Annotated in this window: 38 protein-coding genes, 1 tRNA gene and 1 pseudogene (2 of these 40 cut by a window edge); 12 read left to right on the top strand and 28 right to left on the bottom strand. The window is 33.0% G+C overall.

Going from position 1 to position 57,671, the window contains the following annotated elements:
* From gltB to D3P13_RS15160, 5 genes are all read right to left on the bottom strand, one after another.
* Positions 1–4,104: the 5' portion of a glutamate synthase large subunit gene (gene gltB, locus D3P13_RS15180; RefSeq protein WP_117883711.1), read on the bottom strand. It extends 408 nt beyond the left edge of the window; the window shows 4,104 of its 4,512 coding nt (coding positions 1–4,104); the start codon lies at positions 4,102–4,104; its stop codon lies beyond the left edge, outside the window.
* Positions 4,105–4,330: 226 nt separating this feature from the next.
* Positions 4,331–5,563 carry an ammonium transporter gene (locus D3P13_RS15175; protein WP_117883710.1) on the bottom strand — a complete coding sequence of 411 codons (1,233 nt, stop codon included), beginning with the start codon at positions 5,561–5,563 and terminating at the stop codon, positions 4,331–4,333.
* A gap of 9 nt (positions 5,564–5,572) precedes the next feature.
* The gene (locus D3P13_RS15170; protein ID WP_117883709.1) at positions 5,573–5,923 is read right to left on the bottom strand and encodes a P-II family nitrogen regulator; all 351 of its coding nucleotides are present in this window, start codon (positions 5,921–5,923) and stop codon (positions 5,573–5,575) included.
* Positions 5,924–6,047: 124 nt separating this feature from the next.
* Positions 6,048–7,346, bottom strand: coding sequence for an ammonium transporter (locus tag D3P13_RS15165; protein WP_117883708.1), 1,299 nt, complete (start codon positions 7,344–7,346; stop codon positions 6,048–6,050).
* Between the two features lie 81 nt (positions 7,347–7,427).
* Entirely contained in the window at positions 7,428–8,504 is a 1,077-nt protein-coding gene (locus D3P13_RS15160) for an outer membrane beta-barrel protein (RefSeq protein ID WP_117883707.1), read from the bottom strand.
* A 420-nt stretch (positions 8,505–8,924) separates the two neighbouring features.
* Between D3P13_RS15160 and D3P13_RS15155 the strand changes: the two genes are divergently transcribed.
* Positions 8,925–9,722, top strand: a complete 798-nt coding sequence (locus D3P13_RS15155; protein WP_117883706.1) for a tRNA pseudouridine synthase A — start codon at positions 8,925–8,927, stop codon at positions 9,720–9,722.
* A gap of 12 nt (positions 9,723–9,734) precedes the next feature.
* Here D3P13_RS15155 and D3P13_RS15150 read toward each other — a convergent pair whose 3' ends face one another.
* On the bottom strand, positions 9,735–11,207 hold the full coding sequence (locus D3P13_RS15150; RefSeq protein ID WP_117883705.1) for a carboxypeptidase-like regulatory domain-containing protein: 1,473 nt from the start codon (positions 11,205–11,207) through the stop codon (positions 9,735–9,737).
* 347 nt (positions 11,208–11,554) lie between these two features.
* Between D3P13_RS15150 and D3P13_RS15140 the strand changes: the two genes are divergently transcribed.
* Positions 11,555–11,797 carry a hypothetical protein gene (locus D3P13_RS15140; protein ID WP_157972931.1) on the top strand — a complete coding sequence of 81 codons (243 nt, stop codon included), beginning with the start codon at positions 11,555–11,557 and terminating at the stop codon, positions 11,795–11,797.
* Between the two features lie 36 nt (positions 11,798–11,833).
* Here D3P13_RS15140 and D3P13_RS15135 read toward each other — a convergent pair whose 3' ends face one another.
* Positions 11,834–12,976, bottom strand: a complete 1,143-nt coding sequence (locus D3P13_RS15135; protein ID WP_117883702.1) for an acyl-CoA dehydrogenase — start codon at positions 12,974–12,976, stop codon at positions 11,834–11,836.
* 334 nt (positions 12,977–13,310) lie between these two features.
* Here D3P13_RS15135 and D3P13_RS15130 point away from each other — a divergent pair, with 334 nt between their 5' ends.
* The 9 genes and pseudogenes from D3P13_RS15130 to D3P13_RS22250 form a co-directional block, all read left to right on the top strand.
* Complete coding sequence (locus D3P13_RS15130) at positions 13,311–14,543, top strand: Glu/Leu/Phe/Val dehydrogenase dimerization domain-containing protein (protein WP_117883701.1); 1,233 nt, start codon at positions 13,311–13,313, stop codon at positions 14,541–14,543.
* Between the two features lie 34 nt (positions 14,544–14,577).
* Positions 14,578–15,963: a sodium:proton antiporter NhaD gene (gene nhaD / locus D3P13_RS15125; protein ID WP_117883700.1), complete on the top strand. Its 1,386-nt coding sequence runs from the start codon at positions 14,578–14,580 to the stop codon at positions 15,961–15,963.
* A gap of 103 nt (positions 15,964–16,066) precedes the next feature.
* Positions 16,067–16,768: a MotA/TolQ/ExbB proton channel family protein gene (locus D3P13_RS15120; RefSeq protein WP_117883699.1), complete on the top strand. Its 702-nt coding sequence runs from the start codon at positions 16,067–16,069 to the stop codon at positions 16,766–16,768.
* 2 nt (positions 16,769–16,770) lie between these two features.
* Complete coding sequence (locus D3P13_RS15115; protein WP_117883698.1) at positions 16,771–17,163, top strand: ExbD/TolR family protein; 393 nt, start codon at positions 16,771–16,773, stop codon at positions 17,161–17,163.
* 1 nt (position 17,164) lies between these two features.
* Positions 17,165–18,139: an energy transducer TonB gene (locus D3P13_RS15110; RefSeq protein ID WP_117883697.1), complete on the top strand. Its 975-nt coding sequence runs from the start codon at positions 17,165–17,167 to the stop codon at positions 18,137–18,139.
* Between the two features lie 2 nt (positions 18,140–18,141).
* Positions 18,142–19,359, top strand: a complete 1,218-nt coding sequence (locus D3P13_RS15105) for a bifunctional folylpolyglutamate synthase/dihydrofolate synthase (protein WP_117883696.1) — start codon at positions 18,142–18,144, stop codon at positions 19,357–19,359.
* 155 nt (positions 19,360–19,514) lie between these two features.
* A tRNA-Val gene (locus D3P13_RS15100) sits at positions 19,515–19,589 on the top strand.
* A gap of 245 nt (positions 19,590–19,834) precedes the next feature.
* Complete coding sequence (locus D3P13_RS15095; RefSeq protein ID WP_117883695.1) at positions 19,835–21,082, top strand: site-specific integrase; 1,248 nt, start codon at positions 19,835–19,837, stop codon at positions 21,080–21,082.
* Positions 21,069–21,248: pseudogene (locus D3P13_RS22250) on the top strand (site-specific integrase); the annotation flags it as partial. The gene D3P13_RS15095 and the pseudogene D3P13_RS22250, both read left to right, overlap by 14 nt.
* Positions 21,249–21,283: 35 nt before the next feature.
* Here D3P13_RS22250 and D3P13_RS15085 read toward each other — a convergent pair.
* From D3P13_RS15085 to D3P13_RS15010, 16 genes are all read right to left on the bottom strand, one after another.
* Positions 21,284–21,847 (bottom strand): hypothetical protein, encoded by a 564-nt coding sequence (locus D3P13_RS15085; protein WP_117883694.1) that lies wholly within the window; start codon positions 21,845–21,847, stop codon positions 21,284–21,286.
* Positions 21,810–22,361 (bottom strand): BfmA/BtgA family mobilization protein, encoded by a 552-nt coding sequence (locus tag D3P13_RS22105; protein ID WP_198680040.1) that lies wholly within the window; start codon positions 22,359–22,361, stop codon positions 21,810–21,812. The genes D3P13_RS15085 and D3P13_RS22105 overlap by 38 nt, the downstream gene beginning before the upstream one ends.
* Positions 22,362–23,744: 1,383 nt before the next feature.
* Positions 23,745–24,545: a hydroxypyruvate isomerase family protein gene (locus tag D3P13_RS15075; protein WP_117883693.1), complete on the bottom strand. Its 801-nt coding sequence runs from the start codon at positions 24,543–24,545 to the stop codon at positions 23,745–23,747.
* Between the two features lie 51 nt (positions 24,546–24,596).
* Complete coding sequence (gene galE / locus D3P13_RS15070) at positions 24,597–25,625, bottom strand: UDP-glucose 4-epimerase GalE (RefSeq protein ID WP_117883692.1); 1,029 nt, start codon at positions 25,623–25,625, stop codon at positions 24,597–24,599.
* Positions 25,626–25,647: 22 nt separating this feature from the next.
* On the bottom strand, positions 25,648–27,300 hold the full coding sequence (locus tag D3P13_RS15065) for a sodium/sugar symporter (protein ID WP_117883691.1): 1,653 nt from the start codon (positions 27,298–27,300) through the stop codon (positions 25,648–25,650).
* A 15-nt stretch (positions 27,301–27,315) separates the two neighbouring features.
* On the bottom strand, positions 27,316–28,455 hold the full coding sequence (gene galK / locus D3P13_RS15060; RefSeq protein WP_117883690.1) for a galactokinase: 1,140 nt from the start codon (positions 28,453–28,455) through the stop codon (positions 27,316–27,318).
* 2 nt (positions 28,456–28,457) lie between these two features.
* Positions 28,458–29,474, bottom strand: coding sequence for a UDP-glucose--hexose-1-phosphate uridylyltransferase (locus D3P13_RS15055; RefSeq protein WP_117883689.1), 1,017 nt, complete (start codon positions 29,472–29,474; stop codon positions 28,458–28,460).
* A gap of 44 nt (positions 29,475–29,518) precedes the next feature.
* The gene (locus D3P13_RS15050; RefSeq protein ID WP_232829210.1) at positions 29,519–30,985 is read right to left on the bottom strand and encodes an arylsulfatase; all 1,467 of its coding nucleotides are present in this window, start codon (positions 30,983–30,985) and stop codon (positions 29,519–29,521) included.
* A 24-nt stretch (positions 30,986–31,009) separates the two neighbouring features.
* Entirely contained in the window at positions 31,010–32,575 is a 1,566-nt protein-coding gene (locus tag D3P13_RS15045; protein ID WP_117883687.1) for a sulfatase family protein, read from the bottom strand.
* A 134-nt stretch (positions 32,576–32,709) separates the two neighbouring features.
* Positions 32,710–34,497, bottom strand: coding sequence for a RagB/SusD family nutrient uptake outer membrane protein (locus D3P13_RS15040; protein ID WP_117883686.1), 1,788 nt, complete (start codon positions 34,495–34,497; stop codon positions 32,710–32,712).
* A 19-nt stretch (positions 34,498–34,516) separates the two neighbouring features.
* Entirely contained in the window at positions 34,517–37,639 is a 3,123-nt protein-coding gene (locus D3P13_RS15035) for a SusC/RagA family TonB-linked outer membrane protein (RefSeq protein ID WP_117883685.1), read from the bottom strand.
* Between the two features lie 48 nt (positions 37,640–37,687).
* Positions 37,688–39,586 (bottom strand): right-handed parallel beta-helix repeat-containing protein, encoded by a 1,899-nt coding sequence (locus tag D3P13_RS15030; RefSeq protein WP_117883684.1) that lies wholly within the window; start codon positions 39,584–39,586, stop codon positions 37,688–37,690.
* A gap of 159 nt (positions 39,587–39,745) precedes the next feature.
* Positions 39,746–42,091, bottom strand: a complete 2,346-nt coding sequence (locus tag D3P13_RS15025; RefSeq protein WP_117883683.1) for a glycoside hydrolase family 2 protein — start codon at positions 42,089–42,091, stop codon at positions 39,746–39,748.
* The gene (locus D3P13_RS15020) at positions 42,088–43,614 is read right to left on the bottom strand and encodes a sulfatase family protein (RefSeq protein WP_232829209.1); all 1,527 of its coding nucleotides are present in this window, start codon (positions 43,612–43,614) and stop codon (positions 42,088–42,090) included. The genes D3P13_RS15025 and D3P13_RS15020 overlap by 4 nt, the downstream gene beginning before the upstream one ends.
* A gap of 5 nt (positions 43,615–43,619) precedes the next feature.
* Complete coding sequence (locus tag D3P13_RS15015; RefSeq protein WP_117883681.1) at positions 43,620–45,026, bottom strand: arylsulfatase; 1,407 nt, start codon at positions 45,024–45,026, stop codon at positions 43,620–43,622.
* 11 nt (positions 45,027–45,037) lie between these two features.
* Positions 45,038–46,432: a sulfatase gene (locus D3P13_RS15010; protein WP_117883680.1), complete on the bottom strand. Its 1,395-nt coding sequence runs from the start codon at positions 46,430–46,432 to the stop codon at positions 45,038–45,040.
* Positions 46,433–46,637: 205 nt separating this feature from the next.
* Here D3P13_RS15010 and D3P13_RS15005 point away from each other — a divergent pair, with 205 nt between their 5' ends.
* A complete protein-coding gene (locus tag D3P13_RS15005; RefSeq protein ID WP_157972929.1) occupies positions 46,638–46,943 on the top strand; it encodes an EF-hand domain-containing protein in 306 nt (101 codons plus the stop codon).
* Between the two features lie 159 nt (positions 46,944–47,102).
* Here the strand turns inward: D3P13_RS15005 and D3P13_RS15000 are convergent, their stop codons facing one another.
* The 5 genes from D3P13_RS15000 to D3P13_RS14980 form a co-directional block, all read right to left on the bottom strand.
* Positions 47,103–49,745, bottom strand: coding sequence for a hypothetical protein (locus D3P13_RS15000; RefSeq protein WP_117883678.1), 2,643 nt, complete (start codon positions 49,743–49,745; stop codon positions 47,103–47,105).
* Positions 49,746–49,969: 224 nt separating this feature from the next.
* The gene (locus D3P13_RS14995) at positions 49,970–51,493 is read right to left on the bottom strand and encodes a sulfatase family protein (protein WP_117883677.1); all 1,524 of its coding nucleotides are present in this window, start codon (positions 51,491–51,493) and stop codon (positions 49,970–49,972) included.
* A gap of 96 nt (positions 51,494–51,589) precedes the next feature.
* Positions 51,590–53,596: a glycoside hydrolase family 127 protein gene (locus tag D3P13_RS14990; RefSeq protein WP_317124798.1), complete on the bottom strand. Its 2,007-nt coding sequence runs from the start codon at positions 53,594–53,596 to the stop codon at positions 51,590–51,592.
* Positions 53,597–53,598: 2 nt separating this feature from the next.
* A complete protein-coding gene (locus D3P13_RS14985) occupies positions 53,599–56,844 on the bottom strand; it encodes a glycoside hydrolase family 2 TIM barrel-domain containing protein (protein ID WP_117883676.1) in 3,246 nt (1,081 codons plus the stop codon).
* A 100-nt stretch (positions 56,845–56,944) separates the two neighbouring features.
* On the bottom strand, positions 56,945–57,671 hold the final stretch of the coding sequence (locus D3P13_RS14980; RefSeq protein WP_117883675.1) for a sulfatase family protein. 776 nt of this gene lie beyond the right edge of the window; 727 of the gene's 1,503 nt are visible here — the last part of the coding sequence; its start codon lies off the right edge, out of view; the stop codon is at positions 56,945–56,947.

Raw genomic sequence — 57,671 nt, 5'->3', positions numbered from 1 at the left:
CGCAAATCGCTCACCTGCAATTCCATTAATATAGGCTTCACCTTGTACGGCTCCAAATAGGCATACATTACCAACGATAATATTTTCTTCAGCTAAAAAGTCAGCTGTTACTGGTTTCTTTATAATTAGTTTTGCACCTGAAAGGCCTTTACCAAGGTAATCATTCGTATTTCCTTCTAGGGTAAATGTTAGACCATGTGCTCCAAATGCTCCAAAACTTTGCCCTGCAGATCCTGTAAAATTAATATTCAAAGTGTCTTCAGGTAAACCTAAATGACCATAAATTTTTGAAATTTCATTACTAACAATTGCACCTACAGTACGGTTTACATTTTTAATAGGATATTCTAGCGTCATTTTTACTTTTCTGTACAATGCCCTATGTGAATCTTTTAAAATTGTAAAATCTAAAACCTTATCAAGATTGTGGTCTTGTTGTTCCGTATTTTTTACAATTAATTTACGATAAGATGAGGGTCTATGTAAGATACTGGATAAATCTAATCCTTTTGCTTTATAATGATGTATGGCTTTATTCGCATTTATTTTATGCGTTTGGCCTACCATTTCTTCTAATGTTCTAAACCCTAATTGAGCCATAATTCCTCTAAGTTCTTCTGCTATATAGAAGAAGAAATTTATGACATGTTCTGGTGTTCCTTTGAAGTTTTTACGTAATTCTTTATCTTGTGTAGCGATGCCAACAGGACAGGTATTTAAATGACATTTTCTCATCATAATACATCCTGACGCAACTAACGGAGCAGTAGCAAATCCGAATTCTTCAGCACCTAATAAAGCAGCTATAGCAACATCACGCCCCGTTTTTAATTGACCATCACATTCTACAACAATTCTACTTCTTAATTTATTTAATACTAATGTCTGTTGTGCTTCTGCCAAACCAAGTTCCCAAGGTAAACCAGCATGTTTTAAAGATGTAAGTGGCGATGCACCCGTACCACCATCGTAACCTGAAATTAGAACAACATCAGCTTTTGCTTTTGCTACACCTGCAGCAATTGTACCTACACCAACTTCCGAAACTAATTTTACATTAATTCGAGCTTCACGATTGGCATTTTTTAAATCGAAAATTAACTGAGCTAAATCTTCAATAGAGTATATGTCATGATGTGGGGGAGGAGAAATTAATCCTACAAATGGTGTTGAATTACGTACAGCAGCAATCCACGGATACACTTTTTCACCCGGTAATTGACCACCTTCTCCAGGTTTTGCACCCTGTGCCATTTTAATTTGAATTTCTCTGGCATTTGTCAAATAGTGAGATGTAACTCCAAATCGACCAGATGCTACTTGTTTTATGGCCGAGTTACGGCTATCTCCATTACTATCTTTTTGAAATCGTTTTCTATCTTCACCACCTTCACCAGAATTAGATTTACCTCCAATACGATTCATGGCAATTGCTAAATTTTCATGAGCTTCTCTTGAAATAGACCCATAAGACATTGCCCCAGTTTTAAATCGTTTTACTATTTCTGTCCAAGGTTCAACTTCTTCAATTGGAATGGGATCTAAATTATCAAATTCAAATAAACCACGAATGGTCATTAAACTTTCTGATTGCTCATTAATGGCATTTGCATAGACATCATAACTATCTTGATCACTTAACCTAACGGCTTGTTGTAATTTAGCAACAGTAGTTGGATTAAATAAATGCTTTTCACCTTTACGTCTCCATCTATATTCACCACCAATGTTCAGGCCTAGTTTTCTGTTAATTTTATTATCTGGATAGGCATTTTTATAGCGTTGATTTATTTCTTTTTCAATTTCATATAAACCAATACCTTCTATTCTTGAAGTTGTGTATGGGAAGTATTTTTCTACAAATTGAGAGTTAAAACCAACAATTTCAAAAATTTGAGAGCCTCGATACGAATGTAACGTTGAGATTCCAATTTTGTTCATGATTTTTAAAATACCCTTTCCAATGGCTTTATTAAAGTTATCAACTGCTTTTTGCTCATCTATGCCTTTAATAAAACCTTCTTTCACTTGTATTCTGATAATTTCATTTACCATGTACGGATTTATGGCACTAGCACCATAACCAAACAATGTGGCAAATTGATGAGGCTCACGTGGTTCAGCAGATTCAATAATAATGTCAAAATAAGAACGTTTTCGCAAACGATTCAGTTGATGATTTACATAAGAACAGGCTAATAATGCAGGAATTGGAGCAAACTCTTGGCTTACACCTCTATCCGATAGAATAATTATATTTGTTTTTCTTTCTATTGCTTTTTCAATCTGAACAATAATATTTTCTAAGGCATCTTCAAGTCCGTTTAGACCTTGTGCTTTTGGATATAAAATTTCTATAGTTTCCGCTTTAAAACTCTCAATAGAAATCGATCTGATTTTCTCTAAATCGGCATTTGAAATTACTGGATTTTGAATTCTTAATTTTCTACATTGTCTTTCTGTAATACTAAAAATATTACGGTCTTTACCTAAGTTAAGGCTAATGTCAGTTACAATTTCTTCACGAATACCATCTAAAGGAGGGTTCGTTACCTGAGCAAATAATTGCTTAAAATAGTTTGATATTAATTGAGGTCTATCTGATAAAACTGCCAAAGGCGTATCAATACCCATTGAACCTAACGCTTCTTTACCCACAATGGCCATCGGCGTAATTACTTCTTGAATATCTTCAAACGTATAGTTAAATAAGCGTTGTCTTGTTTTGATATCTAAAGTTTCAATTGGGCACGTTTCGTTTGTATACGGAACATCTTTTAAATGAAGTCTTTTTTTATCTAACCATTCTCTATAGGGCCTTTCTGAAACAATTTTACTTTTTATTTCTTTATCATTAATAATACGACCGTTATTCATGTCTACTAAAAACATTTTACCGGGCTCTAAACGTCCATGACTTTCAACATCAGACGGATCGATATCTACAACACCAATCTCAGAAGACATGATTAGTTTTCCACTTTTGGTAACTGTATATCTAGATGGTCTTAATCCATTTCTATCTAATAAGGCACCAATATAATCACCATCTGTAAAAGGTACTGATGCAGGACCATCCCATGGTTCCATTATACATCCGTTGTATTCGTAAAAAGCTTTACGTTCATCAGACATTGTTTGGTGTTTTTCCCACGCTTCAGGAATCATCATCATCATAATTTCAGGCAAAGAACGTCCTGTATGAGTTAATAGTTCTACGACCATGTCCATAGAAGCAGAATCGGATTTTCCTGGAAGTATAATTGGGAATAATTTTTCTATTTGTGGACCAAAAACATCACTTTTCATGATTTCTTCACGTACACGCATTCTACTCACATTACCACGTAAGGTGTTAATTTCACCATTTTGACACATAAATCGGAATGGTTGAGCTAACTCCCAAGTAGGCATTGTATTTGTAGAGAAACGTTGATGGACTAATGCCAAACGCGTAACTAAATCTATTTCTTGTAAATCGGTATAATATGGCCCAATATCTTCAGGCATAATAATACCTTTGTATATTAATGTAGTATTAGATAAACTAGGTAAGTAAAAATACCCACCTTCAGATATTTTTGATTTTCTAATACTATGTTCTGTAATTTTACGGGCAGCATATAACTTAGCTTTAAAAGTTGCTTCGTCTATACTCTCATCTTTACCAATAAATATTTGTTCAATATTAGGTTCTGATGCTAATGCTATTTCTCCTAATTGGGAAGAGTCTACAGGTACTTGTCTCCATCCTAATAAAGTAAGCCCTTGTGCTTTTATTTCTTTTTCAAACGTGTCTTTACAAAACAGGTATTGATTATTTACTTTAGGTAGAAAGACCATTCCCACAGCATATGCTCTGGCTTCAGGAATTGGAAAATCACACACACGTTGAAAATATTCATGAGGAATATCAATTAATAGACCGGCACCATCTCCAGTTTTTCCATCAGAACTTACACCTCCTCTATGTTTTAATTTTACAAGAATTTCTAAGGCATCGTGTATGATTTGATTCGTTTTCTCTCCTTTGAGATTACAAATAAAACCTGCACCGCAATTTTCATGTTCAAATTCGGGTAAGTATAGTCCTTGTTGCTTCATAAATTATTATTAGGTCTACAAAATTAAGCAAAATGGCAGGAATAATTTATGATATGCAATAGTATGTTGTAAATAATGTGGTAATAAGAATATTTGACCAATATAAATTAAGGACTCTAAATTTAATAGTAATTAAATTGCCATATTGATAATGTAGCAATAGAAAATACACGGCTAAACCCTTGTTTAACCGTGTAAAATTTAGAAATAAGACTAACTTAAACTTTTAATGTTCGTTCATTCTAAAATCAGGATATGCATCCATACCATGTTCGTGAACGTCTAAACCTTCAAGTTCTTCTCGCTCGGAAACTCGAATTCCGACTGTTTTCTTTAATGTAAATAATATTATAAACGATGTTAATATACAAAATACTGCATAAGCCGCTACTCCAATTAATTGGCTGACAAATTGTGCTCCACTGGCTAATTCTCCAAAAAGGCCAACAGCTAATGTTCCCCAAATTCCACATATTAAATGTACAGCAATAGCTCCAACAGGATCGTCTAATCTCAATTTGTCTACTAAAGCAACACCAAAAACAATAATGGCTCCAGCGATACCTCCAATTAAGATAGCATCCATAGGGCTCATTTGGTCGGCACCGGCTGTTATGCCAACTAAACCACCAAGGATACCATTTAAAAACATGGTTAAATCGTAGTTTTTATATTTTAATGTAGAAACTAAGAAGGCAATTACACCACCTGCGGCGGCAGCTAAACTAGTATTTACTAATGTTAAAGATGTTAATGCAGGGTCGGCAGATAGAACAGATCCTCCGTTAAAACCGAACCATCCCAACCATAGAATTAAAACACCAGCTGTTGCTAATGGTATGTTGTGACCTGGAATAGCTTGTGGTTTACCATTTTTAAATTTTCCAATTCTAGAACCTAATAACCAAACAGCTACCAAAGCAGCCCATCCTCCTACAGAATGCACTAGTGTTGAACCGGCAAAATCATAAAAAGGAGTTTCTAATGTTTTTAAAAATCCACCACCCCAAAACCAAGAACCAGTAATAGGGTAAACAAGGCCTACGTAAATGATTACGAAAATCATAAATGGCCCTAATTTAATCCTTTCAGCAACCGCACCAGAAACTATAGTAGCAGCAGTAGCAGCAAACATTCCTTGAAAAAGGAAATCTGTCCAATAGGTATAACCCGCATTGTAAGCTAGGTCTAAAGTGCCTTCAGCATTTAATGGAGCTTCTAAGCCAAATCCTGCAAAACCAATAAATCCGTTAAATTCACCTGGATACATTAAATTGAAACCGACTAGGCAGTAAAGTAATAATCCAATAGTTATAATAAATATATTTTTAAATAAAATGTTGAGTGTGTTTTTTTGTCTTGTTAATCCGATTTCCAATAATGAAAACCCAAGGTGCATAAAAAATACTAGTGCCGTACAGATCATCATCCATACATTGTTAATTGTAAGTAATTCCATAGTTAGTTGTTATTTTGATTTTTTCTTTAAAGTTTCTCCGCCTTTTTCTCCGGTTCGTATACGATATGCTTCTGATATGTCGGAAACAAAAATTTTACCATCTCCAACATCTCCGGTTGAAGCAGCTTCCAGTAAGGCTTTAATGGTAATTTCTTCAAAATCATCATTAACTACTATTGACAAGTATCTGCGTTGTATGTCTTGAGTACTATAGCTAACACCTCTGTACACGTGTGCTTCTTTTTCATTACCCAATCCGGTTACGTCCCAATAGGAAAAAAAGTTAACATCAACGTTGTGTAATGCTTCTTTTACTTGGACGAATTTTGATTTTCTGATAATTGCTTCTATTTTTTTCATAATATCAAATCTTATATTGTTTAGTTTGATTCAATAATAAGAAAATATTTAGATTTTTCAATCTAAATATTTTCTTATTAATTGATAAAGGTCTCCCTTGCTTGAGTTTTAATATAAATTTTTCTTATTCAATTTCTCTTTGTCTTTTTCCGTGGTAAGCAATTGAACCGTGCTCTGAAAGATCAAGACCAGTGATTTCTTCTTCTTCCGTAACTCGTAAACCGACAGTTTTCTTCATTATGATTAAGAAAACATAAGATAATACAACTGCCCAGAATGCATATGCCAATACGCCAATGGCTTGAGCTCCAAGTTGAGCAGCTCCACCGCCATTAAATAATCCGATACCTGCATCACCGTCTATACCCCATAATCCTATTACTAATGTACCCCATGCACCACAAATTCCGTGAACAGAGATAGCACCAACGGCATCATCAATTTTTAATGTTTTTTCAATGAATCCTATTGAATAGACGACAAGTATACCACCGACTAAACCAGCAAGTACAGCACCACCTTCTCCCATGTTTCCACATCCAGCAGTAATACTTACAAGACCAGCAAGTGCTCCATTTAAGGTCATACTTAGGTTTGGTTTTCCATCTTTAATCCAAGTTAATAATAATGCACCAATTGCCCCTGCAGATGCTGCAAGATTGGTTACAAGAATTACTTGAGAAGCAGCAACTGCATCAGCTCCACCCCAAGCTAATTGAGAACCTCCATTAAATCCGAACCATCCTAACCAAAGTATAAATACACCTAAAGTAGCGTACATTTGATTATGTCCAGGTAATTCAACAGGTTTGCCATTAATGTATTTTCCAATTCTTGGACCTACCATCCAAGCGGCAACTAATGCTGCCCATCCACCAACAGAGTGAACAATTGAAGATCCTGCAAAATCAATAAATTCAGCTGGCATAAATGAAGCGGTGTTTAACCAACCGCCATTCCATTCCCATCCTCCTGCGATTGGATAGATAAAAGCAGTTAAGACGATACTAAATATAGCATAGGTTGTGTATTTTGTTCGACCAGCAATTGCTCCAGATACGATAGTTGCTGCTGTGGCGGCAAAAACAGTTTGAAAGAATAAATCAGCAGCACCTTGAGAAAAAGTTAAGCCTCCCCAATGGAAATAACCTCCACCAGAAACATCTGAACCGTACATCAAAGAATATCCGATAAACCAAAAGGCTAAGGAGCCAACTGCGATATCTAGAAAGTTTTTCATTGCAATGTTTACTGCATTTTTAGAATCTGTCATTCCAGATTCAACAAGGAAGAAACCTGCTTGCATAAAAAATACAAGAATTGCTGCAATAACCATCCATAACATTCCCATGTCGTCTTTCGTGGCCATTTCAACTACTTCCGCAGTGTCTTGTATAAAAAGAGGTAAATTTAATATTGACATAATTATTTGGTTTTTAAGGGTTAGTATTAAAGATTAAGCAAAGCATGTAACCATACTTGCTTTGCTTAATCTTTTAAAGTATTAGTCAAACTTGTAAATGGCTGCCAATGTAAATGCAGATAAGCTATTTGCAGCTTCTCCTTTAGAATTTACATAAGGCTCATTATTGTCAACATTACTCCAAGAATCTAATCTGATTTCTGGCTTAATAATTAAGTTTTCAATTGTATAGCTAGCTGTTAGGGTTGTAGCAAATACACTTGGTAAGTCATCAAAATCTTTTGAGTGATATCCAAAATACTCTCCTCTTAAACCAATGCTAAAAGAATCAGATGTGGCTAATTGTGGATATAAAGCAGCTCCGTAAAAACCTTCATCATCACTTGTTTGGTATGCTCCGTTAATTCCTAAGAAGAAACTATCAGATAAATCGAATCCACCTGTATAGTCAACTTCAAAACCTAAACCACCATAGTTACCACTATCATAGTAGAAGTTTAAGTATTGACCAGAATAACCTATTTGAGCACCAAGTGAATATTCGCCAGTTGTAGAAACGTCATTAGTATCCCAAGGATTCATAATTGCAAGCATTAAGCTAAAATCTTCAGATAATGTAAAGTCTGCTTTTAAACCAAGATGTGAAAAAGGACCGCTTGAAAATAAATAAGAAGTACTATAGTTAAAGTTTGCTACAGGAGAGATAACTTCATATCCTAAAAACGTATTAAAACGTCCCATAGTTAATTTAGTACCTTCAGAAACATTCCAATAAACGTATGCTTGATTAACGATACCGTCGATAATATCACTATTAAAAGTTGCAGCAGCACCTCTTGGTCCTGAAACCAGATCAAGAACAGCACCTATTTTCTCTCCTTCGTAACTCACAATTAGATTACCCATTCCTAAAGCAAAACCTGATTGATCTGCAAAAGCAGTTCCAAAAGACTGGTCTAAATCATCAGAAGTAGATAAATAAGATTGGTAGTAAGCGTCTACTGAACCAGAAATAGAAAGTTTACTTTTCTTCTCTTCTCCTTCAGTTTGGGCAATTGCATTTATACCACTTAATAGTATTGCTAATGTTAAAATACTTTTTGTAAATCTTAAATTTTTAAGTTTTGATTTACTTTCATGTTTTTTAATTAATTTCATAAAATTGATTTTTAATTTGAATAATATATTTTGTCTTACAGCGGTCAAATGTAAAAATTAATTTGAATAAAAAAAGGGGGGTCTCCTTTCGGAAACATGAATTTAAATTATTATTAATAAAAATTTAAGGGGTATAACTTTAAAAATATAATATTTAACGAATTTTATATGTGAAAAATAGGGGGTGTGAAAATTTTTACAATAATTTTGATGATATGATAAAAATGCAGTTTTAAGAAAAAAATATCATTTTCAGTAAAATTGTGTAGTATTTTAACTGATAAAATGTTGATTGGCAGTTTATTTGTGTAAATAACATATTAATACATTAAAAACAGCTCACATTTGTTACATATGTGATATTGTGGAATAGTTTTTAAAGATTTATATATATTGCATTATTAATAATGGCATGTATTTATGAAGTATCAATTTACCTATTTGATTAATTTACAATTCTTAGGCTTTCGTTTTCATGGTTGGCAAAAACAAACCAATGCTAAAACGCTGCATGAAATGGTTGATAAAACCTTATCTTTTGTGTTTAATCATGAGAATTATAAAACGCTAGGGGTGGGTAGAACAGATGCTAAGGTGTCTGCTAATAACTATATTTTTCAGCTTTTTTGTGATGAAGAATTAGATTTGAAATCATTTATGAAAGATTTGAATTCAAATTTCCCTCCAGATTTTAAAGGATTAGCTATTGAAAAGACTACAAATGATTTTAATATAATTCAACATCCTAAGGTTAAGGAATATTTGTATTTCTTTTCTTTTGGGGAAAAAAACCACCCTTTTGCTGCTCCTTTTATAGTAGGGTTAGAAGAATATTTGGATATTGAGTTGATGAAACAAGGAGCGAAACTATTTAAAGGAGAGCACTTTTTTCATAAATATTGTACGCAACCTTCAGCTCATACTATTTTTAAACGAACTATTGATTGTTGTGAAATTGTTGAAAATGACATCTACACTGCCAATTTTTTTCCTGAAAAGAGTTATTGTTTACGTGTTAAGGGGAGTGGGTTTTTACGATATCAAATAAGGTTGATGATGGGGGTATTGTTTAAATTAGGAAAGGGGGAATTGGATTTAGACTTTATTGAGCAATCCCTGATGGAAAATAATGACCGTAAATTTTTTCCAACTATTGCACCAAGTTCTGGATTACAATTGTATGATTTGGAATTTAATAATTCTTCAAGTAGTAGTTAATTTAAAATTTATTTATTCTTTTTTAATGACTTCAGGTGTGTTCATCCAATATTTATTTTCGCCATTATATTTTGAAATACAGTTATCAATGAGTGGTTTATCAATTAAAAAACAGCTGTCTTTAAATTTTAAACTATCATTAATATCTAATACAAATAATTCTCTATACTGCTGATATTTTAATATTCTTTTCCTGCCTAATAAATTTCCATTGATGTCTTTAAAGTTTGAAATTTTAGCAGTAGCTCTTGCTATTTTATAATTTTTACTTTTGAAATTAACTATTATGGTTTTATCCTTAACAATAATATCTTCAACCTCCAATTTTTTACCCATCACCGAATAAAAGGTATAAAAATCTTTATTATTGACGGATTCCTCATCAACTATATTACTCATTCTAAACTGTAAATACGTAGGGTGTAATTTGTAATCTAGTATTCTAAAATAGCTCTTATCGGTTTTATCAACAATATTGAATGAGTTGTTAAATGAAATATATTTTAGATACATTAAAGAATCGATAGATTGTTCTCGTCCATATTCCATTGCAATGTTAAAAATCTCATTATCATCTTGCTTGTTAATGCATTTGTAAATAATTTTATGGATGGCAAAATTATTGGGTTCAACATACAGCTCTCCTAATATATTAATCCAAGGTGCGGTTTTGAGCTTGTTGTTTGAAAATTTATGGTTTTTTAATAAATCTCGAGTTAATTTATAAATGTAAGAAAATGAGTTTGTGTTATAGTTTCTAATGGCGTCATGCACACGGAGAATAAAAAGTTCATTACCACCTTGATCAGGTATAAAGGCGTCAGTGATAAATTTTTTAGAATCTGAATAATTTACGGGATTTAGTGTGTCATAAAGTATCGGTAAATCCTCTCTTAAAAAATCTGTGTTTACTTTATAGTCTAATAATCTATATTTATTTAGGTTACTATTCGCATCAAAACCATTATCGAATGTGTGAACGATGCCTTCATTCAGATTTATATATTCATTCTTGTGTTTTTGATAGTCTCTGTAATAAGAGACATAAGTAAAAGGATCAGTAGGGTAATTTTTTGATATATTTTTTATTACTTCTTTAATCACCTTTTTAGATCTTATCTTGTCTTTAAGGGTTGTTAATTTAACTTCGCCTAGTGTAAAAATGGCTGGTTGCAAGTAAATATTATTTACATCATTTATTTTGAATTTGCTAAACGCTATTAACTGTCTGTTGTAACCAATGAATGATATTGATATAGTATCTGACAAGAAATTTGGTCTTATGCTGATTCTAAAATCACCTTCTTCATTTGCAGCAAGTCCTAAGTTATTATTTGCTAATAATACAGTAGCAAAGGGTAGTGGTTCTTTGGTCTTAGCATCAAATACTTTTCCATTAATAAAGTCTGAAGATTGCCCAAAAAAGCTTAAGGAAATAAAACAGAACAAGAAGAAAAATAATGACTTTTGAATGTTGGTATTCATGTGGTTGATAGTTGGAGATTGCTTTATATTGCGACTAGGTAGTGCACAAAAATTGTACCGTTTTTCATATATTATTTGTTGTTTTAAGATATGTTTATCATTGGATTAATTATAACGAGCTCTGGATTTTGGATGTCTAAAGTAAAATTAATTTATTTGAGTTACATTTTAATGATTTAATCGTCATTAATATATGCGTATCATTATTATATGTTTTCTATTAATTTTTTTTAATTTGAATTCTCAAGAAATAAATAGAAATGAATTTATGGGTTCTTGGACTTATACAGGGTGTAAAATAATGAGTTCGTATTGCGGGGGTTTTCCGGAATCAGAAGAATCAGAAGATGATGAAGTGTTTCAACTTGAATTTTATACCTCAGGTGATTTTCGGGTTGTTAATCAAAAAAAAAGATGAATTAACACAAAGTGAAAAATTTGGGCTATGTGTACTTTTTGAAGAAGAAAAGTTAAAAATGAAAATTGATGATGAAGAAATAATCTTTAAAATTGAAATAAAAAACTTTACCTGTCAACTAAATGTGCTCAAGTCGAATTTATTAGAAGCGAAAAGTAACATAATTGTATGAATCTTAATGTGTTCATACAATTATGCTTAAAATATTTTAATCTTTCAACACGCTTCTCGAAATTACAATCTTTTGAATCTCGCTTGTTCCTTCGTAAATTTGGGTTATTTTGGCATCACGCATCATTCGTTCTACATGGTATTCTTTTACAAAACCATAACCTCCATGTATTTGCACGGCTTCCACAGTAACTCGCATTGCCATATCAGCAGCATAAAGTTTAGCCATAGCACCAGATAAGTCATAATTTGCATGTTGGTCTTTGTCCCATGCAGCTTTCATACATAAATGTCTGGCCGCTTCAATTTCGGTTGCCATGTCGGCTAATTTAAAAGCTATCGCTTGATGTCTGCTAATTTCTTTACCAAAAGCTTTACGTTCTTTAGAGTATTGTAAAGCCAATTCGTAAGCACCAGAAGCTATACCTAAGGCTTGTGATGCAATTCCTATTCTACCTCCTGCTAAGGTTTTCATGGCAAATTTGAATCCAAACCCGTCTTCACCAATTCTATTTTCTTTGGGTACCTTTACATCAGTAAATAATAAGGAGTGGGTGTCAGACCCTCTAATTCCTAATTTATTTTCTTTTGGGCCTAATTCAAAACCAGGCATTCCTTTTTCGACAATTAATACGTTTATGCCTTTATGTCCTTTTTCTACATCCGTTTGAGCTATTACTAAATAAACACTGGCTGTACTTCCGTTGGTAATCCAATTTTTTGTACCATTTAAAATATAATGATCTCCTTTGTCAATTGCAGTTGTTTTTTGTGAGGTTGCATCACTACCAGCTTCAGGTTCACTAAGGCAAAAAGCACCAATTATTTCTCCAGTAGCTAATCTGGTTAAGTATTTTTGTTTTTGTTCTTCAGTACCGTAAGTTTCAATTCCCCAACAGACTAAAGAATTATTCACAGACATTACTACAGAACAGGATGCGTCAACTTTTGAAATTTCTTCCATAGCCAATACATATGATATCGTGTCCATTCCTCCACCGCCATATTTTGGTTCAACCATCATTCCTAAGAATCCCAATTCTCCCATTTTTTTGATTTGTTCTGTTGGGAATTCTTGCTTGTCGTCACGTTCAATTACTCCAGGTAATAATTCTGTTTTAGCAAATTCACGAGCAGCATCGCGAATCATTATATGTTCTTCAGTAAGATTAAAATCCATTATATATTTATTAGTGAGATTAGAATTTATGACATCAAATATACATTTTTTATAAAAATCTTGTTGTATTTTTACGGAATGAATAATATTTGGTAAAAAATTAGTGACTATATTAGTAACTAATATGGTAAGAATACTAACTTTTTAACTTTAAAATTTAGTTTTTAAATATATGTTTTTACTTTAAGTGTTCAAAAGAAATTTAAAAAATAATTCAACCTTTATTTAAATAATATTATGAATCAGTTATAGCTACATAGAATGTGTTTTGTTTTAAGAGAAGCAAGTTTGTCTTGCATAAAAGATATTAATATGTAATTGAATTATAATAGAAATGAAAGAATTATTAAAAAAGTACGAAGATAAACAACCAGAAATAGTTTTCCATTGGCAAGATGCAGAAACAGAAGCTGAGGGGTGGACCGTTATTAATTCACTGCGTGGAGGAGCTGCCGGTGGTGGTACAAGAATGCGTAAAGGATTGGATATGAATGAGGTATTGTCGTTGGCAAAAACCATGGAAGTTAAATTTACGGTTTCTGGTCCAGCGATTGGTGGTGCAAAATCGGGAATTAACTTTGATCCGAATGATGTAAGAAAAAGAGGCGTTTTAGAACGGTGGTATAAGGTTGTGTCTCCTTTGTTAAAGCATTACTACGGTACAGGTGGCGATTTGAATGTTGATGAAATTCACGATGTAATTCCACTAACAGAAGAGTGTGGAGTTTGGCATCCTCAAGAAGGTGTTTTTAATGGACATTTTCAACCAACAGAAGCTGAAAAAATTAATAGAATTGGGCAATTACGTCATGGAGTAATTAAGGTAATAGAAGATCCGAAGTATACACCAAAGATTTCAAGAAAATATACAGTTGCTGATATGTTAACGGGCTATGGTGTTGCCGAAGCTGTTAAGCATTACTATGACATTTATGGAGGCGATATTAAAGGGAAACGAGCTATTGTTCAAGGTTTTGGAAATGTAGGGTCTGCGGCTGCTTACTATTTAAATCAGTTAGGAGCAAAAATTGTTGGTATTATAGATAGGAGTGGAGGGGTTATTAATGAAAATGGATTTAGTTCAGAGGAAGTACGACAAATGTTTCTTAATAAAAGAGGAAATATGTTGGTGGCTGAAGAGATGATTCCATTTGAAGAAATGAATGAACGCATTTGGACAATTCCAGCGGAAATTTTTATTCCGGCAGCGGCCTCAAGGTTAGTAACTAAAGAACAGATTACGTCAATGATAAAAACGGGATTGGAAGTTATTTCACCTGGAGCAAATGTCCCTTTTGCAGATAAGGAAATTTTCTTTGGACCGATTATGGAATACACGGATAAGCAAGTGAGTCTTTTACCAGATTTTGTTTCAAATTGTGGTATTGCACGTGTTTTTGCTTATTTAATGGAGAGTAAAGTTGAAATTCCGATGCGAGATGAAGCTATATTTAATGATACTTCAGAAACTATTTTTAGAGCCCTAAAAAAAATATATGACTTACATCCTTACAAAACAGATATTTGCAAAACAGGTTTCAGAATTGCGTTGGAACAATTGATTTAATTTTATATATTTATGCCAAATTAAAAACCAAACGATGACGGCAGTAATTATACTTATTTTTGTATTGGGTTATTTAGCAATAACTCTAGAGCACCCTTTAAAATTAGATAAAACTGTCCCGGCCTTGCTCATGGCAGCTTTAATGTGGGCCTTGTTGGCAATTGGTTTTCATCAAGGTTGGTTTAATGTTATTGATGGTCATGAAAATGTTTTTGATTTTTTAGGAGCACATGATAAAGAACATGTAGAAGAAGGTTTTACCAACATGTTACTACATCATTTAGGTAAAACAGCTGAAATTTTAGTCTTTTTGATTGGAGCAATGACAATTGTTGAAATTGTTGACCTACATCAAGGTTTTGATGTTCTTAAGAGCTGGGTAAAGACTACAAGCAAGAAAAAATTATTATGGATTTTAGCAATATTAGCCTTTATTTTATCTGCCATAATAGATAATTTAACGGCAACAATTGTATTGATAACCTTACTGAGAAAATTAATACCAGAAAGAAACGATAGACTTTGGTTTGCAGGTATGATTGTTATAGCAGCTAATGCTGGTGGAGCGTGGTCTCCGATAGGAGATGTAACAACCACTATGTTGTGGATAGGTAAAAGAGTTTCAGCTTTACATTTAGTAGAAAGATTAGTTTTACCATCAATAATATGTATGGTGATTCCGGTATTTGTTGCTACGTTGCTGCCTGCATTTAAGGGTAACGTCGATACAGATCCTAATGAGTACAACGAGGCAAATAAATCTTTATTAAGTAGTAAAACAATGCTGTTTTTAGGATTAGGAATGATTGTTTCTGTTCCAATTTTTAAAACAGTTACACATTTACCTCCTTATTTAGGTATGATGTTAGCTTTAGGTGTTGTTTGGTTAGTTTCTGAATATATTCATCCAGAAGAAGATTTTACAAATGAACGTAAACATTTGTACTCTGCACATAAAGCATTATCTAGAATAGAAATGTCTAGTATCTTATTTTTCTTAGGTATTTTGATGGCTGTAGCGGCTTTGGAAGCCTTGGTTTATGGAAGCGTAAATATTGATGGAGTTGAGGTTCAAGTGGGTACATTAAGATATGTTGCTGAAATACTCAATAGTGCCATACCTAATCAGTCCGTTGTAATCTTTATTTTAGGTATTTTAAGTGCTATTATTGATAATGTTCCTTTAGTGGCTGCGTCAATGGGTATGTATGATTTGCCAATGGATTCTAGTCTATGGCATTTAATTGCGTATTCTGCAGGAACAGGGGGTAGTATGCTTATTATTGGTTCTGCTGCTGGTGTTGCCGCAATGGGTATGGAAAAGATAGATTTTATATGGTATTTAAAGAATATTACATGGTTAGCGGCTATTGGTTTTATAGTCGGTTATTTTGTTTTACTCTTTATGGAAACATTGTAAAAATATAGGTCCCGCCAAAAGGCGGGATTTTTTTTATAAATCAAACAATTTTTATTAAAATATTTCGTTACCTATTTATTATCCCTAAAACTACTACTATTATATGTTACTCACAATCCAACAAGGTGTTGAAACAGCTCAAGACAATTTAGAAGAACTTATTCCAGAAGAAAAAACATTATCTATTTATGACCTCATAATGGATGGTGGACTTGGTGGTCAGATAATTATCGCCATTTTGGTAGTACTTCTTGCTATTGCACTTTACATTTATTTTGAACGCTTTTTAGCTATTAAGGCAGCCTCAAAAACTGATAAGAATTTTATGAATCAGATTCGAGATCATATTTCGAATGGCAAGTTAGAAGCTGCAAAAATTTTATGTGCACAAGCTTCTTCTCCAGCCTCTAGACTTATTGAAAAAGGAGTTTCTAGAATAGGTAAACCATTAGAGGATATTAACACTGCAATTGAAAATGCTGGTAAATTAGAAATTTACAAATTAGAAAAAAACGTAAGTGTTATCGCAACTATTGCAGGGGCCGCTCCAATGATTGGATTCTTAGGAACCGTAATTGGAATGATTGTTGCAATTCATGAAATTGCGAATGCAGGTGGACAAATTGACATCAAAATGTTATCTGACGGTTTATATACAGCCATGACTACGACTGTTGCCGGATTAATAGTAGGTATTATAGCATATATTGCCTATAATCATTTGGTTGTTCGTACTAATAAAGTAATTTATCAAATGGAAGCACAATCGGTTGACTTTTTAGACCTTTTAAATGAACCTGCATAAAGATGGATTTTAGAGGTAGAAATAAAGTAAGTCCAGAATTTAATATGTCGTCAATGACGGATATTGTATTCTTGTTATTGATATTTTTTATGTTAACTTCAACATTAGTTACCGTAAATGCCTTAGACATTTTATTGCCAAAGGCGTCAGGTAAAACTGAAAATAATAAATCAGTGGCAGTGAGTATCACTAAGGGATTAGATTTTTATATAGATAGAGAAAAGGTAAATGAAAAGGATATTGAACAAAGTTTATTGTCAATTTTATCTACTCAAGATAATCCAACTATAGTTTTACGTGCAGAAGAAGGTGTGCCGATTGAGAAGGCCGTTAATGTATTAGATATTGCCAATAGAAATAAATTCAAAGTAATTTTAGCGGTTAGACCGAATTAAAATGGAACTTTTAGATACAGAATACAAGCGTAAGTCAGCAATATTAACTGCCATTATAATGGGGATAATGTTGTTTTTGATTTTTACCTTCGGGCTAAAATATTTAGATCCGCCAGAAGAGTATGGTATTGCTGTAAATTTTGGTACATCAGATGTTGGTAGTGGTAATACTCAGTCAGAACCTGCACCATCATCATCTGCTTCTCAAGAGGAAGTAGAAGAGGTTGAAGAAGTTGTTGAAGAAGTTCAAGAAGTCGAAGAAGTTCAAGAAGTTCAAGAAACACCAACAGAGGCTGATGTTACGCCTTCGAAGGCAGAAGATGTTATCACAAATGATAATGCTGAGTCTATAAAAATAAATAAGCAAAAAGAAGCTGAAAGAAAAGCAGAGGCGACTAAAAAGAGAATAGAAGACGCAAAACGTAAAGCGGATAGAGAGGCCAAACAAAAAGCAGATCAAATTAGAAAACAGAAAGCTGCCGAAAAAGCTGCTAAAGAAGCAAAAGAAGCGAAGGATAGAGCCGAAAAAGCTGCTAAACGAGAAGGTTTGGATGGTATGTTCGATAAATTAGGAAAAGGAGATGGAACGGGCGGAACTGGTAGTGGTGGCGATGGTGATGATGGTAAAGCTGGAGATAAAGGAAACCCTAATGGAGATAAAAATGCGAGTGGATATTACGGCAATGGTGGTGGTGGAAGCGGAGGAAACTATCGTTTAGGAAATAGAAAAGCGACTTCAACTCCAAAGCCAACTTATGATTGTAATGAGCAAGGAAAAGTTGTTGTTAGTATTTCGGTTGACAAGAGTGGACGTGTTTTAGCCGCAACTGCAGGTATAAAAGGCACAACAAATTCTGCTCCATGTTTACTTAAAAGAGCTAAAGAAGCTGCTTTAAAAACAAAATTTAACTCAGATACCAATGCTCCTTCAAAACAGGTAGGTTCTATTATTTATAACTTTTCCTTATCTAATTAAAATTGACTTACAAAGCAACATTAGATTGGATGTTCTCACAACTTCCAATGTATCAACGTCAAGGCAAAATTGCATTTAAAAAAGATTTGACCAACACCTTATCTTTAACAGCACACCTTGGTAATCCACATCAAAAATTTAAAAGTGTACATGTTGCGGGAACGAATGGTAAAGGTTCAACAAGCCATATGATAGCGGCTGTTTTGCAGGAAGCTGGTTATAAAGTAGGATTGTACACTTCACCGCATTTAAAAGACTTTAGAGAGCGTATTAAAATAAATGGTAACTGTATTTCTGAAAAAGAAGTTGTTCAGTTTATAAAGAATAATAAGACTTTTTTAGAGCAGCAAAAATTGTCATTTTTTGAAATGACAGTTGGATTGGCTTTTGATTATTTTGCCAAACAAAAAGTTGACATTGCTATCATAGAAGTTGGTCTTGGTGGTAGATTAGATTCTACGAATATTATTACTCCAGAAGTTTCTGTAATTACAAATATTGGATTTGACCATACTCAGATGTTAGGTAACACGTTGCCTGAAATAGCCTTTGAAAAAGCAGGTATTATCAAAAAGGGTATTCCAGTTGTAGTAAGTGAACGGCAGCCTGAAGTACAAAATGTTTTTTTAAAGCGATCTGAAGAATTAGCGGCACCAATTTATTTTGCTGAAGATGAGGTTACTGAAGATTATAAAAGTGACTTACTTGGTCTTTACCAGCAAAAAAATAGTAAAGCAGCTGTTCAAACTTTGTTAGTTTTAAGAAAGCAAGGATTTAAAATCTCGGATAAGGAGATTAAAAAAGGACTCTTAGAAGTTGTAAATAATACGGGTTTGTTAGGCCGTTGGCAAACGTTAGGCCATAATCCATTAATAATTTGCGATACTGCACATAATAAAGAAGGCTTAACTTATGTCTTAAAACAATTGGCAGAACAAGTTTTTGAGAAGTTGCATATCGTTATTGGAGTCGTAAATGATAAGGATTTGAGTAGTGTATTGCCATTATTTCCAAAAAATGCAATGTATTATTTTTGTAGACCAGATATTCCTCGAGGTTTAGATGCTGATGAGTTACGTATTGAAGCGAGTAGTTTTCAACTTAATGGATTATCGTATTTGTCTGTATTACAGGCTTTAAATGCAGCAAGAAGTAACACAAAAAGTACAGATTTAATTTTTGTAGGAGGTAGTACATTTGTAGTTGCTGAGGTGGTTTAAAATTAATTTAATTTTTTATTAAAAAACCTTTGTGATAATGAAAAACTAATTTATATTTGCATCCGCTTTAGGGCAATAAGTCCTCTAGTAATTGAAATAGGGCAATTAGCTCTCCCGACGCTTCGGGAGGTTCAGAGTCCTTAAGTATTGAAATAGGGCAATTAGCTCAGTTGGTTCAGAGCACCTCGTTTACACCGAGGGGGTCGGGGGTTCGAATCCCTCATTGCCCACTAAAATAGTAACAAATTTCATCAAAAACCCGTAAACATCAATGTTTACGGGTTTTTTCATTTTTAAGAATATCAAATAATACCAAATAACACCATATAAAATCATTTTAATCGGGAGGAATTCGGGAGTCATTTTTGAAAGGGTATTTACTCCCGAATTGGCTGTGAACGATTGCTATTACTGGTCGCCTGATTTTTTTTTGTAAATTTTAATTTGTAACTTTCGTGAAAAACCAACACGAAAAGTGAGTCTTTCTCTCTCCATAATGTATCATATTAGAAAAGCCAAAGGAAAATCTGACGGCTTAGCGGGTATTTATTGTAGAATAACTGTTGATGGAACAAGGGCTGAGATGAGCATTAGTCGGAAAGTCCCAATTGATAAATGGGATGCTATAGTAGGTAAGGTGAGGGGTGTATCAGCAATTGCTCAAGAGATAAATGAATTGATGCGAAGTGTTGAAAATGCAATTTTGGATAAACAAAGAGAACTTATAAAGCAAGGTGTTTTGTTTAATGCAACAGATTTGCGTGATGCGTATTTAGGAAAGAAACAAGACTATAAGAAGATTTTAGATTTGTTTAAAGAGCATAATGATAAAATCTATCGATTAATAAGTACTGGTGAATATGCTTTAGGAACTTACAAACGTTACGATACAGTTTGTAATCATCTTGGAGAATACATTAAATTGAATTATAAATGTTCAGATATTCCTATAAAAGATATAGATTATAAGTTCATTGAAGGCTTTGCATTTTTTCTTAAGTCTGAAAAATCATGTGCAAATAATACAACCCTTAAATACATTAGGAATTTTAAAAAGGTTATGCGTATTGCTCAAGCGCATAATTACATTTCCAAAGACCCGTTTATAAATTGGAAAATGAAAAAAAAGATTGTAAATCGGGAATTTTTATCTGAGGATGAAATAAAAAGAATGGCTGAGAAGGAATTTGAGATGGATCGATTAAATCAAGTAAGAGATATTTTCATTTTTGCATGTTTTACTGGTTTGGCTTATGTCGATGTTCAAAAACTTACTCATGATGATATATTGTTAGGTATTGATGGGAGTAAATGGATAAAAATTAAACGAACTAAAACCGATACACCGAGTAGCATCCCTATATTACCAGAGGCACAACGAATTTTAAATAAATATGTTGATTATCCCCAAAAGAAGATTACAAACAAATTACTTCCAGTTGCAAGTAATCAAAAAGTAAATGCTTATCTAAAGGAGATTGCTGTTGGTTGTAAAATTAAAAAGACATTAACCTTTCATTTGGCTCGACATACTTTTGCAACAACAGTAACACTCTCAAGAGGAGTTCCCATAGAAACGGTAAGTAAGATGCTTGGGCATACAAACCTTTCTACAACACAACACTACGCAAAAGTACTTGACCTTAAAATAAGTAGAGATATGCTAGCTTTGAAAAATCGAGAAAGTATTTTGGGAAATTCGATATCTAAAGAATATATCTAATCATATAGCTCGTCATACTTTTGGTAATATTGTAGGTGATAGGATTTATCCGTTAATGTTACAGAATTTATACCGTAATAGCGATTTAAAAACTACTTTAAATTATCAAGTAAATTTTATTCATAGGGATGCAGGTGAGGCGTTAGATAGTGTTATAAACTTCTAATAGATAAATTTTCAAAAACATCCAACTTCACAGATTTATGCAATTTCAGTTGAGTGTAAAGTCAGTGATGACATGCAAAAATGACAAGAACAATTCCAAGAAAAATCATCAGGAAATAATTCAATCAAAAACAAAAGTAAATAGTTTTCAAAAAATAAATTATTTAAAGAAACAGTTGTCGCCTTTTTGCTCAAAGTTGTCACTAACTTGTCCCAATTTTGGTCAACCGCTTTTTTTGTTTTGAAAACTTTCAGTTCATAAAATTTGTATCGATTTGATATTTTACTTTTTTTGAAAAATATTAAAAATAACTTGAAAAAATAGGCTTGCTTTTTTCTTTTTTCAAGTTTAGCCTTGTTTGTATTGTTTATTAATGTTTTATAATGTTTGTTTATAGATACCAGTGCTGGTCCATGGCTAGTCCAAATTTTGATCAAGTATCGGTACACAGGTTGTCCCGATTTTGGTCTACAGAGGATTAGAACTGGTTCATAGCTTATCCTTATTTTGGACATGTTGACCATTAATATTTTTTGCACTATTTTAATCACGATTGATATGTTAAATATTATTCTCATTTTTAAATTTTTCAAAATCATTTTTGGTTGTATTTAGTTTAAAATAGTCTTTCCCCAAGGTTCGTTTTTCAAGGCTGATTTTATTTAAAAATTTTCTGACTTCAAATCTGAACCCATTGAGTTCTTTTTTCATTTTGTAATAATTATCCCGATAATAGGTCAATTCTTCATCTTCGGTAATTAAAATAGGATCCATAAATTTCTTCTCGACCAACATGGGTACTTCTTCCTTTGCCTTTTCCTCAAAAAGAGAAAACAACATCGCATTAGTAGGTTTGGTTTGATTTTTTTCAATATCTTTAATAATGGAAATGACTCCATTGATTCTTTTTTTGATCAGGTTTTCCAGAGTTTGCATTTTTGGGCCTAACGATTCATTAGGTGAAATCCCATGATTCTCAAAAAATGCAATCATCAAACTTAAAGTCATGGACTGTGACTGTGACATCTTTTTACAAAAACGTCTAAATTTTATTGCTACGGATGCCTTAATTTTAAAGGTTTTAAACCCTTCTTTTTCATATCCTTTGTCCATTTTTTAGTAAAATATTTATTGATTTTAAAGGGCTGGCGTTGTTTTTTAGTAAAAAACTACTCTAACATCAGTATCAATAATTTCAAATGTTTTTTTAATCAACTGTTTATCAGTTAATTAAAAATTAAAATAATATCGTAACATCGCGAAGCGTGTTACCCTCTTGCTTCTCAATTTCGTCCCGATTTCTCGGGACAAAATATTCGAACATCTGATTAACATCAGTTGCCTTTTACAAAATTCAGATTCCGAAGTTCTATGTTTTGTCAACATCATATCTACCCATTGAAGAGTTATCGAATGACATAACTTTATAGTCGAAATCTAAAAGTCTAATACTCATTAAAGATATTTTATTTATTCAAAAAATGGAAATGCAGCTTATTGTCAAATGGTTCACTTTACCATCAAAAAATAAGATTTAAAGAAAATCATTCTTCAAAGACGTCAAGTTTTCATAATTGGTTTGTTAAAGTTTTATAATATGAAATAAAAAGAGTGGAAGAATTAATAATTACTCATATGAATTTTAACTGAAATCAATTTTAAGGGGTGCATGTTTATTTTCCCTCGTGTATAACGGAATAGATGAAGTGGGTCTTGTCAAGACTTTTAGGAAATAAATCAGGAGGATCTGCAACGTAGTAAAATTTTTGGATTTTCAAGGAAGTGAAACCTTATTTTTTTCTAAAACTTTGTATAGTCTTTACAAGTTCCATAATGGCATTAGCAATTCTTTTAAAGTCATTTGTGACAAGAGCGTTACAGACAGTTAAGCGATCAGAACAAATGGGTTTAATTTAGAATTGGTTTTGTCATGCCTGTTTTTCGTTGTCCCGAAAAACAACAATGGCTACATCTATTATAAACCCCTTAAAATGTTTAGCTTTCCTGAGAAAAAGCGGACTTCCTTCTGAAGTTTATAAGATTAGATAATTTCATCTAATAATAATCTTGCTAAGAAAAAATTTATTGAAAATCATAAACTTCGGAAGGGTATCCAAGATTTTTTTAGTGATGCTCTTTTCCTGAAATGAAGTGCAACGGAATGGAAGGGAATGTGCTGAATGGTAATATATAAATGAAATTATATATTATAATTAACCATACCGGGTAAAATGATTTAATTAGCTCCAGTACTTATAGAGCAAAATCTTAATCATTAGAATGTGGAAAAAATGTATTGAGAAATACAGAAAATATATCTAGAAGTACATTCAATATTTTATAATCAGTAACTTTGAATAATGTTATCGATTTTGATATAATTGAGAAAATATTATTTGAGTTAGTTTTTATTTAAAAGTCGCCTACAATTTATTTTTGGGCGACTTTTTTAGTAATAAACTTTAATACGATTTTGGCGAAAGCACCTCTGGGTTTTTAAATATCACAAATGGAAATGGCTTCTTTTAAGGCGTTTAATTTATTGGTATAAGTTGGGATAAATTCTTGAGCAACAAAACCATCATATCTTGTCTTTACAATAGCTTTCATTATTGCAGGATAGTTCAATTCTTGACTATTATTTATTTCATTTCTACCTGGTACACCTCCCGTATGGTAATGAGCGAAATATGTATGATATTTTTGAATCGTAGCAATAATATTACCCTCCATAATCTGCATATGGTAAATGTCATACAACAATTTAAAATTGGGAGCTCCAATCCTGTCAACAAGCTCAATGCCCCAAGAAGAATAATCACATTGATAATCAGGGTGATCAATTTTACTGTTAAGTAATTCCATAACAAGTGTAATGTTTTCTTTTTCTGCTTGTTTTATTATTACATCAAGTCCTTGAGCACAATTTTCAAAACCTATTGAATCACTAACCCCATTTCTATTTCCAGGAAATACAATCACTTTTTTTATTCCAGCATGTGCCGCTTTATAAATGAGTTCGCTATATTTTTTTTGTAAACAGGAATGGTTCTTAATGTCGTTAAACCCATTACAAATGTCTGTAAAAGTATCTGTAGCTAATGAACATACTAGACCATATTTTTGAACGATTTTCCATTCACATGGTTTTAAAAGGTCTATGGCTTTAATGCCCATTGTTTTAATTTTTTGAGCGAATAAATCCAAAGGAATGTCTTCATAACACCATCGGCAAACGGAATGATTAATATTACCTTTTAGTAGTTGATTGCCAATTTTGACGGAAGGTAAATTCATTTTCTAAAAACTAAAGTTATTAAAGAAAGTAGGGGATAAGTCCATATTATCTTATTTATTCTTTCTTAAATTTTGCTCCCATTCCCATGAAGAAAGTGTCATGTCATCCAATGATAATGTTGCTTTCCATTGAAGCTCTTTATTTGCTTTCAATGGGTTTGAATATAATTGTGGAACATCACCTTCTCTTCGTTGATCGAAAGAATAATTAAGTTTTAATCCAGTTGTTTTTTCAAAAGATTGTATAACATCTAAAACGGAATACCCAATACCTGTTCCCAAATTATAAACCTCAAAATTTGATTTTGAACGTTTATGCAAAAGTCGATCATAGGCCAAAACATGAGCTTTGGCTAAATCTACAACATGCAAGTAATCTCTAACGGCAGTTCCATCGGGTGTATCATAATCATTACCGAACACTTTTAGTTCATCTCTAAGACCAGCTGCAGTTTGGGTAATAAAGGGCATTAAATTGTTCGGGATTCCACTGGGTGCTTCTCCTATTTTTAAAGAATTATGAGCTCCTATTGGATTAAAATACCTTAAAGAAATAGCATTGAGTGATTCAGAAACTTTTGATAAATCTTCTATAATTTCTTCCGCAACTTTTTTAGTATTCCCATATGGAGATGTTGGTCTTTTAGTTTGGGCATTTTCCGTAATAGGTAGCGTTTCTGGTAAGCCATATACGGTTGCAGATGAAGAAAATATTAAATTGGAAATTCCATAGGTTTCCATATTTTCTAAGACATTCAGCAAAATGTTTATATTATTTTGATAATATAGTATGGGTTTTTGTACACTTTCACCTACTGCTTTTAATGCAGCAAAATTAATAACTCCACTTACATCTTTATGACGTTCAAAAAACGATTTAGTCTTTTCATTGTCAGTAAGGTCAATTTGTTCAAATTCGGGTTTGGTACCCGTAATTTCTTTGATTCTATCTAGTACTGAAATATCAGAATTACTCAAATTGTCAACAATGACTACATTAAATCCTTTTGTAATAAACTCTACAGCAGTATGTGAACCAATATAACCTGTACCACCCGTAATAATAATTTTTTGTTTCATTTTAATTTATGTATAAATAGTATTAATTCCAAAAAACAGAATACAATAGTACAAGGATTATCATTACAGCAAATGCCCCAATATTAAATAATGGACTGGTTTTAAACAAGCCTTTTTTAATATCAATTCCTTTCTCATCATCTTTACCTTTATGTTGTATTAAACTGGCTATAATTATTACGACCATCGTCAGCAAAACAGTATATCCCATTTGATGCATAAATGGAACATCAACAAATACAGAACTATTTGACCATCCATTCGGAGCAACTTTAAAATACATTGCAATTGGTATGGAAGCTAACGCACCAATAATCGCTGCTTTATTTGTAGTTTTTTTCCAAAATAAACCTAGCATAAAGACAGCTAAAATACCAGGACTAACAATACCTGTATATTCTTGAATGAATTGAAAGGCTTGATCTAGATTACCTAATTGAGGAGCCAATAATGCCGCAATTATTAAGGCTACACCAGCAGAAATTCTTCCCATACCTACAGTGCTTTTATCACTTGCATTTTTGTTAATATATTGTTTGTATATATCCATGGTAAATATTGTAGAAGTTGAATTTAACATTGATGCCAAAGAGGAAACAATTGCGGCGGCTAACGCTGCAAATGCCACACCTTTAAGTCCTGTTGGTAAAAATTGTAATAACCAAGGGTATGCTTTGTCAGCTTGTTCTAATGACGGTAAATTTTTAAGACCGGCATCACCAAGGTTTGCCATAATTTCTGGATCATTTATCATTACATAAGCGGTAATACCTGGGATTACAACAATTAATGGAATTAATAATTTTAAAAATGCGGCTAATAAAATTCCTTTTTGTGCTTCTTTTAAAGATTTAGCAGCTAAAGTTCTTTGAATAATATATTGATTAAAACCCCAATAATAAAGATTCGCAACCCACATACCACCAACTAATACTGCGATACCTGGCAAATTTTTATATTCAGGATTTGACTCATCTAAAATCATAGCAAACCGTTCTGGAACCTCTTCGTAAACTCTTGAAAGCCCCGCCACAAATCCGTTTCCTCCTGAAACTGTATCTAAGGCTAAATAGGTTGTAACGAGACCACCTAGTATCAAAAAGATTACCTGAATAACGTCTGTCCATGCTACCGCTGATAAACCACCATAAAGTGAATATGCAGCCGCAAAGAGTGCGAGACCTAATACTCCATAAACCATAGGAACACCCATTATGGTTTCCAACGCTAAAGCTCCTAAATATAATACAGTTGTTAAGTTAATAAATACATATAATGCTATCCAAAATACAGCTAAAATGGTTTTAAGATTCGTAGAATAACGTTTTTCAACAAATTCAGGAATGGTATATAACCCCTTTTCAATAAAAATGGGTAAGAAATATTTACCAACAATTAGCAAAGTAAGTGCAGCCATCCATTCATAGGAGGCAATGGCTAATCCAGAAGCAAAACCTGAGCCCGACATCCCTATAAATTGCTCAGCAGAAATATTCGCTGCAATCAAGGAAGCACCAATTGCCCACCATGGCAAAGATTTACTTGCTAAAAAATAATCTTCAGCATTTTTTTGATGTCCTTTTTTGTCACGTGATACCCAAAGTCCAACACCTAAAATAAGTAATGCATAAGCTATAAAAATAAAATAATCCCAAAATCCGAAATTTGCTGTCATAATTAATAATTTTTTTTATGTGTTTTTAATACTAGTCCCTTCATTCGGCATCGCTTCAAATGCAGTAAGTTTAATTTTGTATTTATCAAAATAGGCTTTCGAGGCTTCTTTTATGAATGGTTCAACAGCATCTTGATGAATAATATTAATAGTGCATCCACCAAAACCACCACCCATCATTCTTGCCCCAATTACTTCATCATAGTTTTTAGAAAAATCAACCAGAAAATCTAATTCAGGGCAACTCACTTCATATAAATTCTGTAAGCCTTCATGAGTCTTATACATGTTTTCACCTAGCTTATGTAGAAGTGATTTTTTTAAGGCTGCTACGGAGTTTAAAACACGTTCTTTTTCTTCAACTACATAGGTACATCTTTTGAAAATAACTTCAGAAAGTTCGTCTTTAAATTCATTTAACATGTCTTTAGAAACATCGCGTAAAGTATCTACTTTTGGATATTTTTGTTTTATAACCGCTACACCTTCTTCACATTGACTTCTTCTAATATTATATTCTCCAGAAGCCAAATTATGCGAAACATTTGTATTTAATAGTAAGATTTTAAAGGGTTCTATTTTAATAGGAACATATTCAAAATCTAAAGATTGGCAATCGAGAAGAATCACATGGTCTTTCTTGCTCATTACAGATGCAAACTGATCCATGATACCACATTTGGTTCCAACATAATTATGCTCTGCTCGTTGAGACAATTCTACTATGGTTAGTTTTGATAATTTCAAATCAAACAATTCATTCAAACCAAAAGCCAACCCACATTCTAAAGCTGCTGATGAACTGATACCTGAACCAACAGGAATATCACTATCTAAAACACAATCAAATCCTTGTAATTTATCAGTCAGCTGCTGTATTTCATAAATAACACCCAACACATAGTTTTCCCATTGTTTTTCACTTTTTTCAACAGCATCGAGTTCAAAACTAAAGCCAGTATCGAAATTATTACTATGAATAGAACAGGTGTTTAAACTGCCATTTTTTTTAAATTTAAATTGAATTTTTTTATCAATAGCAGTGGGTAAAACAAAACCATGGTTATAGTCCGTGTGTTCACCAATAATGTTTATCCTACCTGGGGAATCTATTATGAGATCCCAGTTACTTGGGTTAAATTCTATTTCTTCCATATTTAAAGTGATTTTAATTGTTCCGCTGCTGATTCAGCAGTAATATCTCGTTGAGCCATGGCAAACATTTCATATCCCACCATAAATTTTTTTACAGTTGCTGAACGTAATAAGGGTGGATAAAAACTCATATGCCAATGCCATTCTTTATAATAGGCCCCGTCTGTTGGTGCTTGATGTATACCCGATGAATAAGGAAAAGAAGTGTCAAAAAGAGCATCATATTTTTGCGTTAGCGTTTTTAATTGCTCTGCAAAATCTCTCTTTTCTTTATCTGTTAATCCTAGTATGTTTGTCATTTGTCGTTTAGGTACAATCATAGCTTCGTAAGGCCAAACGGCCCAAAAGGGAATAAGCGTTACAAAACTTTCATTTTGTGAGATTACTCTAACATCTTCCTTTAATTCTTGCTCGATATAATCTTGTAATAATCCTGTACCGTTCTTTTCTAAATAGTTTTTTTGTGCGGTTGTCTTTTTTTGAACTTCTGTAGGAATGGAATGTTGTGCCCATATTTGCCCATGTGGGTGTGGATTACTACATCCCATGATAGCTCCTTTATTTTCAAATATTTGCACATAGTTTATATCTTTATCATTTCCCAATTCTGTAAACTCGTTTTGCCAAGTGTCAACTACTGTAACCAAATCATCAATCTCCATATCAGGAATGGTTAGCGAGTGGTTTGGCGAAAAACAGATCACCTTACAAATTCCTTTTTCACCTTCCGCATGAAGTAAGCCTTCATTGTATTCAAAAAGTGGAGTGTCTTCTAAAAGAGCTCCAAAATCATTTTTAAAAACATAGGTGCTTTTATAATCTGGATTCACCTCACCGTTAATTCTTGTGTTGGTAGGACAAAGAAAACATTTTGGGTCGTAGGTAATCTCCTCTTTTTTTGCAGACGTTTCCGTTTTACCCTGCCAAGGTCTTTTTGTTCTGTGTGGTGAAACTAACACCCATTCTCCTGTTAAAATATTAAATCTACGATGCGGATGTGTTTTTAGTTGTGATTGCATAATTATTATAGGTTTCTTGAAAGCTAATATGTTAATATGAATGTTTAATCAGTATTAAAAGGAAATAATTCTGACTCAGTACTTGCTTCTCTCAATATTTCTTGAAATTCAGCAACAATTTCTGGATGCTGATCTGCAACATTGTTGGTTTCAGAAACATCATCAGCTAAATTATAAAGTTCAAAGGCACTAGGGTTTTTGGTGTTCATTTTATACCAAACACCTTTCCAATTACCTTTTCTAATTGCTTTTCTTCCTCCTTTTATATTAAATTCCCAATATAAATACTCGTGTTGTTTTTGATTTTTACCTTCCAATAAAGATGGCAAAAATGAAATCCCATCAATATTATCTGGATTTTTTGCATTTGTTATTTCAGTTATTGTTGGTAATACATCCCAAAATGCTGAAACGTGATTAGAGACACTTCCTTCATTTACTTTATTAGGCCAAACTACTATAAATGGAGCTCTAATTCCGCCTTCATATAAATCTCTTTTATAACCTCGAAATTTACCATTACTGTTAAAAAAGTCAGGATTCGTACCACCTTCTGGAGAAGGGCCATTATCGCTTGCAAACATAATAATGGTATTCTCTGCAAGACCTAATTCATTTACCTTATCTATTATCTGACCTACATAAGCATCGATTCTAGTTATCATAGATGCATAGGTTGCTAAAGGCTTTTCTACTGGAGCATACTCATGTAGTACTATATCTGGACCATAATCTGACGTGTATTTATTATCTACAGTATATGGCGTTTCTTTAAACTTACCATCGAATAATTTAAAGATGGAATCGTTAGGAGAGATAATCTCTGCATGTGGCAATACTAAAGAAATGTATGCAAAGAATGGTTTGTCTTTATTGTCTTCTATAAATTTAAGTCTATGTTCCTGAATTTTATCTGGAGCATAAGTAACTTTATTAGTCCAATCATTACCTTCTAATGAATCAATTTCTTGATTATGATTCAAATATGGTGGATAATACCTATGGGCTAAACGCTGACAGTTATAGCCATAAAATTCATCAAAACCTTGATTATTTGGATCACCTTCATTAAAACCAAGTCCCCATTTTCCAAACGCACCAGTTACATAGCCTTTTTCTTTCAAAATTTCTGCTAGCGTTACACTATTTGCAGGAAGTGGAACTTGACCATCTTTATTCGGCATAAATTGTTTGTTACCTCTAATTGGTGTATGTCTTGTATGTTGACCAGTCATTAACGTAGAACGCGAAGGTGCACACACTGAGGCTCCACTATAATGTTGCGTAAATTGCATTCCATTAGCCGCCATTTTATCTAAATTCGGCGTTTGGATAATTGTCTGTCCGTAAGATCCTAAATCGCCAATCCCCATATCATCAGCTAAAATGTATATGATGTTTGGCTTTTGATTTTCAACTATAGTTTCCTTTTGATTTTCTTTTTTTTCTTGAGCACATGAAATTAATGCTATTAAAAGTAGTGTACTTAATAATATTGCTTTAACTCTCATATGTATCATATTATGATATTGACCTTATCTAAAGATGACTTCTTTGACACCCTTTTCAAAATCTACTCCTCTTAATAATTCGAAAATTTTGGTCATTTCTGCTAGTTTTTCAGGATTAGATATAGCTAAATTATTTTGTTGACCTACATCTTCCTTCAAATTGTAAAGTTGAAACTCTGGCATATTACCAACTTCAATACCTACTTTTTCTCTAAAATTTTTGCCTTTGTAAGGAGGTATCATTAACCAGTCTCCATGTCGTAAAGCGGTTTTTCCTGTGGCTTCAATGATTAAACTTTCTCTTCCTTTTTCTGATTTACCTAATAAAACTTCAAGTAAATCTTTACTGTCAGTAGTTGAATCTTCCGTGCCAACTAAATCTGCCATAGATGCTAATAAATCCATTTGACAAACAATAGCATTTGAAGTTGCTGGTTGAATCTTACCTTTCCAATAGGTGATAAACGGGACTCTTGTTCCCGCTTCAAAGATGCTATATTTCCCACCTCTTAAGCCTCCTTTAGGATCATGTTTCCCTAATTTTTCAACAGCGTCATCATAATATCCGTCATTCAATACGGGCCCATTATCACTTGAAAAAACGACTAGCGTATTTTCTAATATTCCTTCCTCTTCTAAAGTTTTCATAAATTCGCCAATACACCAATCTGCTTCTAAAATAACATCACCTCTTGGTCCCAATCCAGACTTACCTACAAAACGTGGATGTGGTGTACGTGGCACATGAGGTTGTTGCATGGCATAATACAAAAAGAAAGGTTTATCCTTATGATTTTTCACATAATCTTGTGCTTTAGTCAAGAAATGATCCGCCATATCTACATCACTCCATTTCGCAGAATCTCCTCCCTTCATAAAACCAATTCTTGGGATACCATTTACAATACTATTATTATGACCATGATGCCATTTCATAGTTGTCATTTCTGGATTAGAAATTGCTGTAGGTTCTCCTTCAAAATTATTCTTATAATCTACAGAAATAGGATCTTCAGGATCTAAACCAACAACATCTCCATTCTCTATATAAACTGTTGGGACTCTATCTTGGGTGGCGGCCAAAATATAAGACGTATCAAATCCAACCTCATTCGGTCCAGGAGATATATGTTCATTCCAATCTGTAATTCCAGAACCTAACCCTAGATGCCATTTACCAACAATGGCGGTTTGATAACCTTGGCCTCTAAGCATTTTTGGTAAGGTTTGTTGCTCTGTGCTAATTAAAAGTGGTGCAGTACCTGGTAATATTTTAGCATCCTTATTTCGCCATGGATACATTCCTGTTAACAATCCATATCTACTAGGCGTACATGTTGCTGATGTTGCATATCCATTTGTGAATCTTATACCTCCAGAAGCTAATGCATCGATATTTGGTGTTTGCAACTCAGTTGCTCCATAGGAGCTAATATCTCCATAACCTAAATCATCAAGGTAGATGACAATAATGTTCGGTTTCTTTGATGTAGTATCCACATCATTTGCCTTTTCTGCGAGTTTGTCTTTACAGCTTATAGCAAGTATTAAAAAAGTGGCTAAAAAAAATGATTGTTTTAGGTTTTTCATATTTTGAATTTGATAAGCAAAAATAAAATTTTCAATACTAATTTTATCTCCTGATTTATCTCAAATCTAAGATAATACCCCATCTCATTTGGAGATGGGATATATATTTAATAGAAATTAATTACCTATTACGGTTATAGGTTTGTGTTATTGTCCGTCTCGCTTAGTGGTAACGGTTTATAATCTCGCGATTCATTGTAATTTTGTGCAGCATCTTTAAACTCATTTTCCCCATCAGAATAAAGTTCTTTTCCAGTAACTGATCTTGTCAACAAACTATTCTTTCTTGTTGCAGTAGCTCCACCATCATTTTTAACATACTCGTAATCAGATAAATAATATTTCATTCCATTTAATTCTGAAAATCTAGCTTGGGCATTACCCCATCTTCTTAAATCTATATTCCTAGAAGAAACACCTTGAACATTTAATTCTAATGGTCGTTCAACATGTCTTAAATGCTTTCTTAAAGTATTTTCATCAGTATATGGTAAATTTGTAACAGGTTCATTCATAACATACGTTTTACTTGCATCTACAACTGGCCCTAACAATGCCAATGCCCAACGTTCACGAATGGTATTTATGTCGCTTAGTGCGTCAGTTATATTACCCGTTTCTAAATAGGCTTCGGCTCTCATTAAATAAACATCTGCTAAGCGATTGATAATTACATTTTTACCAGATTTCCATGTGGAATTACCAACATTTTTTTCATGATCTGTAATGTCATGATTTGTATACTGTTTAAAAGCTGAAATTTTATTGTTGTTGAAAGTTTCTCTAATTGCAGCTGTAGGCTTATCATAATACTCAGTATGTTCATCATTTACCAGTGCAATCATAGAGGAGGCTCTTAAGGATATATTATCCGTGATCCTATCGCGTCCATTATACCCTAAAACAGTATTTCTTGCATCCAAAGGATCTAAAAATTCTGTGGAATACGCGTCAGTTAACCAAGCAGCTGCAACATAATGTTCCGGAGCTCCTCCACCTCTTCCATTTGGAGCAGAATACCTCGCGTTTCTAGTATTAAAACTTTCTTCGTAAAACTGAGACTCTTCCGGTTTTAATGCAACTGAGTAATTAATCTCGAAAATTGATTCTGAACTAAATTCTCCAGCTTGAGTATACATATTTTTTACATTGTTTCCTGTTAAAAGAGCATAACCATAATCAGAATTATTAATTATATCGTCAAAATAAACAATAGCTTGATCATATTCTTTCTCATACAAATGGCTTGTCCCTAAAATAGTGGCAGCAACCCCTTTGTCTACTCGAGACTTCTCATCAAAAGCAGCAGGGAGATTATCGTAAGCATATACTAAATCCTCTCTGAAAAATTTAATTACATCTTCTGAACTTGATGTAGATTTAGAAATTTCGTTTATTTCTCCTGGAACTTTATCACGTATTATGATTTCACCATTATTATATATGGCGTGTAAATAAAAATGACACATGCCTCTTAAAAGTCTTGCTTGTCCCATTTGTTCTGTCCAACGGTCATTACTTTTCAAAGTAGCATCCATACTTTCAAGTCCAGTAATTAGCTGATTTGATCTAAAAATTACTTGATACAATGCATCCCATTGTCTATTAAAATCAAAACTTCCTGAGTTATAAGTATGAGCGTAATAAGGTGTAACTCTTGCATTTGGTCTTGGGTTATTTAACCTAAGCAAAGAGTGAATTGCCAAATCAGAACGTAAAGATTCTGACCAAGCGTTAACGATATATGTATCTAACATACCTCCATAGACACCGGTTAAACTCGCATCAGACTGTTCAAGATCTGCATAGTAGATATCAGTAGAAACTTCATTTGGATTAACTTGATCCAAGTAATCACTACATGATTGTAAAAAACTGGTCATTACAATCAAAACAATTAATTTATTTTTAAAATTTTTCATTTTGTAAATTTTTTATTTATTAAAATCCGATGTTTACACCTAAACTGTATAGAGAAGAAATTGGATATCTTGAGACATCTAGCCCTCTACTTGCAACATTTCCCCCAATTTCTGGGTCATAACCATCATAATTTGTAATTGTAATTGGATTTTGAGCAGAAACAAAAAGTCTAAATTTAGAAATGTTTATTTTTTCTAAAACGTTTTTAGGTAGTGAGTATCCTAAGGTAACTAATTTTAACCTCAAATAATCGCCATTCTCTAACCAATAATCAGTATTTCCATTATGATTAATATCACCCTTAGCTCCACTCCAATTGGGTATGTTAGAAGTAGAATTATTTTCAGTCCACATGTTACTTAAATCTGGATGACGACCAGCAATATAACTTACTGCTTTGTTACCATTCATAATTTCTGAACCTACACTTCCATACCAATTCATGGCTAAATCGAAATTTTTATAATTCCAATTCATATTAAAGCCGATTTCAAAATCTGGTAACCCACTTCCTTTATAAACTTTGTCCGCAGCGGTTATTTGACCGTCATTGTTTGTATCTACATACATTAAATCTCCTTTTTGAGCACTTTCTCTTCCTCCAAGTTGTTGATAGTCTGCTAACTGAGCATCTGTTTGAACGACCCCATTCGTCTCGTAAATAAAGAAAGCACCTGCCTCATAGCCTGTTGCAAAAACAGTAATTAATGAATTCTGATTATCTCCAGTAACCAAAACAGAATTACCATTAAGAATAGATGGGATATCATTAAAAATACTTGTAATTTCATTTGTGTTTTTAGAAAAAGTAGCGTTCAACCTTAAGTTGCTTTCTCCTATTTTCTGGTTGTATCTTGCTCCTAATTCAATACCCTGATTAGTCATGTTACCCACATTTAATACTACGTTTCGATGATCGAAATTATCGAAAGGGGCATTACCTGTTTGATTAAAAGCTCCGGAAGAACTTGGATACGTAATTGGAAATAACATATCTTCTTTTTTAGTATTATAATATTCAGCCGTTAAAACAAACTTGTTTTTTAGAAAACCTAAATCAATACCAAAATTTATTGATTTTGATGTTTCCCATTTTGCTACTTCATTCGCATAATCTCTAACTGCGGTTCCATTACTAAAAGATCCATCATTGTCTGAAAAAATATAATCAGCAGCCTGTCCTATGGTACTGCTAAAAACATAATCCGCTATGGCATCATTACCTACTTCACCATAACTTGCTCTTATTTTAAAGTTATTTACAATATGATTGATAGGCTCCCAAAAATTTTCATCTGACACATTCCATGCTGCAGAAGCTGATGGAAAGAAACCCCAACGATTGTTAGGTCCAAATTTAGAAGAACCATCATAACGTCCTAAGACTGAAAACAAATACTTTCCCTTGTAATTGTATTGTACTCTTCCTAAGGTACCTACACGAGTGGTGTTGTATCCAGATAAACTATTTGTTGTTGGATTAATAGTAGCAGTGTTCAATACATTAATATCATTATTTGATACCCCTTGTTTTTGACCAAAGAAACCTTCAAAAGTATCTTCTTCCAACGTTACGGCTGCTAATAAACCAATGGTATGTTCTCCAAATTTCTTGTTGTAATTCAAACCAGCATCCCAACTGAATTTTGATAATCTTTGTGCTTCACTATTCACAAAACTTTTTGTCGGATCAGTTTCCGTATCATCAAAATCATCAGGATTTACAAGTGTATATGCTGGGACAAATTGTTTTTGCAATTGATTTCTTACAGAAACTCCTACACGTGTATTGAAACTCAAATCATCCGTTATTCGACGTGTAATATCTAAACTTCCATTTAAAATATCTCTACGAAACAAATTCTCTCTTTTAATTGCTTGAGCCAAGTTATTTAAAGGGGTTGTTACAGGTCCATCATCTGAAGTGAAAATGGCTTCGGCATCTGGATCAATCAAAGGGAAATAAGGTGAGTAACGACTAGCTACTGCGAGTAATCCATTACTCGAGACTTCATTTTTTTCAAGGGTTACAGCTATACTTGTATTTATCTTCCAATTATCAGTCGTATAGGTTGTAGAAGTACGTGCATTGTATCTTTTTAAATAGGAATTTATTAACGTACCTTCTGTATTTAAATATCCACCTGAAAAATTATAGGTTAGTTTATTCGAACCTCCAGAAACATTAAGAGCATAGTTGGTTGTAGTAGGATTATTATTTAATACATATTGACTAAAATCATTATCATTATCATACCATGTTGGGTTTGCATCCAAAATGGAAATATGATTTGCAAAACCTAATGTCTCTTTTACAGTTTCAAAAGCTATTTGCTCACTAGCATTCATTAAAGGAGCACTTTCAGCTAGATTTTGAACACCATAAGTATGTGTAAAATCAATTTTCATAACACCCTCCTTACCCTTTTTTGTGGTAACTAAAATAACACCTGCAGCTCCTCTAGAACCGTAAACGGCTGTTGATGCTGCATCTTTTAAAATGTCAAAAGTTTGAATTTCATTCATATTTAAACCTGGATTTCCTACTTGAGGTATGCCATCTACAACCCATAGTGGAGAATTTGCTCCTGAAGTCAATGAAGTTATCCCTCTAATTTGAATACTTGATTGTGCTCCAGGTTCTCCAGAGTTAGAAACCACAGAAACACCAGCAACTTGACCTTGTAAAGCTGAAGCAACATCTGAGGTTACATACTGATCTATATCTGCAGATTTTACCTGAGCAACGGCACCTGTTAATTCTTTTTTCTTAACAGTACCATATCCTATCACTACAACCTCTTCAAGGCTCTCGGCTTGCGGTACCAGTATTACATTTAATTTTGCTTTCGTTACTGTAACATTTTGGTTTTCCATACCAATAAAACTAAATATCAATACATCTCCTGTTTTGGCCTCAATTGAATAAAGTCCATCAAAATCTGATGTTGTACCTGTTAATGTTCCTTTTATTTGCACCGTTGCACCTGGAATTGGTGAACCGTCTTCCGAACTTGTAATTGTTCCTGTAACTGTCAAACCTTGAGTTTGAGCCCAAATGTTACTTTGTAATAACATTAATAAAGTAATGAACAAATACCTGCTCAATAATTTATTAGTTAGTAGTTTTCTTTGTTTCATAAAATTAGTTTTAAGTTAAATATTTGTTGAGTATAATTAGATTAATTTTTATTTAAATTTTAAATTCGACATCGTTTCATCCGTTTCCAATACTGCTTCATTTTTTACTTTGCCTTTATAAATATTGTTTTGAAATTTTATATTTTTAGAACGTTTAACTTTAAAAGCAGGATTTTTCGGGTGAAGTCGGGGAAAAGTTTCTGTATTGGTAATAGTATTTCCTTTAAAAACAAGACCGTCCAAATTAGTAACCTCAAGAATTAGATTATCAAATTGATTAAAAGTATTGTCAACAATTTCTATATTTTTAAAGGCTATATTCTTATTATCATCATCTGTGTCAAATCGAATTACACCACGGTCTTTTCCACCATGTTGACAGTCTTGAAATGTATTATCTCTAATAACAACATTGGCTGCATTTCCAGATTCGTACCAATGACCACTTTCTACCGGTATTAAAATTGCCTCCATTTCAGTACTAAAAAAGTTATTTTCAATAACGGTGTTTACAGGATTGGAAATCAATAAACCTCTTGCTCTGTTATTTCTTATGGTACAGTTTTGGACTAATAAATTTGGATACCCATCAAGGTTTTCTACTAAATCTCCTGGTAGTACATCAGCGGGTAACTTTTCGTTTAGCGTTATAATTTGGTACCTATTATTAATGTATTCAATACTTTTTATTGTAGCTTTTTGATAAGCGAAAAATGAATTACTCAATCTAACAAAACCTAAATTATCATTAGGTTGACCGATTACAAAAGCTTTTTGTTGATGATGCCCCATTCTAACACCAATTCTATATTCATCTAAAACATCAACGATTTTTTGATAAGTACCATGGATATTAGAAGCATCATCCAATTGATTTTCAAATGTGCAATTTTTTAATACCACTTTTCCTCTGCAACCAACAAAATGAGTTGCATCTGCAGTAGTAGATACCATTCGTCCTTGGGATGGTGTAACATTAAAATTGTCCAAAATAAGATTCGCAGAATTTTCTGCGATAATACCCATGCCTCCTGCATGATGTACATTTACATTTAGAGCATTAAACCCATTAGTATGTTTTACGCTAAACGCAGGTGAGACTCTATTTAAACCTTGTTCACCTTTCATGGACAAAATATGACCTACAGGTGGCATTTTTTTAGTGTGACCATAAACTCGAAGCAATCCTGGTTTTAATTCTTTAACTGTAACACGATTTTCAATACCTATATTCTTATAGCCTACATCGCGTTTATCATATTCATACTTGTATTTAATATTATCTAAATTATTGGTGGTAGTCGATTTTGATTTTGTAGTAATATTTGTATAGGCTTCTGTATCAAAATAAATCGCTTTTCTTTTTGGATCAAATAAGATAGATTGTCCAATGGTATGTTGATAATATTCTTTTATAAAAAACAATTCACCATTGCGGATATCATAAGGGTATTCATCAGAAATTTGCATATCAAAAGTTTTATTGACTTCATCATTTGCTACAATTAGCCCTTCACTATGAAATGATTGGTACCAGTCAATAGATACATTCTTTATACTTATATTTTTACTTTCATCAATTAAAAATGGAATCATTACTCCATGAAATATAAACGTAGACCCTTGACCATCTATAGTTAAGTTTTCTATATTAAATATTGGGAAAGGTGTATTTACCATCAAGTCACCATGATTTGATATGTAGCAAAATTTTTCAAAACCTTTGTCTGGATAAAAATGATAGGTTCCTTTTTCAAATTTTATTTCTGAAATCGGTTTTTCATTAGCCTTTAGAATTCTTGATACTAAAGCTGGTGTTGCATCTTCAGCAATACCTAAACCAAATTCTACCACCTCACCTTTTGGCATTTGTTGACTATAACAACTGAGATTAAAAAGTAATACCGTTGATAGAAGAATTCTTGTAATGTTTTTATGTATTGACATTAAAATTTGATTTATTGTGCTTTTACAGAAGTAAATATCATTCAATTCATCAAAGCATGTGTATATACGCGTACATAAAATGTATTTAACAGTAAATTAACAGTAACCCCCTGTAAATGTTGAAGTTTTCAGACCTCGAGATATTATTTAAAAAGCAAATTAGTCGATTTTAAACTCATGGCTTCCCCTCAAACCTGCTGCATTTGCATTTACAATTATCGTTTCTTTAGTATTACCTAATTGTAATACTGCGGTTGCAATTCCTGCTTCTGCATTTACGGCATCAACATTCATCACTTTTGCACTTCCATTAATTTCTAAAGTGATGGTTTCAGTAAAATCAGGATTTATAGTACCATTATCATCTATGGCAGCAACATATAAGAAAAGAATATCATTTTGACTTGCAGCTGGTGTCTTACCACTTTCATCTAACCAAACTTTTAACTTTGTAGGTTTTTGAGGTGTAATTACAATATCTTCAGTGATTTTTTTCCCATCAACAAACCCCACAGCTTTTAATGTCCCTGGTTTAAATTCATTTAGGTTAAATGTGTAAGGTGGATGTTTTAAATTCTCAGTATTCTTTCCTGAATCTGGTTTCTGTTTGGCAATTAATTCATCGTTGAGGTATAACTCAACTTCATCTGTATTTGAGTATACTTTTATATCCGTTGGCGATTTATCATTCCAATAGGTAGCAAGTTTTAGCACAGCGACATCATCAATATCACGCTGACTCTGATAAAAATAATAAGCTAATTTTGGTAATCTAAAAAGATCCATCAAACCAGAACGTTCTATATCATCATGATAACCACGATTATAATCGTACATTACCCAATAACTATCCGAATAAGCTCGTGTACTTAAATTATCATTATGAGCTTCTTGTACATTAATAGCTTGACGCATCATTCGTTTTTCTCCATAACCTCGTGCTTGGCGACTACTCATTTCTGTTCTCACATCATTAGGTAATTTATCTTGATTTAAACCTGCGTTTTTAGAATAGTATTCCCAATCACCATATTCTGAAACTGTAATTGGCATTTCTTTATAGGGATGCGGTCTCAATATTCTGTGTTGGCGTGCTTCTAAGTAAATATCATATACATCATCCTTCCATCCACATGAATATACATGGTCACCAGGATATTCTGCATGTGTAATGTTATTTAATTCTTCCATAAAATAAACCGGCATCTCTTTAGTTTCATTGAGCGATACTTCCCAGCCCAAAACAGATGGATGATTTCTATCTCTTCTAATTAAGTTTGTTGCAGATTGATAACAATAATTTCTAAAGTCTTCGGTATCATTATAAAACTGCCAACCCATTATGGCGTCAATTACAACAAGACCTAGTTCATCACATGCATCCATAAATGCTGGAGATTGTGGATAATGTGACAGACGGATATAATCGAAACCGCCATCTTTTATTTTCTTAGCATCTCTATATTGTGCGTTGTCTGATAATGCATAACCGATGTAGGGATATTCTTGATGGCGATTAACACCTCTCAAAAATGTTTTCTTACCATTAATGTGAAGCTGATGCTTATCATCAAAAGTAAATTCTCTTATACCAAAGTTTGTTGTTTGTTGGTCTATGACTTTTCCATCTTGAAGTACTTTGGTTTCTAAGCTATATAAATTTGGATGTTTTGGCGACCATAATTCAGCATTAACAATTGTGATTTGCTCTGTTAATTCAATATCTTTTCCTGCTTTAATTTCTATATTTGAAGATGTCTTTTCTTGTATTATCTTTCCATTTTTTAAAATTGTTTGAACAAGTTCAATAGATTCTGTATTTTCATATTCATTAATAACATGTGTTTTTATATTTACTATAGAGGCAGCTTCTGAAACTTTAGGATAAGTAATAAAAACACCTCCTCCGGCAATTTTATTTGCTAACACAGGATGTGAGATGTAAATTTTTTCTTTTGTAGTTAAGTTTACTTTTCTGTATAATCCACCAAACATATTAAAGTCTAATCGTTTTAATGGTTTTGGGCCAGTAACTAAATTATCAGTATTGTCTAATCGTATGGCAACAATATTCTCTGCTCCAGGTTTTACATATTTCGAAATGTCCATTATAACTGGTAAATAACCACCTTGATGGTCCTTAACTTCGATGCCATTTATCCAAATTTTAGAATAATTCATAGCAGCTTCAAGCTCAAAGAATATTTTTTTATCCTTATCGCTTTTGGGTATTGTAATTCGTTTACGATACCAACAAATCCCTTGCCACTGATTGTTCACAGTTAAAGGTTCAATATTGGCTGTATGTGGTAAGTTTACAGTTTCCCATTGAGAATCGTCATAAGCAATCGAATAAATACTTTCATCTAACGCTCCTGTTTCATTAATTTTACTAAATTTCCAATCCTCATTAAGAGGAGTTGCTTCTACAATGTCATTTTTTTTACAAAACTGAAGTGTTAAAGTTGCAACTATCAATAATACTATTCCTTTTAAATATTTCATTTCTTTTTATTCTTTAGATACTTTTTATAGGTTGCTCCCCATTTTTTAAATCCAACTTCTACACCGTCTTCCATTTGTTTACGAACATCTGGATGTTCATCTATTATCCATTGCACCAAATCCACCGTACTTTGAACAGATTTTGGTTGGTAAATAGCACTTACTGGCTTCATTAGGCTATCTAAATCTCTAGTTTTTGCTCTCATTTTAACCAATATATCGGCATATTCAGGATTGTTAGCTAAATTGACCAATTCTTGAGAATCATTTATTAGATTGTATAATTCTTCAACGGGTTTAGAATCTTCAAAGAAGAATTTTTGTTCCTCTGTGAGTTTTCCTTCTTTTTTAAGTTGACGCATGATATGAACAGCAGGCCGATAAAACTCTAAATAAGCTTGATGAGCATCAAAAGGAATCTCTGGTTTATCGTTTCTAATATACTTCCATTCATCAGAGGTAATGGCTCTTGATTTTTCTTCAATTTCATCCCATAAATCACGTGCTCCATAAGCATATTCTCTGTTAAAATTGGCATCAAACATGGGTTGTCCTGTCATATAGGAAGGGATATCAATTTTAGCAAAATTTAAAATACTAGCAGTAATATCTGTGGCACTAACCACATCTTTTCTAATTTCACCGCCTTTAAATTGCTCTGGGTAAAAGACAATCAATGGAATTCTTAATCCCGGGTCATGCAAATAACCCTTTCCTCTAATATTACAACGACCGTTGTCACCAATAAAAATAACAACAGTATTAGTTGCCATTCCTTTTTGTTCAAGCTCTTTAAAAATCATTCCGACTTCATTATCCATGTATTCTATTTGGTCTAAATATTTAGCCCAATCCAAACGAATGGCTGGATGATCTGCCATATAAGGAGGCATTTCAACAGCATCTGCATTTACAGGATGTTTAGATTTTTCGCGAACTTCATCCCACCAATCACCACGATGCGTTACTACTAATTGAATTTGTGCAAAGAAAGGTTCATCTGCTTTTTCAAAATTGTCGTACTTATCAAACAATCCAAATTTTGTTTCTCCATCCCATGCTCCTAAGGGTTCATGTTTAAAATTAACATCAATTTTACGTCCCTTTTTCATAACGGAGTGGTTACCCAAAATAGTTGTATACCCAGCTTCTCGTAATTTTTGAGTCATAGGCGTAAACTGTTTATCTAAAGGAACTTCTCTATTGCTACGATGGTTATGAGTATTTGTTTTTACTTGATGCGTACCAATCATCATGGCAGAGCGACTAGGTGAGCAAATTGGGTTGGTTACAAAGGCATTGTCAAAACGAACACCTTCACTTGCCATTTTATCTAAATAGGGTGTTTTTACATTCGGTAAACCATAACAGGCCAAATCGGTACTCATATCTTCTGCCATAATCCAGATGATATTAGGCTGTTTATTTTCTATGACCTCCGCTTTTTCAGCTTTTTTTTCTCCGCAAGACATTAAGGATATAATCAGAATACTCGAAATGATGTAATTAATTTGAATTCGCATATTTTTTACTTAAAAATTCCTCCTGAATTCGGATAGTGCTCCATTTTCACACTTTCTGTTTTCAAGATATTATTCATTTTTTCTACTATTTCTGGAAATTGAGATGATAAATCATGGGTTTCATTAATATCCTTCTCTAAATTGTATAATTCAGTTTTGTATGAATTTGCAATTCTAACGGCTTTCCATTTACCCATTCGTGCGGCTTGTTTAAATCCTTTTACTGAAGCTCCTTCTTGAATTTCCCAATACAAATGCTCGTGTTGCTTTTGATTTTCTTTACCAAATAATGTTGGTAAAAAAGAAATACCATCGGTCTGTGTTGGTGGTTTCACTCCTGCAAGTTCAGCAAGCGTTGGCATTACATCGTAAAAAGCACTTGGGTGTTTACTTGTGGTACCTGCTTTTATTTTATTTTTCCAATAGGCAAACATGGGTTCTCTAATTCCACCTTCATATAAATCGCGTTTATACCCTTTTAAATTACCAGAACTGTTGAAAAATTTGTAACTATGATGATTTTCATTGGTTGGACCATTATCACTCGTAAAAATGATTAGCGTATTTTCAAGCTCTCCCATTGCCTCTAATTTATCAAACAATCTTTTTATTTGAGAATCTAACATCGTAATTCGAGCAGCATGACGCCTTTCTATTTCTGGCCATTCTTCTATTTTATCCGCATATAGATCTGTTTTTTTTAAGAAAAATTCATGTGCATGGGGTGTTCTATAAGACATATATAAAAAGAAAGGTTTGTCATTATCTTTTTTGTCTAAATAATCAAGTGCAAAATCAGTTCTAAATTCATCTAAACAGGAGTAATTATTGTAGTTGTAGAATATTGAATCTTGATTGTTATTCACCCAATGCACACGTTCGTCAATTTCTTTTCCATTTTTGTCCTCGCCCCATTGTTCTTGTACGGCATAATCAAAACCTCTTCCTTTTGCCCAAGTTGAAATATCTTCTGGAATCCCTAAATGCCATTTACCAATCATTGCAGATTGGTACCCTGCTTCTTTTAACATTTCGGGTAGTATCACTTCCGATTTTTTTAACGGTACTCTACCATATTTATCTTCATATTGCCCTTTATTTCCGCGAATACTCACATGTCCAGTGTGCATTCCAGTCATTAAGACTGCTCTTGAGGGTGAGCAGACTGCTGTTCCTGCATAAAAATCAGTAAATCGCATCCCTTTTGAAGCTAATTCATCTAAAAATGGTGTTTTAATCTCTTTTTGACCGTAACTTCCTAATTCACCATAACCCATATCATCGGCTAATAGAAAAACAATATTCGGTTTTTTAGTTTGAGCCTTGCTTTCTATTTCTTTTTTATCATTTTGACATGAACTATGAGCTATAACAAACAATAATACTAAGGTTATCCATCTATAATTTTTCATTAACTATTTATTTAATATTGAGGAACTGCTTCAGCTTCCCAAGCAGCTATTTCTTTTTTTAGTTTGGTTTCTATTTCCAATCCTGTACCTATCAACTCATTTTGCTCACTAATGTCTTCTGAAACATTGAAAAGTTGAAACTTTCCACTATGGTATTTAACCAATTTCCAATCACCTGAAATTACTGCAGCATATTGGTCTTCATAACTTCTAAAGAAATAGAGGTTTCGTTTTTCAATATTATTACCTTTTAAAATTGGTAGTAAACTAACCCCTTGAATTTGATTGTCTTTGTATTCTTTTCCTGAGGCTATTTCAATTAAAGTGGGATACAAATCAATAGACTGAACAGGAATATCACTTTCTGTATTTGCGGTTGTAACTCCAGGATATTTAATAATAAAAGGCACTCTTGCTCCACCTTCTCCCAATGTATTACCCCCTTTTTTACCTCCACTCAAAGGTGCATTGGTATAAGCTCCACCTTGATCTGATAATAAAATAATGACTGTATTATCCGCAATACCTTTATCTTCTAATGCCTTTCTAACGCGTCCAATGGATTCATCCATTGCTTCAACCATAGCGGCATGATCTGCATATTTACCTTGTAAACCAGCGTCTTGATGTTTTTTAAGAAGATCTTTTCTACCAATAGACGGTCCATGAACCGAGTAGTACCAGAACGATAACATAAATGGTTGGTTTTTGTCATAATCGTTTATAAATTCAACAGCATTATTGATTAATACATCAGTTAAATAATCGCCTTCTTTAGGTCCTGAATTTAAAAAATCTTTTGGGTCTTCATCAGGTTTGAAAAATGGGTAATAATAGTTTTTGGGATGACCTGCATTAGTAGTTCCGTAGGCTTCGTCAAAACCTTGATCCGTAGGGTAACGTCCTACATGACCTAAATGCCATTTACCAATGAAGTAATTGTAATAACCAAACTCTTTAAGCCGTTCAGCATAGGTAATCTCCTCAAGAGGTAAATAATTACGTGAAGGCCGTTGAACGGGATCTGTTGGCCATAAATTATATTCTGCATCTGGATCATTAGGATCGATTGCGATATGCCTTGGCATACCCAATCTTATAGCTTCCTTTCCAGTTAGCAAAGACAATCTACTCGGGCTACATGTAGGTGTAGGAATGTAGGCTCTGTTGAAATCTAACCCTTCTTTTTTTAGTTGATCAATATTTGGCGTATTAAAAGTATTATTTCTAAATCCAACATCTGACCAACCATAATCATCAATAAATAACAATACGATGTTTGGTTTCTCTGATTTTGATTCAACGTCTATTTTTGATTCGTTATCCGGTTTTTGATTCTTACAAGAAGTAAAAGATATAACTACAGATATAACTATAACATTTAATAATATTTTTTTTATGGTCATTAGTATCTGGATATTTAATTAGATAATGTAAATATCTACTGAATATATCAAAAAATTGTTTCTTTAAGTTTAGAAAATGTCTTTAGGCGTAAATTTTATATTGACAGTAACGATTGTTTAAGTTACGCATACGCATTTAAGAATTATGTGTAATATGTATCGTAATTTTAATGATATTTGGATTTTAATATTAAAACCAATTGAAATGAAATATTTAAAATTAACTATTGCTGGTTTAGCCATGTTTGCATTTTCTCAAACTTATGCTCAAGAAGTTGACGCTAAGGTGAAAAAGAGATTTGAAAAAGCAGACACAAATAATGATAAGTCTATTAGCCTAGAAGAATTGACAGTTTTTTATGATGGTAAAAAAACTAAAAAAGGAGATCCTTTTAATGCAGATAAAATATTTGCAAAAAAAGATACAAATGAAGACAAAAAATTATCATTTGAAGAGTTTAATGCTAAGGGTACAGCTAAAGGAAAGAAAAAAGGTAAAAAGAAAAACTAATCTTTTTAATGTTTTATAATTAGAATCGTTTTTTTGTACAGTAAGTATAGGTTTGTAAAAAAATTTACCTCAATCATTTTGACTTACTTAAGTCTTTGATTGTTGTTTTAATATTTTTTAAAGTACAGAATACGCATAATGAAAATAATTTATTCCATTTTAATAAGCAATATCAATAAATCGCATAGAACCTGCTGGAATTGTAAGTTTAATTTCCTTTCCAAACCTTAAACTTTCTTTACTCAAAATATCAGTTGCCGATACAGGCATTTTATTTTGAAACTTTATCGTAGCTTCTCTTTTTTGAGGATCAAGATATCCTTGATCTACTATAATTAATCGGGTGTGAGAATCATCAATTTTAATGGCACTCCAAGATGCTCCGTTTACAACAATATTAAGTTTCTTTTCGCCAGCTTCTACCGTTTTTATAATAGTATCACCAAATTGATCTGCTGATACTTTGTTTTCGCCCTCATATCCAACTTTTGCATTAGACACAAAATAAGGCACATTGGCTTTTTCTAATTTCACCTTACTTTCTATGGGTGCTACTGGTACCATTCCATAAGGTAATTCTGGCATGTAGTTGGTCCAACGGTATTTTACACCTAAAGCTACATTAGAGAAATCGTATTCTGGAATACTCGTTCCAGCCCAATGCATTTGAGAAACTGAAAAAACTGCATTATCATCATCAATTTTATATTGATCTATTTTATGATGATTATCTACACCATGAATCAATTCTTTATCTACATCTTTTATAAGAAGCCAAGAACCAATAGACTGAATGTTTTCAGGTTCAACAATAGGAAGCACTCCAGATTTCATTAAAGCAAATAATACGTTTAAACCAGGTTCTTCTACAAAACCACTTGTAGAAACCACACCATATCTTGCTCCATATGCTGCCATTATTACGCCTTGTCTTAAATATGGCGATACTGAATTTTGTCCGCCTGGCGACAATGGTCTCCAACTTGTAGGGTTATCATCAATTAGTCGCATTGCATAATCATTTACATAACCTCCTGAATGCATACCAACACGACCTGCTAAATTTAAGTCTTGTGTGCGATTACTTGTGTCTTCAGAAGCAGGTGCTAAAATATCGCTATATTTCTTTGAGAAGAACATGTCTTTCCATAATGGTAAGTGTGAAGTTGCAGCCCAAAACATATTTTTATATCTAAAGTATAGTTTTGCCTTATTATTTTTCCGGATTGCCTTAGCAAGTCTTGGCATATATTCCTTTACATAATGAATAACTCTAGGATCTTCAACATTCGCCATTTCTGCATATACAAAACCATAACAGGTATTTGGTGCAACTTCTAATATTTGCTCTAAAGTTTCAATCTGAATATAAAACGGATCATTTCCATGACCCGCCCAAAATGTGAATGGTTGACCTTCTGCTTCAAAATCTCTAGCCATTTGTATTATATCTTCTCTTGAATCTTGGTATTTACCACGCTTATCTTTTTTTAAGGCAACATCTCCCATAATTGCCACTAAATGCGATCGATCAGTAGATTCCTTAGGTGCTTTTTGAATCACAAATGTAATATCTCCACCATCTAGTTTTTCTAGCCTAGAATCGGTATTACTTTTTGTAATCATAACCCATTCTTTTTCCGATTTAGTTTGATAACTAGGTAATTTAAAATTTAGCGTTTGCTCATAAAGAGTGGCAATATTTTTTTCGACCTCGAGCATTCTGCCTTCTTTATTATGGTTCGTCTTAAACCAATTATCTCTTGTTAAATCGTAAAAACAAATCGCATTGCCTCCATCTACAGTTCCGCCAGCTATAAGTTGATTCGATTTTTGTTCGACTGCAAAATCACTAAACACCATTTTACCATAACGTTCGCCTGATGATTTAATTAACTTTCCTTTGTTATCTAAAACCAGTAAAATGCCACCATGCTGAAACATAATTTCATTTCTACTTGGTAAAAATGCTCCTTGAGAATGTGCATAACGCTGTGTTTGTTTATTATTGCCTTGATATTCTGCAATAATGTTGAAGTCACTATCTAAAGCTGTAAATAAAGGTTTAAACTTATCGTCTCCAAAAAATAAGATGTCGTCTTTTTTATCCCCATTGATATCAGCAATCGTAATATCAGTAACCATTGCTTTTGTTAATTTTTTTAAATACTTTTCCTTATCATCAACGCTTTTAATGACTACTTTTGAATTGGCATCCATGAACCCTAAAAACTCCCAACGGAATTTATCATAACTGTACGTCATTAGAAAAAGGCTTTCTGTTTCTGAGTTGACAAAATTACCAGCTTCCAATTTTCTAACAACACCTTCAATTTTCGTTTCTGAAACTAGCTTTCCCCTAGTATCTAATTCATATAATGTACGATCATTTCCACCTGCAAAAATCTGAACATTACCTTTGTTTTTAACAACTGCAACTTCAGAAAAACGTACTTTATGATCCGAAGCAAATTGCCATAATAGTTTTCCTGAACTATCGTAACAATAGATGTTTCCGTTGGCATTTGCAACTAATAAATCATCATTACCATCATTATTAATATCTGCAGCTTCAATTTCGAAAAGCACAGCGGGATCATCGGTAGCCACTCGCCATAGTTGTTCTCCTCCTAGCGTATACGAAGAGACGCTTCCATCTAATTCTCCTATAAACAATACAGATTCCCCATTTACTGAAGCAACAATAGTATGTCTAATAGCATTTCCTTCTGTTATAAAGTGCTGTGCAGAAATCGTAAATGCTATTAATGCAAAAACGAAAGCCATAAATATTTTTTTCATTTTAAAAGATTATAGAATTGGATTATTAGACTTTAAAAAATAAGATTCGTTTAATGTGTGTCGATAAAAAACAAAACATAAATATTAGTTCGTTTTAAAATCGTAGCACTTATTATTACTTTACACCCCTAAAGTCCCCTCAAGGGGACAATTATCCCAAGTTTAATTATAGGATTGTCCCCTTGAGGGGACTTTAGGGGTGTTTTCAAAAAAAGATGCCATTTTTATCTAAACTGATCATACTCAGGATTAACTTTTGCATTTTTAAATCGTGGTCTGTCTTTCCATAAATTAAATGTCGCTTCTAACTGAGCCGCATCTTCTGGATATTGCCCTTTATCATCCGTATCTTTTATCCAATTTTCTAAAACGGTTCTGTGTTCTAAAAGAACTTTAGAAAATTCAGGATTTTCAGCCAGGTTATTCATTTCATCTGGATCTGCTTTTAAATCATATAACTCTTCAACAGGTCGTACTCCAAACCAATGTTTTTCTTGGTATGGGGTTAATTTACCTTCTTCATGAGCTTTTTTTAGATCCTTTACAATTGGCTTATTATCTCTGTAGCCCGCCTGCATCATTGGTCTTTCTGGAAAAAAGTTTTTAATATAACGGAAGTCTTTAGAAACTACAGTCCTTATTCTGTCAATGGTATAATCACATCTATCTCTTGCTCCTATAACATATTTTGACTCTTTAAAGTCTTTAACAAACAAATCTTTACCGTCTAAATATTTTGGCATAACAGCTCCTCCCATGGCTAAAGTTGTAGCCGACACATCTAATAATGATACCAAATCGTTTCTTACAACACCTGCTTTTAAAGCTGGATGATTCCCCTTAATCATTAAGGGCACTAACAAACCGCCTTCATAACAAAATTGTTTATGACGAAGAGACGTTGGGCTTCCATGATCTGAAAAGAAAAAGATGATAGTGTTTTCCAGCTCGCCATCTGCTTCCAATTGTTTTAATATATTTTCAACCGTAACATCAGACCCTCTATTTGCATTGTAGTGTGTTGTCCAAGCTTCGCGTTGCGATGGGATATTAGGGAAATAAGGAGGCAAAGGCACATCGTTTGGCTCTAATTTCTCACCTTCTCGAACATACTTAGCATCTTTTTTTCCACCCATTATTTGTACTTGACCAAACCAAGGTTGACTTTTGTCAGGTCTTGAACTCCATACGTAATTCTTTACCGTCATGTAATCAATAGCATGATTTCCTTGCCAACCGTTCATCCCTGCCTTATAGTTCTCTTTTGTACCCACATCATATAAAGCTCTTCTATCATAATGGAAATTATAATCATCTTTTCCACTATTAAAGGTAAAATATCCGGCATCCTTCATTAATTCAGGAATGGTTTTCATGTCTTTAGGTAAAAGAATACGTAAATCTTGAGGTACAATACTATCATCGGTAAATCTACTCGATCTATGATTATGAGTTCCTGTTGTAGTTTGCATAACACCTGTAATAAATGCAGATCTTGCTGCAGAACAAACTGGAGCACTAGCATAAGCACGTTTAAAAAGCACGCCTTCACTAGCCAATTTATCTATAACTGGGGTATGTCCAGCATTTATAGAATCTCCGTAACAGCCCATAAAAGGCGATAAGTCTTCAGCAACTATCCACAGGATATTTGGTTTTTTTTCGGCTACTTTCTTTTGTGAATTACAAGAAAAACAGATAACGCATACAACTAAATATAGTAAAGTTTTAGATAATGTAAATTTCATTTTAAGTATTTTAAAGATTATAAATCAAAGGTAAATAACGGACAGAACACCTTGTCGTTTGACGTAATATTAATGTCGTTGATAGTTTTTAACACATTAATTCCAAAGTAACGGCAACCAAACGGTCATCTCTGCTGTACCTCTATTGCTCCAAGAATAATAAGGTACAAATTGCGTATTGATAGATTCCCATTGTACATTATCAAGTTCATGATACATCCCTTCTTTTTTATCTTTTCGAACTTTAAGCGTCCCTTCTATTGCTGTAATTCCTCCTAAAAGATCTTTTTTGTAGGTTGATGTAAACTTTGTGTCTAATGGTAAATACATATCTAAAATACTTGTGTTTTCAGGTAAGTCGGGTGTTTCAAGACAATACACAAGTGGTCCTCGTTTTATAGCAACTTGATTTCGAACTTCTTCAATCTTAGCATTTCCTTCTAATAAATTCACATCCATAGGCATGTCAATGGCAATGACATCTCCTTTTTTCCATTTCCTAGTAATTGTAACATATGTACCTTCTAAAATTTCAGTATCTACAGATTTTCCATTTACTTTAATCGTAGTGTCTTCTGCCCATTCTGGAATTCTTAATTGAATATCAAACACATTCTTCTTAGCCTTTTTTATGGTAATGTTTACACGTCCTTCCCAAGGATATTGTGTTTCTTGAGTCAATTCAATTGCAGAACCATCAAGTTGTTTAGTGGTTAGTTTATTTCCTCCATACAAATTAACTGCAATGCCATTTTTAGTTAAACTATATGCCCAAGCTGAAGATTTAGCAATCGTCCTCACCAAATTTGGTGGACAACAAAAACATGGAATATAGGGCACACGATTTGCATAATCTGTTATTCCCATTTTATGGTCGAATGTCCGTCTAAGTGGATTTGTGTAAAAATAATCTTTCCCTTCTAAACTGATTCCTGATAAGCCACTATTATACAAAACCAATTCCATAACGTCCGCATACTTTGATTCTCCTTTTACACTTAGCATTCTTTGGTTGAACATTGCATTACATAAGTTAGCACAGGTTTCATTATATGCATTTTGGTTATGCATTTCGTAATCTATCGTAAATGCTTCGTGTACAAAATCTCTGTGAGAAGAACCTCCATCGTGTTTTTGACCGCATGCTCCGGTCACAAACATTTTTTGATTCACAATATTACCCCAAAGTATATCTAAAGCATCAATTAGTGCTTGTTCTCCTGTTTCAGCATAAACATCTGCTGCACCTGCATAATAATACAAAGCTAAAACCGCATGCCCAACAGCTTCTTTAGATTTACGTAATGGTGTGCGTTCTTGAGTCATATCTCCAATGTTGTTGGTATTTACACTTGGATCTGGTTTTAATTCAGACTTACCTCTCATATTGATAAAAATCTCAGCCAACTCTAAATACTTTCTATCCTTTGTGGTTCTGTATAATTCAACCAATCCCATAATTTGTACTTGATTAAATCCGAAACGTGCTAATTCCTTTGGTTGTGGCTGAAACGTTTCATATAAATTGTTTGCATGTTTTATGGCAATGTCTAAAAAATTGCGTTTTCCTGTAATTCTATAGTAAATTGAAGCCGCAATGTATAAATGTCCAGAATTGTACATTTCATGATATTTCCTTTGAGAAAAAGGTTTAATGTTTTTTAGTTGAGTCTGTGTTTGCAGGTATCCATTTTCTAATTGAGCTTTTCCAATAATGGCAATTATTTCATCTAAATCAGTGATGATTTTTTCATCCTTATTGATTGCATAGATGTACATGGAAGCTTCCATCCATTTATAGAAATCACCATCATGCCAAAACATCCCTTCATGTTTTCCTTCTTTTAGACCCGCCGCAATTTTGAAGTTATTTAAAGCATGACCTGTATCTCCTTTTAGAAGTGTTCCCATATATGGAACCATGACTTTTTCAGCAACCTCAAACTTATCTGCCCAAAAACCATCTGTCCAAACGCAATCTCCAATATTGATACTTTTGAATTTTACAAACTCACTATTTGAATTGTCTATAACACCTTTTTCTTGTGCTAATAGTATAAGTGTAAAAAAGAAACTAAGTATTGTTAATGTTTTTTTCATCATAATTATTGTTGAGCGTTAAGTACAAATTCGAAATTGTATTTCCCTGAAGGAATTACAAACTGTGGTAAGGTTTCAGACAAGGTTCCATTAACACTCATTTGAATTAAGTTTAAATTCAGTGTATAAAAACCTTGTTCATTTAAATCATAAATATGTTCTGCGTCTTGAATATTTTTTGCGGCATAAGGCCAGATTGAAAACCCAAACGTTGGTAATCCCTGAAATACTAAATTGTTCTTTTTACTTTCTGAAAGTTTTAACCATTTTACTTCAGAGCGATTTCCGTTTTCTTGTGGATAAATGTAGTTGGTAAATAAATCGTCCGTTTTAAAGGTAAACTCATCGACTTCAGCACCTCTTTTTCTATCTCTATAATTTTCATGAGGTCCTTTTCCGTAGAATATTGTTGCTGTGTACGTTTTTGGCACTCCAATCGTCATTCCAAATTTCACTAAACTTGGGAGCGATTCGTTAGCATCCATGCTCATTTTCACGATTAGTCTACCATCACTTAAGAAACGATAATCAATGATAAGCTTGACTTCATTATTAAATGATTGAGATACTTTAATTGTGATTTCATTATCAAGATTACTGTCAATTTCAACGGAATCTATTTTCAATTTATCAATTAAAAATTCCCAGTACGCTCTAGACTTTCTGAAATCCTTACTGCTTGCCCCACGTAAATCATTATCTATAGGTGGACGAAAAAAATCTGGTTTTAATGGCGAAGCTATTTGTTCTCGATTATTGATTTTGAATGAATTCAATTCGCCATTTAATTTTGAAACCGTTGATGAAAATCCTTTTCCTGAGACCATAATTTCTTCTGTTGTTTCTAATGCTGAAACTTTTGATTTAGATTTTGACTTATAGTCACTTGGTAATTCACTAGCTTTTAGAAGCATTTGATCTTTAGCAATTTCGAATCCTTTATTTGCCCAAAAACGATTCTGTTTTTCGTGTACTGAAATACGTATCCAATACTCTAAATTTGATTTAAATTTTACATTTTTTAATGGAATGCTTAATTCTGAAGACGAATTGGGTTTAACATCTACGTCTTTTAAAATTCCAGATTGCAATTCGTTTCCATTTTCAGAAAGTGACCATTTGACTTCATAAGCATTTAAATTGGTGTCATTTAAATGATTAATTGCTGTAAGCCTTCCGTTCTTAATATCGATAGCTGTAAAGTTGAAAGGCTGATGAATATATTTTACTTCCCAAGCGTGTGGATTAGGTTTTCCATCTGGCGAAAACACGCCATTAATACAGAAGTTCCCGGCATTTGGTACATCACCAAAATCGCCACCATAGGCATAGAATTGTTCTCCTTTTTTATTTGTTTTTTCTAATCCTTGATCTTTCATATCCCAGATAAAACCACCAATTAAATTCGGTTTAGAATTAATAAGATCCCAATATTCACCCAAACCTCCAATTGAATTTCCCATAGCATGTGCATATTCGCACATTATAATTGGCCTATTAATGATTGTGCTTTCAGACATTGCTTTTAGCTGATATATTTCTGGATACATTCTACTTAAAACATCAACATATTTAGGGTCATCAGGATTGGCATGTGCTTTCCCTCTAAAAACCTTTTGGCCTTCTTCACCTTCTTTATAATCTGGATGTGTTGGTTGTCCTTGAGCACCTTCATAATGCACAAAACGAGACACATCATAATCTTTTACCCAACCTGCTGCTGCTGCAAAAGCAGGGCCTGTTCCAGCTTCATTACCTAAAGACCATGAAATAATACTTGGATGATTTTTATCTCGGTCTACCATTCGCATTACGCGACTCAATATAGGGATTGCCAAACTAGGTTGTTGAGGTGCATAACTGCCCAAGTGGTGTGTTTCAATATTAGCTTCATCCATGACATATATACCATATTTATCACATAAATCATAGAAATAAGGATCGTTTGGATAATGAGATGTGCGAACTGCATTAAAATTGAATTGTTTCAACAACTTTACATCATCTTCTAAATCCTTTCTTGTTAATGCTTTTCCTCTTTTTGGATGATGATCGTGACGATTAACACCTTTTATTTTAACCGACTTACCATTAATAAGCAATTCGTTTTCTGAACTGAATTCAATTTTTCTAAATCCAATTTTCTGACTTCTAGATTCCACTAACTTTCCTGATGCATCTTTAACATCGAAAACTAAAGTGTATAAATAAGGGGTTTCAGCAGACCATTTTTGTGGGCTTTTAATTTCTGCTTCTAAAAATGCAAATTTGGTAATATCACGTTGAGGCCATCTTTCAAAATGAACATTTTCTATATTACAAGACATTGGTTGCTCTAAAACCTTATTGTTATGTGTATCATATAATTCGGCAGAGATTGTCCATCCTTTTAATTGGTCTTCATTTCCTTTCATCCATAAATGCGGACGGATTTCTAGTTTGGCGTTTTCATGCTTACCATCGAATTCAGTTCTGACAAAAAAATCATTTAAAGAAATTTTTGGTTGTGCTAACAACATCACTTCTCTATGTATACCACTTAATCGCCACATATCTTGATCTTCGAGATAACTGCCATCACTCCATCTAAATACTTGTACAGCAATTCTATTTTGTCCTTCCGTTAAAAAATCTGTTATATCAAATTCGGCTGCTAATCTACTTCCTTGACTGTAACCTACTTTTTTTCCATTTATCCAAACATAAAATGCAGAAGACACACCTCCAAAATGAAGAATTACGGATTGCTCTTTCCAATCTTTAGGAATCGTAAAGTCTCTATAATAACTACCAACAGGATTGTCTCGATATTTTTCTATAAAAGGAAATTGTGGTGGATGCGGCCCCATGTAATTGAAATTCCGCTTTCCGCCATTTTCAATATCTGGTGTAAAGGGATAAATAATATTAGTATAAATCGGTTGACCATAGCCTTGAAGCTCCCAGTTTGAAGGCACAGTCATATCTTTCCACTGATCTGAAGTGCCTGAAAAATCTTTACTTATGAAATCTTTAGGTCTATCCGCAGATTTTTCAACAAAATTAAATTTCCATAATCCATTTAGGGGTTGCATTCTCGAAACATCTCGATTTCCATTTAATGCTTCTTGATGATTGGTAAAAGAATAACTTGGTACGCGAGCACGCAGTTTATTTTGCTCAAACATTAATTCATTCTCCCAATCATTTTGGGAAAAACAGAACTCAATACATAAAACCATCAAAAAAACAATAGAAAATCGAAGTTTCATAATTAAAGTCTTTTGTGTTTATAAAAATAAATAGGATTGATTAAAATACCATAAAACAATTTATCCTAATCCTACCCTTTATTACCCTTCAATGTTTAAATCATTCCGTTATAAACCCTTGTTTGCCTTTTAATCCTGGCTCATCATACTTTTTTAACTGCTTAAACAACTCGGTTTGCATCATATTTGCTATGTCTTTATAGTCCTTATGGTAGTAAAAGTTAATCAACTCATCAGGATCCTTTTCTAGGTCGAACAAATAGGGCTTTTCCTTTTTATCAATAACTAATTTATAACGATCATTTACCGCAGTTACCCACCATCCACCAGATTTGGCGTAATATGTAATTCTATCACTATCGACTACTTTTTTAGTATTTGTAAAATCTTTAGAGGTATCTAAACCATGAAACTTAGCATCAGTTTTGACATTCATTAAGCTTAAAATCGTTGGTGCAAAGTCTACATTTGTATACGCTGTATTAATCACTTTATGGGCTGGTATTTTGTTAGGATAACGAATAACAAATGGAATTCTAGCAGAAGCTTCATAGGGCACACCTTTATTTCTACGGTTATGTTCAAAAAACATATCTCCATGATCTGAAGTGAAAATAATTATAGTGTTTTCCACTAAATTATTATCCTCCAAAAATTTAAGAATTCGACCTACACTATCATCGATATGACTTACCATACCGAAATACTGTTTTAAAGCACTTGTTTCTTTTTTATTCTCAAAAGATTTTGCTCCAATAGTTTCGTTCTTAGTTTTATCTGTTGCCCAAGACGGTTTAATAGCTGTATATTCCGATGCCATTGTTTTT

This window comes from Aureibaculum luteum (assembly GCF_003449015.1).
Lineage (GTDB): Bacteria > Bacteroidota > Bacteroidia > Flavobacteriales > Flavobacteriaceae > Aureibaculum > Aureibaculum luteum.
This window is presented reverse-complemented; position numbering and strand designations above follow the sequence as displayed.

Bases quoted from the DNA above. Each gene is read 5' to 3' on its own strand.
- D3P13_RS14985 (WP_117883676.1), bottom strand. From the start codon at position 56,844: ATGAAACTTCGATTTTCTATTGTTTTTTTGATGGTTTTATGTATTGAG.
- D3P13_RS15155 (WP_117883706.1), top strand. From the start codon at position 8,925: ATGAAGTATCAATTTACCTATTTGATTAATTTACAATTCTTAGGCTTT.
- D3P13_RS15065 (WP_117883691.1), bottom strand. From the start codon at position 27,300: ATGACAGCAAATTTCGGATTTTGGGATTATTTTATTTTTATAGCTTAT.
- D3P13_RS15020 (WP_232829209.1), bottom strand. From the start codon at position 43,614: ATGCGAATTCAAATTAATTACATCATTTCGAGTATTCTGATTATATCC.
- D3P13_RS15005 (WP_157972929.1), top strand. From the start codon at position 46,638: ATGAAATATTTAAAATTAACTATTGCTGGTTTAGCCATGTTTGCATTT.
- D3P13_RS15115 (WP_117883698.1), top strand. From the start codon at position 16,771: ATGGATTTTAGAGGTAGAAATAAAGTAAGTCCAGAATTTAATATGTCG.
- nhaD (WP_117883700.1), top strand. From the start codon at position 14,578: ATGACGGCAGTAATTATACTTATTTTTGTATTGGGTTATTTAGCAATA.
- D3P13_RS15170 (WP_117883709.1), bottom strand. From the start codon at position 5,923: ATGAAAAAAATAGAAGCAATTATCAGAAAATCAAAATTCGTCCAAGTA.
- D3P13_RS15040 (WP_117883686.1), bottom strand. From the start codon at position 34,497: ATGAAAAATTTTAAAAATAAATTAATTGTTTTGATTGTAATGACCAGT.
- D3P13_RS15055 (WP_117883689.1), bottom strand. From the start codon at position 29,474: ATGCAATCACAACTAAAAACACATCCGCATCGTAGATTTAATATTTTA.
- D3P13_RS15140 (WP_157972931.1), top strand. From the start codon at position 11,555: ATGATGAAGTGTTTCAACTTGAATTTTATACCTCAGGTGATTTTCGGG.
- D3P13_RS15015 (WP_117883681.1), bottom strand. From the start codon at position 45,026: ATGAAAAATTATAGATGGATAACCTTAGTATTATTGTTTGTTATAGCT.
- D3P13_RS15165 (WP_117883708.1), bottom strand. From the start codon at position 7,346: ATGTCAATATTAAATTTACCTCTTTTTATACAAGACACTGCGGAAGTA.
- D3P13_RS15150 (WP_117883705.1), bottom strand. From the start codon at position 11,207: ATGAATACCAACATTCAAAAGTCATTATTTTTCTTCTTGTTCTGTTTT.
- D3P13_RS15000 (WP_117883678.1), bottom strand. From the start codon at position 49,745: ATGAAAAAAATATTTATGGCTTTCGTTTTTGCATTAATAGCATTTACG.
- D3P13_RS14995 (WP_117883677.1), bottom strand. From the start codon at position 51,493: ATGAAATTTACATTATCTAAAACTTTACTATATTTAGTTGTATGCGTT.
- D3P13_RS15050 (WP_232829210.1), bottom strand. From the start codon at position 30,985: ATGAGAGTTAAAGCAATATTATTAAGTACACTACTTTTAATAGCATTA.
- D3P13_RS15130 (WP_117883701.1), top strand. From the start codon at position 13,311: ATGAAAGAATTATTAAAAAAGTACGAAGATAAACAACCAGAAATAGTT.
- D3P13_RS15025 (WP_117883683.1), bottom strand. From the start codon at position 42,091: ATGAAATATTTAAAAGGAATAGTATTATTGATAGTTGCAACTTTAACA.
- D3P13_RS15030 (WP_117883684.1), bottom strand. From the start codon at position 39,586: ATGTCAATACATAAAAACATTACAAGAATTCTTCTATCAACGGTATTA.
- D3P13_RS15045 (WP_117883687.1), bottom strand. From the start codon at position 32,575: ATGAAAAACCTAAAACAATCATTTTTTTTAGCCACTTTTTTAATACTT.
- D3P13_RS14990 (WP_317124798.1), bottom strand. From the start codon at position 53,596: ATGATGAAAAAAACATTAACAATACTTAGTTTCTTTTTTACACTTATA.
- galK (WP_117883690.1), bottom strand. From the start codon at position 28,455: ATGGAAGAAATAGAATTTAACCCAAGTAACTGGGATCTCATAATAGAT.
- D3P13_RS15135 (WP_117883702.1), bottom strand. From the start codon at position 12,976: ATGGATTTTAATCTTACTGAAGAACATATAATGATTCGCGATGCTGCT.
- D3P13_RS15160 (WP_117883707.1), bottom strand. From the start codon at position 8,504: ATGAAATTAATTAAAAAACATGAAAGTAAATCAAAACTTAAAAATTTA.
- D3P13_RS15175 (WP_117883710.1), bottom strand. From the start codon at position 5,563: ATGGAATTACTTACAATTAACAATGTATGGATGATGATCTGTACGGCA.
- D3P13_RS15085 (WP_117883694.1), bottom strand. From the start codon at position 21,847: ATGATTTTGAAAAATTTAAAAATGAGAATAATATTTAACATATCAATC.
- D3P13_RS15120 (WP_117883699.1), top strand. From the start codon at position 16,067: ATGTTACTCACAATCCAACAAGGTGTTGAAACAGCTCAAGACAATTTA.
- D3P13_RS15075 (WP_117883693.1), bottom strand. From the start codon at position 24,545: ATGAATTTACCTTCCGTCAAAATTGGCAATCAACTACTAAAAGGTAAT.
- D3P13_RS15010 (WP_117883680.1), bottom strand. From the start codon at position 46,432: ATGACCATAAAAAAAATATTATTAAATGTTATAGTTATATCTGTAGTT.
- D3P13_RS15035 (WP_117883685.1), bottom strand. From the start codon at position 37,639: ATGAAACAAAGAAAACTACTAACTAATAAATTATTGAGCAGGTATTTG.
- galE (WP_117883692.1), bottom strand. From the start codon at position 25,625: ATGAAACAAAAAATTATTATTACGGGTGGTACAGGTTATATTGGTTCA.
- D3P13_RS15110 (WP_117883697.1), top strand. From the start codon at position 17,165: ATGGAACTTTTAGATACAGAATACAAGCGTAAGTCAGCAATATTAACT.
- D3P13_RS22105 (WP_198680040.1), bottom strand. From the start codon at position 22,361: ATGGACAAAGGATATGAAAAAGAAGGGTTTAAAACCTTTAAAATTAAG.